At 64.5% G+C, this 57,671-nt stretch carries 37 protein-coding genes and 2 tRNA genes (1 of these 39 cut by a window edge); 22 read left to right on the top strand and 17 right to left on the bottom strand.

All coding sequences use genetic code 11. The features are described from left to right. The 3 genes from ACOZHM_RS15695 to ACOZHM_RS15685 all read left to right on the top strand — a co-directional run. Positions 1-642 carry the 3' portion of a tetratricopeptide repeat protein gene (locus ACOZHM_RS15695; RefSeq protein WP_421570275.1) on the top strand. The gene continues 345 nt to the left of window position 1, outside the view, so the window shows 642 of its 987 coding nt (coding positions 346-987); the start codon falls outside the window, past its left edge; the stop codon is at positions 640-642. Positions 643-865: 223 nt separating this feature from the next. Beyond that, positions 866-1,978 (top strand): homoserine O-acetyltransferase MetX, encoded by a 1,113-nt coding sequence (gene metX / locus ACOZHM_RS15690; RefSeq protein WP_421570245.1) that lies wholly within the window; start codon positions 866-868, stop codon positions 1,976-1,978. 3 nt (positions 1,979-1,981) lie between these two features. Next, a complete protein-coding gene (locus ACOZHM_RS15685) occupies positions 1,982-2,578 on the top strand; it encodes a DUF1294 domain-containing protein (protein WP_421570244.1) in 597 nt (198 codons plus the stop codon). Between the two features lie 179 nt (positions 2,579-2,757). Here ACOZHM_RS15685 and ACOZHM_RS15680 read toward each other — a convergent pair whose 3' ends face one another. The 5 genes from ACOZHM_RS15680 to ACOZHM_RS15660 form a co-directional block, all read right to left on the bottom strand. Then, on the bottom strand, positions 2,758-6,519 hold the full coding sequence (locus ACOZHM_RS15680; RefSeq protein ID WP_421570243.1) for a hypothetical protein: 3,762 nt from the start codon (positions 6,517-6,519) through the stop codon (positions 2,758-2,760). A 289-nt stretch (positions 6,520-6,808) separates the two neighbouring features. After that, the gene (locus ACOZHM_RS15675; RefSeq protein ID WP_421570242.1) at positions 6,809-7,237 is read right to left on the bottom strand and encodes a hypothetical protein; all 429 of its coding nucleotides are present in this window, start codon (positions 7,235-7,237) and stop codon (positions 6,809-6,811) included. Between the two features lie 780 nt (positions 7,238-8,017). Further along, positions 8,018-8,386, bottom strand: coding sequence for a hypothetical protein (locus tag ACOZHM_RS15670; RefSeq protein WP_421570241.1), 369 nt, complete (start codon positions 8,384-8,386; stop codon positions 8,018-8,020). 176 nt (positions 8,387-8,562) lie between these two features. Beyond that, complete coding sequence (locus tag ACOZHM_RS15665) at positions 8,563-11,343, bottom strand: XVIPCD domain-containing protein (protein WP_421570240.1); 2,781 nt, start codon at positions 11,341-11,343, stop codon at positions 8,563-8,565. Positions 11,344-11,385: 42 nt separating this feature from the next. Then, positions 11,386-12,036, bottom strand: coding sequence for an imm11 family protein (locus ACOZHM_RS15660; RefSeq protein WP_421570239.1), 651 nt, complete (start codon positions 12,034-12,036; stop codon positions 11,386-11,388). Positions 12,037-12,153: 117 nt separating this feature from the next. Between ACOZHM_RS15660 and ACOZHM_RS15655 the strand changes: the two genes are divergently transcribed. Next, positions 12,154-13,161, top strand: coding sequence for an alpha/beta hydrolase (locus tag ACOZHM_RS15655; RefSeq protein WP_421570238.1), 1,008 nt, complete (start codon positions 12,154-12,156; stop codon positions 13,159-13,161). A gap of 130 nt (positions 13,162-13,291) precedes the next feature. On the opposite strand, the gene ACOZHM_RS15650 is transcribed toward ACOZHM_RS15655, so the two are convergent. The 5 genes from ACOZHM_RS15650 to ACOZHM_RS15630 all read right to left on the bottom strand — a co-directional run bounded on the left by ACOZHM_RS15650 (position 13,292) and on the right by ACOZHM_RS15630 (position 17,301). After that, positions 13,292-13,738, bottom strand: coding sequence for a hypothetical protein (locus ACOZHM_RS15650; RefSeq protein ID WP_421570237.1), 447 nt, complete (start codon positions 13,736-13,738; stop codon positions 13,292-13,294). Positions 13,739-13,807: 69 nt separating this feature from the next. Continuing rightward, a complete protein-coding gene (locus tag ACOZHM_RS15645; RefSeq protein WP_421570236.1) occupies positions 13,808-14,104 on the bottom strand; it encodes a hypothetical protein in 297 nt (98 codons plus the stop codon). Positions 14,105-14,392: 288 nt separating this feature from the next. Beyond that, positions 14,393-15,718, bottom strand: a complete 1,326-nt coding sequence (locus ACOZHM_RS15640; RefSeq protein WP_421570235.1) for a chloride channel protein — start codon at positions 15,716-15,718, stop codon at positions 14,393-14,395. A gap of 157 nt (positions 15,719-15,875) precedes the next feature. Then, complete coding sequence (locus ACOZHM_RS15635; protein ID WP_421570234.1) at positions 15,876-16,787, bottom strand: CPBP family intramembrane glutamic endopeptidase; 912 nt, start codon at positions 16,785-16,787, stop codon at positions 15,876-15,878. 232 nt (positions 16,788-17,019) lie between these two features. Further along, on the bottom strand, positions 17,020-17,301 hold the full coding sequence (locus ACOZHM_RS15630; RefSeq protein ID WP_421570233.1) for a hypothetical protein: 282 nt from the start codon (positions 17,299-17,301) through the stop codon (positions 17,020-17,022). Positions 17,302-17,631: 330 nt separating this feature from the next. Between ACOZHM_RS15630 and ACOZHM_RS15625 the strand changes: the two genes are divergently transcribed. The 3 genes from ACOZHM_RS15625 to ACOZHM_RS15615 all read left to right on the top strand — a co-directional run bounded on the left by ACOZHM_RS15625 (position 17,632) and on the right by ACOZHM_RS15615 (position 21,877). After that, complete coding sequence (locus ACOZHM_RS15625) at positions 17,632-18,147, top strand: hypothetical protein (protein WP_421570232.1); 516 nt, start codon at positions 17,632-17,634, stop codon at positions 18,145-18,147. A gap of 94 nt (positions 18,148-18,241) precedes the next feature. After that, complete coding sequence (locus ACOZHM_RS15620) at positions 18,242-19,933, top strand: hypothetical protein (protein ID WP_421570231.1); 1,692 nt, start codon at positions 18,242-18,244, stop codon at positions 19,931-19,933. 21 nt (positions 19,934-19,954) lie between these two features. Beyond that, positions 19,955-21,877: a peptidase gene (locus ACOZHM_RS15615; protein WP_421570230.1), complete on the top strand. Its 1,923-nt coding sequence runs from the start codon at positions 19,955-19,957 to the stop codon at positions 21,875-21,877. A 1,119-nt stretch (positions 21,878-22,996) separates the two neighbouring features. On the opposite strand, the gene ACOZHM_RS15610 is transcribed toward ACOZHM_RS15615, so the two are convergent. The 3 genes from ACOZHM_RS15610 to ACOZHM_RS15600 form a co-directional block, all read right to left on the bottom strand. Beyond that, positions 22,997-23,584: a hypothetical protein gene (locus ACOZHM_RS15610; RefSeq protein ID WP_421570229.1), complete on the bottom strand. Its 588-nt coding sequence runs from the start codon at positions 23,582-23,584 to the stop codon at positions 22,997-22,999. Next, the gene (locus ACOZHM_RS15605) at positions 23,581-23,982 is read right to left on the bottom strand and encodes a hypothetical protein (protein ID WP_421570228.1); all 402 of its coding nucleotides are present in this window, start codon (positions 23,980-23,982) and stop codon (positions 23,581-23,583) included. Before ACOZHM_RS15605 ends, ACOZHM_RS15610 begins: the two co-directional genes overlap by 4 nt. 164 nt (positions 23,983-24,146) lie before the next feature. Next, positions 24,147-24,479, bottom strand: coding sequence for a SymE family type I addiction module toxin (locus ACOZHM_RS15600; RefSeq protein ID WP_421570227.1), 333 nt, complete (start codon positions 24,477-24,479; stop codon positions 24,147-24,149). 627 nt (positions 24,480-25,106) lie between these two features. On the opposite strand from ACOZHM_RS15600, the gene ACOZHM_RS15595 reads away from it, so the two are divergent. The 4 genes from ACOZHM_RS15595 (at position 25,107) to ACOZHM_RS15580 (ending at position 39,915) form a co-directional block, all read left to right on the top strand. Continuing rightward, entirely contained in the window at positions 25,107-33,818 is an 8,712-nt protein-coding gene (locus ACOZHM_RS15595; RefSeq protein WP_421570226.1) for a GH36-type glycosyl hydrolase domain-containing protein, read from the top strand. Further along, positions 33,815-34,075, top strand: a complete 261-nt coding sequence (locus ACOZHM_RS15590; RefSeq protein ID WP_421570225.1) for a hypothetical protein — start codon at positions 33,815-33,817, stop codon at positions 34,073-34,075. Before ACOZHM_RS15595 ends, ACOZHM_RS15590 begins: the two co-directional genes overlap by 4 nt. 223 nt (positions 34,076-34,298) lie before the next feature. Further along, on the top strand, positions 34,299-34,790 hold the full coding sequence (locus ACOZHM_RS15585) for a hypothetical protein (protein ID WP_421570224.1): 492 nt from the start codon (positions 34,299-34,301) through the stop codon (positions 34,788-34,790). A 1,297-nt stretch (positions 34,791-36,087) separates the two neighbouring features. Next, the gene (locus tag ACOZHM_RS15580; RefSeq protein ID WP_421570223.1) at positions 36,088-39,915 is read left to right on the top strand and encodes a hypothetical protein; all 3,828 of its coding nucleotides are present in this window, start codon (positions 36,088-36,090) and stop codon (positions 39,913-39,915) included. Between the two features lie 217 nt (positions 39,916-40,132). Here ACOZHM_RS15580 and ACOZHM_RS15575 read toward each other — a convergent pair whose 3' ends face one another. The 4 genes from ACOZHM_RS15575 to cydD all read right to left on the bottom strand — a co-directional run bounded on the left by ACOZHM_RS15575 (position 40,133) and on the right by cydD (position 44,789). Further along, positions 40,133-40,456 (bottom strand): hypothetical protein, encoded by a 324-nt coding sequence (locus tag ACOZHM_RS15575; RefSeq protein ID WP_421570222.1) that lies wholly within the window; start codon positions 40,454-40,456, stop codon positions 40,133-40,135. Positions 40,457-40,745: 289 nt separating this feature from the next. After that, on the bottom strand, positions 40,746-41,234 hold the full coding sequence (locus ACOZHM_RS15570; protein ID WP_421570221.1) for a GNAT family N-acetyltransferase: 489 nt from the start codon (positions 41,232-41,234) through the stop codon (positions 40,746-40,748). 139 nt (positions 41,235-41,373) lie between these two features. Then, on the bottom strand, positions 41,374-43,065 hold the full coding sequence (cydC, locus tag ACOZHM_RS15565) for a thiol reductant ABC exporter subunit CydC (RefSeq protein WP_421570220.1): 1,692 nt from the start codon (positions 43,063-43,065) through the stop codon (positions 41,374-41,376). Next, a complete protein-coding gene (cydD, locus tag ACOZHM_RS15560; protein WP_421570219.1) occupies positions 43,062-44,789 on the bottom strand; it encodes a thiol reductant ABC exporter subunit CydD in 1,728 nt (575 codons plus the stop codon). Before cydD ends, cydC begins: the two co-directional genes overlap by 4 nt. A 227-nt stretch (positions 44,790-45,016) precedes the next feature. On the opposite strand from cydD, the gene ACOZHM_RS15555 reads away from it, so the two are divergent. The 11 genes from ACOZHM_RS15555 to ACOZHM_RS15505 all read left to right on the top strand — a co-directional run bounded on the left by ACOZHM_RS15555 (position 45,017) and on the right by ACOZHM_RS15505 (position 57,579). After that, complete coding sequence (locus ACOZHM_RS15555) at positions 45,017-46,606, top strand: cytochrome ubiquinol oxidase subunit I (protein ID WP_421570218.1); 1,590 nt, start codon at positions 45,017-45,019, stop codon at positions 46,604-46,606. A gap of 15 nt (positions 46,607-46,621) precedes the next feature. Continuing rightward, on the top strand, positions 46,622-47,776 hold the full coding sequence (gene cydB / locus ACOZHM_RS15550) for a cytochrome d ubiquinol oxidase subunit II (RefSeq protein ID WP_421570217.1): 1,155 nt from the start codon (positions 46,622-46,624) through the stop codon (positions 47,774-47,776). A 102-nt stretch (positions 47,777-47,878) separates the two neighbouring features. Continuing rightward, a complete protein-coding gene (cydX, locus tag ACOZHM_RS15545) occupies positions 47,879-47,992 on the top strand; it encodes a cytochrome bd-I oxidase subunit CydX (protein ID WP_421570216.1) in 114 nt (37 codons plus the stop codon). A gap of 163 nt (positions 47,993-48,155) precedes the next feature. Continuing rightward, positions 48,156-48,232: transfer RNA gene (locus tag ACOZHM_RS15540), tRNA-Pro, on the top strand. A 138-nt stretch (positions 48,233-48,370) separates the two neighbouring features. Further along, a tRNA-Pro gene (locus ACOZHM_RS15535) sits at positions 48,371-48,447 on the top strand. Between the two features lie 214 nt (positions 48,448-48,661). Further along, complete coding sequence (locus ACOZHM_RS15530; protein WP_421570215.1) at positions 48,662-49,921, top strand: CynX/NimT family MFS transporter; 1,260 nt, start codon at positions 48,662-48,664, stop codon at positions 49,919-49,921. Positions 49,922-50,402: 481 nt separating this feature from the next. Next, positions 50,403-52,439 (top strand): poly-beta-1,6 N-acetyl-D-glucosamine export porin PgaA, encoded by a 2,037-nt coding sequence (gene pgaA / locus ACOZHM_RS15525; RefSeq protein ID WP_421570214.1) that lies wholly within the window; start codon positions 50,403-50,405, stop codon positions 52,437-52,439. Positions 52,440-52,449: 10 nt separating this feature from the next. Next, on the top strand, positions 52,450-54,348 hold the full coding sequence (pgaB, locus tag ACOZHM_RS15520) for a poly-beta-1,6-N-acetyl-D-glucosamine N-deacetylase PgaB (RefSeq protein WP_421570213.1): 1,899 nt from the start codon (positions 52,450-52,452) through the stop codon (positions 54,346-54,348). Between the two features lie 7 nt (positions 54,349-54,355). Then, the gene (gene pgaC, locus ACOZHM_RS15515) at positions 54,356-55,603 is read left to right on the top strand and encodes a poly-beta-1,6-N-acetyl-D-glucosamine synthase (RefSeq protein ID WP_421570212.1); all 1,248 of its coding nucleotides are present in this window, start codon (positions 54,356-54,358) and stop codon (positions 55,601-55,603) included. Continuing rightward, on the top strand, positions 55,600-56,076 hold the full coding sequence (pgaD, locus tag ACOZHM_RS15510; RefSeq protein ID WP_421570211.1) for a poly-beta-1,6-N-acetyl-D-glucosamine biosynthesis protein PgaD: 477 nt from the start codon (positions 55,600-55,602) through the stop codon (positions 56,074-56,076). Before pgaC ends, pgaD begins: the two co-directional genes overlap by 4 nt. A gap of 192 nt (positions 56,077-56,268) precedes the next feature. Continuing rightward, positions 56,269-57,579: an OmpA family protein gene (locus ACOZHM_RS15505; protein WP_421570210.1), complete on the top strand. Its 1,311-nt coding sequence runs from the start codon at positions 56,269-56,271 to the stop codon at positions 57,577-57,579. Positions 57,580-57,671 lie beyond the last annotated feature (92 nt).

The raw sequence follows: 57,671 nt of genomic DNA, 5'->3' as shown, positions 1-57,671 counted from the left end.
CTTGCCCCCGATGAAGTGCCGGTGCTGGTGGAAGCCGCGCAGGCGCGTGCGCAGGGCGACGCTGCAAAACAATTCGACGACACCGCACTGCAATGGCTGAAGCACGCGCAGCAGGTGGAGCCGAACAACGAGCGCGCGGGCTGGTTGATCGGCATCGCGCAGCGCCAGCGCGGGCAGGATGCCGAAGCCGCCGCCACCTGGGAGGCGTTGCTGCCACGCTTGGAACCGGCCGCCGCCAACGCGCTGCGCGAGCAGATTGCGATTGCACGGGAGAAGGCGGCGATGCCCGCCGCCACGGGTGAAGCCACCGCTCCGTCGATGGGCCTGGATATCGAAGTGACGCTGGCCGCTGGCAAGCAGCCGCCAGCCGGCACCCAGGTCTTCGTGATTGCAAGGATTCCCGGCGGCCCGCCGATGCCGGTGGCGGTGCAGAAGCACCCGGCGACGGACCTGCCGTTGAAGATCCGCCTGACCGACGCCGACAGCCCGATGCCGACGGCGAAGCTGTCGTCCCTGGAAGCGGTAGAAGTCTTCGCCAGGCTCTCGGCAAGCGGCCAGGCAAACCGCCAGCAAGGCGATATGGATTCGCCGGTGGTAACAGTCAAGTTGCCCCACAAAGGCAAGGTAGCCCTGACCCTGTAACGCCACGCCATACGTGCCTTGGGGTGACGGAACCCCCGTAGAGCCACCCCATGGGTGGCTGCGCGCGGTGCCTGGTAGATCCGCGCCCTGCGTGGATGGTCTTCGCTCGCCACCGCGAAGCCACGCATGGCGTGGCTCTACGCCCGTATCCAAACACCCCACCGCGACACACCATGCCGCCCATCACCACAGCACCGCCACCGCGCCCGTTTAGAATGCCCCCATGACCGAATTCATCCCCCCCGGCACCCGCTACCACGCCCTGCCCTCGCCCTTCGCGTTCAAACGCGGCGGCCAACTGCACGGCGCGCACGTGGCCTACGAAACCTGGGGCACCCTGAACGCCGACGCCAGCAACGCCATCCTCATCGTCACCGGCCTTTCGCCCGACGCACATGCCGCCGCCAACCCCGACAACCCAGCCGCCGGCTGGTGGGAAGCCATGCTCGGCCCGGGCAAGCCGATCGACACCACCCGCTGGTTCGTGGTCTGCGTCAACTCGCTGGGCAGCTGCAAAGGCTCCACCGGCCCGGCCACCATCGACCCGGCCACCGGTGAGCTGTACCGCCTGCGCTTCCCCGAACTGTCCATCGAAGACGGCGCCCGCGCCGCCGTGGACGTCGTGCACGCGCTCGGCATCCAGCAGCTGGCCTGCGTCATCGGCAACTCCATGGGCGGTATGACCGCACTGGCCGTGCTGCTGCTCCACCCGGGCATCGCGCGCAGCCACATCAACATCTCCGGCAGCGCGCAGGCGTTGCCGTTCTCCATCGCCATCCGCTCGCTGCAGCGCGAGGCGATCCGGCTCGATCCGCAGTGGAACGCCGGCAACTACGTCGACGACCAGTACCCCGAATCCGGCATGCGCATGGCGCGAAAGCTGGGCGTCATCACCTACCGCTCCGCACTGGAGTGGGACGGTCGCTTCGGCCGCGTGCGGCTGGATTCGGACCAGGCCGACGACGATCCGTTTGGTTTGGAATTCCAGGTGGAAAGTTACCTGGAAGGCCACGCACGCCGCTTCGTGCGCTTTTTCGACCCGAACTGCTACCTCTACCTGAGCCGTTCCATGGACTGGTTCGACCTGGCCGAATACGCCGACGGCGACGTGCTCGCGGGGCTGGCGAAGATCAAGGTCGCCAAGGCACTGGCCATCGGCGCCAACACCGACATCCTGTTCCCGGTGCAGCAACAGCAGCAGATCGCCGACGGCCTGCGTGCCGGTGGTGCCGACGCGCAGTTCATCGGCCTGGATTCCCCGCAGGGGCACGATGCCTTCCTGGTCGACTTCGACCGCTTCGGGCCGGCAGTGCGCGGGTTCCTGGACACGCTCTGACCCATGCGCCAACAGGGAAAGCTCAGCGAATGGGATGACGCTCGCGGCTTCGGCTTCGTGCAGCCCAATGACGGTGGCGAGCGCTGCTTCGTGCATATCCGCGCGTTCACCGCGCGCGACCGACGGCCGGCGCTGGGCGATGTGATCACCTACGAGGTGAAGCCCGATGCGCGGGGCCGGCTCAACGCCGTTGGCGTGCGCTTCGCACTGCAACGCAGTGGTGCGCACAGCACGGCCGGCAAGAGCACCGGCCACGGACCGGATCGACTGCCCCGCACGCTGATGGCGCTGGTGTTCCTCGCCGGCGTTGTCGCGGCGATGTTTGGTGGATTCCTGCCGCCGTGGGTGCCCGCGGTATACCTTGGTCTCAGCGGCGTGACCTTCCTTGCATACTGGCAAGACAAGGCGGCGGCTCGACGTGACGGGCAGCGCACACCGGAAAACATGCTGCAGATGCTGGCATTGCTCGGCGGTTGGCCGGGCGCGTTAATCGCGCAGCATAAGCTGCGGCACAAGAACCGCAAGGTCTCGTTCCAGGTCAAGTTCTGGGTGGTGGTGGCAGTTAATCTGATAGCGCTAGTTTGGTTAGCAAAAGGTTGACTGGCAGCTATATACCGGTCGCGATCTTGAGCGACAACTCCCCCTCGGACAATGGTTGACATCCCAATGCAACTCCCCTCGGGCTGACCGCAACCCATATCTTCCGCAATTGATGGTGGTGGCTCGCCGATCCGGGTCGTGCCCAGCCTCCGCTTTTCGCGCACATTGACCCTTGAGCTTCACTCAAAGCTCTCTTCCTGATCGTGATCCACGCCTCTGGCGTCCTCAATCCAACGGTCAAGCTCCGGCATGCCTTTTTTTACCCACTCGGCGACATCTCCAGTCATCTCCTTGGCCAAGCGCAAAAGCTCAAGACGCCGGTCTTCGAGAATTGCCTTCAACGAGCCGTTCCACCTGTTCAAGTGTACTTGGCGATAAAACGAACCAAGGAACTTGGCTCTGTCAGGCGCCAGAGCTAGAAGGCCTTCAAAGAGTGGGTCGATCTGCGCGCCTTCCTCAAAGTCACTCCGACCAAACAGCGACATCGCAGGCCCAAGGACGCCATACCTGGCATTCGGATCAACGGACGCCCACGCCTGGAGCTCAAGTGATCCAATGGACTTATATGGCAAGCCCTTTCGGCCGCCCATGTCCCATCGCCAAAAATCGTCGTCGTCCGATGAAGCTAGCAGGAACGTGTCCAGCACAACACGCGGCTGAACCTCGCAGAGTGCCTTGACCACATCTCGGATTTCATAGAAGTCAACCTCGCCACGAACCAGACTAGACCGAAGCGCACCGACGAACGAAACAGAGATAGTTGTGTCTTTACCCGAGCAGCAGATCTTTGCAACCTCCGCTATGCCGTGCGCGTGGCTATCAGAAATCTGCCGCGGGTCCAGTTTGAATAGGATCCTTCGGCCTGCATCAAGCAATTGCCAGGGCGCCGCATCAGCAGTAGAGCTGTTGGCTAAGAAATACATGTACAGGATTTCGAGCGCAACCACCTCCCCGCCGGGAAGGCTCGCCAACTCACTGAGCAGATGCGCCAATGGCTCGGGAGGCGAGTGCTCCACCACGCCGTTAGCAATCTGCCAAAATTCCTGTGCACCGATGGCGCTAACTGCGAGGGCTCGCCGCAGTCGTTCAATCCCACTCTCGTCCATGCCCACGCGCGCCTGCAAGTAAGGAAGCCACCGAGACACCGCACTGTTGTGCATAACCTCCTCCAAGGCGCGCTCTGTGAAACGAGCATCTCGTCCCCGAGCTCGCCCTAGGAAGCCTCCGATTACCGTCGGATTGCGCTTCGCAGCGTCAACCCGCTTCAAATCGGATAGCAGCTCTTTCCACATCGAATCCAGCTCGACTGCGCCATCGGCCAATCCCAACCCGCATTCAAACGCACGCTGATCATTTCCGGCAACCATCAGCTCGGCCATGAACGCACTGCGAGTAGTTGGGTCGAGTGCTAGCTCACGACCGACATCCTCGGCCATGCGCGAAGCTCTCTCCCAGGGACTTACTCCACCTTGGTCGTCTGCCTCCCCGTCGCTAATATCCCAGCCATCCGTGCCCCGACCGAGAGCAGCCGCGCGGGCGCGGTGTATCAATTCGACCGGCTTTAGACGGTCGATCAACTTTACGAGCCGATCACGCCATGCAGGTGGCATTCCCGCCCCATCAAAACGTAGAGTTGCTCGAAGCGCAAGCCACCCTTCAATCCAAGCACCCTTCTGCAGTAGAGCATCCACCGCACCCTCCAGCGCATCGTGGCAAAATTGATGGCGCCAAAGATCCCTCGCGCTGCCTGACAAGATGCGAGGCGCCTCTTCGAACTGATCGGCAGCCGTCACACATAGATTTATAGCCTCGACATACCAATCCCACACCTCTCGATTGACCGAAGGCCTCCACCCCCAAGTTCGCGATCTGGCCCCGAAGTCGAAGCTTGAGCTCGAAGAGAAATTTGACGTCTTCAGCATTCCTTTAAGAGCCAGTAGCCCACACGCCGCCATCGCAGGGTTGTTCGACTTGAGCAGTTCCTTTATCACTTCTCGCCGCGTGCTGGGCGGCGCCTCAGTTCCTGAAAGGTACAAGTGGAACAATTCAGCGAACGACTCGCGTCCTGAGTTGGTATTGTTTCCTTCTGGTTCTGCAGCCACAAAGCGCGCCAGCAGCATGGCTGCGGCGATGAAGCACTCCGGATCGTAAGCCAACGCCTTAATTAGCCGGATCCAGTCCCAGCGGTGACTCGCGCTCTTCGCGGTGACCTCCGAATGGGCGTCCACTTCTGAGCCGATTCGGTGGAGGACATGCTCCGGAGCGATTGGAGCAAGGTTAGTGACGATCCCCAGGCCATTACCACCCCCACTGAAAAGATCGCCCATCGCTCCGCCAGGGACCAGCCATCGCTTGACAGCATCCCTAGCTTCTGGGCTATCGTGAAGGTTGCCGAGTCTACGCGAGAGCGAGATGAGCAGACGTGACCCCGCCGATCTCACGAGATCGTCCAGCATTTCTGGATGAATACGAGCGAGCGCATTGGCCGCCAATCCGTTGGCTATAGCTTGCGGGAGAATTGCCCGCCAGCGGCCGCGTACCTGTGCCACGTCGCGGCGTCTCAGCTCAGCGAGCGCCTCAAAGAGTTCACGCGTCTCGACACCCCGGATCGAAGCCAGCTGCGCCAGTTCTCCATCAGGACCAATGTCATCACCGTTCACCGAATACGCGAGCGCCAAATCTTCTGCGCACATTAGCAGCGACTTGTCCTCGATGTTGCGTTGTCGAAAGATGCGTTCGAACAGATCCCGACTTCTAACTTGGCCCAAGGTTTCACCGCGCCTGAGCGTCTCAGCGAGTGCTCGGGCGACGCGGAAGTTTCCGTGACTGAACTCAGCGATAGTGCGCCGGTCTACTTGGGATATGTGGTCGAAGTTCTGCTCCAGCCATACCTCGATGAGCCCACTAGAAGCCGCCTGCAATCTGAAGACATCTGTGTGTTCGGGCTCATCTTCCCGAACGTCGTACTCGACCGTCAGCAGGCCGATAGGAGCCCCAGAATCAGCGCACAGCTTGGCGAGCTCGGAATGAGTTTCGGGATTGCAGTTATCCACGATCAGAATCACTGGCTGCCGCAGTCCAATCAGTTCTCGCGCCATGTCTCGTGCGCTTGGCCGGGTATCCGTTGCGTAGTCGGTATATATCGCCAGACCGGGATCGAGAGGCTCTCCGCCCACCCCCTTTTCGAACAGCGCTTGCACCAATCGCGTCTTGCCTAGGCCTGACAGGCCTATGAGCCGGACGCATCGGCCCGGGCAGCGCAGCTCCGTCCTCAACAGCTCGACGCCCTCCAGCATTGGGAGTGCCACGCCAGGCTTGCGCCTCTCATCCACTAAGCATGTCGTAGAATCAGTGAGGAACTGCCTCTCGGCCTGCGGACCACCCCACCTGTCGATCGAGCTCCAACCATCGAGTGGTCTGTCTGTGCTTGCGCGCACCCATGCTGCGATTCCGGGATGCTCGTTTACCCAGGCCGCCAAGCGATCGCGATCATAGAAGTCAGTATAAAGATCCTCCGGCGACGCCAGATCGATGAGCTGATCACGCATCGCCTGGCGGCGCTCGCGCAGCGGCCTGTCCGCAACCGAACCCTGAGCGCTGACGATCACATAGGCACCATGGTTCTTCGCAAGCTCAGCAATCGACGACCGCAACGTGCCCTTAGGGCGCATTTCCTCCTTGATCGCGCGTGCCGCCATGTCTGGCTTCTTGACTTGGAAACCAGTGTGTTGGCGCGGCACGAAGTCCGCTCGAGGCAACGCACTGAGACACTCTACGCGCACATCAAGACCACCATCCGCAGCATCCTGATGCCCGCCCGCCGTAACTGAAGCGAGCGGCAGTCCTTGTTTGCGAAGCTCGCTCGTGGCCAACCTAACGACCAGAGAGCGCAAGTCTGTGTCAGAAAGCCGCGCGATATCCGAGCCAATCACTTCAAACATGGGGTCCGCAAGCCTATGTATGCATCGACAGGTCAGAGCTTAGCTGGTCAGCGGACACCTATTCCACCTGACCGCAACCAACTCATTACCAGCACCAGAAACCAAGAGGTGTCGCGATATGCGCGGGAGGCGAAGCGAGAGCCGTGACTCCCACCAACCGTACGGTTTTGGCAAAATGAGGAGGTACTATAACGACTGAATTGGGCAAAGCCGTGAAGCCGCTACGGCCAGAGTAAGTAGCTAGCCTTGGCCGGCAATGCTGCCTGCGACTCCACCGAGACTGGAACGACTAGGCTCCGTAGAAGAAATCTCGGCGATCCCGAGACCAAGTCTCGATCGTCTGTTGTGAACGACCTTGGATGCAGTCCGAAATGTAATCTGCGGCATCATCGAGCTCCCTTTGCCGCAGGTACTCAATAGTCTGCGCCACACCAGCCCCCACCATGTTCTCGACGTCGAAGCCACAGCCAGTATCCATGTTCAGATTCTTGGCGATCCACATGAGCTCGACGTCGACCGGATCTCCGACATGGAACAGCAGATACGCGCACCAATAGACGTTCTCGAAGTAGTCGTGATCCTCGCCTCTCTCGCGGCAGTGGATTTCTTCACGAACGATACTTTGCAAGAGCAGCTGATGCTCTTTTGCCGTTCCCGGAGTGATGCTCCGAAGTATTTGCTCCCGCGTGGAAGGGGAGCTGATATCCAAGTTCGTCATGGTATCCAATCGAGGCGCGGACGGCTCAGGGAGAACCTGTCCACAAGGTGGGAGACAGCCAGCGCCCCTGCTTGAAGGTCGATCTTAAGGAGCGCCGATTCCGTGAGCAAGGGAACCGGCAGCCGATGTTCGCTTTCGCCCAGGAGTGGACGTTCGCAAGCTCAGAATCAGTCCGAGCCGCGAAGTAGTCACGGCGCACGTGGACGTAGATCGACTCGCTGCGAAAAATTACCATCTTCTACTTCACGCAGGAGTCAAACCGGCTCTCCCCAACTGCGCGACTACGCTAAGGAGCCGAGTCGCCTTGAGTGCAGTTTTCGGCTGCGAGGTACACCCCGAATGCCTCAAAGGGAAGCTCAATGGGTGAAAGGATGAATGAAGTGCCGTCTTCTTCCTGCTTTACGTGCCAGAGAACCACTCCCTCTGGAGCTACGCCCAACTGAGGCGGGAAGACGAATGGAGGAAGCCAAAGCAGCTGGACATCGCCATCGCCTTACCAACCAAACTCGAGGAAAGACTCCTTTGCCTGGGCGACATAGGGTGCATGATCGCCATCGATAAGCTCGGAAGGCTCTCTGAGGAAGTGAAGATTATCAATCCACTCCACTGCGTACACACTGAAGGACGCTAGAGCTTGCGAAGGGTACTAAATGATCGTGCTCTTAGGAATTGAGTAGCCCAATGCTGTCTCCTGGAGCTGTTTTAGACTTGCCGTCTTCGCACCGCGCCGCCAATTCGGACCATGCTCCGTTGTAGGTCCCATCGAAGCTATGCTTAGTGCTAGACGCGCTGAAGCACATGTTTTTTTTTCAGATTTCCATCAGATGAGATGCCTAGCGTGAGCGTGTCATCTTCCAAGACAAAGCTCACACCGAATGACATGTCCGAACCCTCGAATCCGAGCTCACTCTGAGCGCGAAGCTGGCCTATAAGGCGAACTACATTGGGCAGCCCGATCTGGGCAAATAGCTCAACTGAGTTGCCCGAGACGCCGACAACCCCGGCCAGTTGTACCTTGCCTCCCAGGCGCAGCTCAATGCTGTGCCCGTATCCGACCCGGATGACAGACAACGAAGCCATTCCATCGGCTGAGCCGTAAGTGCCCATCAGGTCCTGCAAGAATAGCAACGCCGGAATGTGAACGATCATTTCGAACTACTCAATCTGTCTGAATGCCATCAGGACGGGGTTGTGCGACTTGTAGCAGAACAACCGCGTGGCGTTCTTGCCCATCTCATCGGTGACGTAATTCCACAAGGGTATTGCGGTTCGGCGACGGCTTAGGGCACATCGCTTGTGCTGGATATCCGTGCACAGGGGCAGGCTCAAGCCATTCTCGGCCCCTGCCGCGTCTGCTCATCCCGCTGCTGCTGGTCCTGCGCCTGCACCTGCGCCAGGTCCTGCACACGATCCTGCTGCTGCGCCGCCCGGCTCTGGTTCGCGGCCGCATACTGCTGCTCGGGCGCAGCCGCCAATGCTTCCTGCGTTGGCATATGCAACCGGTTCGCCGCCGGGTCCGCCGCCGCACCTGGCCCGGAACGCACCACAAACAGCGTGCTGCCAGCGGCGCGGGTTTCGGTCGCTTCACTCAATGCCATGTCCACCTTGTCGCCGGGCTTGAACCCGGCTTCGGCCGCGATCCGGTACGCACTTGCCAGCAGGCGGTCACTGCTGCGGTCCCACGGCTTGTTGTGCTGCTCATCCAGCCGGGCCACGGACGAGCGCAACTGCTCCACCAGCTCGGCATCTTCCGGGCGTGGGGCCATGCTGTGCCGGCGATCAACCTCGGCTTTGTCGTGCGTGGGCGGCGCAGTGCCATGCGGCGCCGATGCGCCCGGCGCAGGCGCAGGCGTACTGGGTGCAGCCGGCGTCACGTTGGCCGGCGGCTGTGCCTCCTGGGCCGTCGCGCGGCGGGTGTGTGCCTGTGCAATCTCATCCGGCGTGGTGACGGATTTGATCTCCATCCGCTCGTCATCCTTGCCGGCCAGGGTGACCAGCGCACCATCCTTCCGCATCTGCAGGGAGAACGGCATGCGCTCGGTCATGTCGCGTGCATGGTCCTGCGTCACCGCGTCCACGGCGGCGTCGATCTGTTCGGGCGTGCGTGCAATGCCGGCGGCGCGATACGCCGAGCTCACCTGAGCACGCAGGCCCAACTCGGTGGGGGTGGGATTGTCGCGGGCAATCTGGGCCATGGTGGCGAGCTCCTCCACGCCCGCTTGCTGGCTCTGGCGTGTGCGGTTCAACTCTTCCTGCACGCTTGCTTCGGCGTCGTTGGAGCCGTAGAGCATCCCCGGCGTCGTCCACTTGCCATCGTCACCCCGCGTATAGGCGTGGCCATCCGAGGCCATCAACGGCTGCAGGTCGGTCTGCGCGTTGCGGATCACCTCGGGTACGGGCTCAATGCTGGCGAAGTCGGCCCAAGCGTACTGCTCATACGCCACCTGGTAGCGGGCCGCGAGCGCCTCGGGCGTGTTGGCCGCGTTCTGGGCCGTGATGCGCACCGATTCCGCTTCCAGCTGCACCGACTGTTCCGGGCTGACCGCCACGGCGCGGTCGATCGGAATGCGGCCATCAATCACTTCATGGATGGAAAGATTCCATTCGCCATTCTGCGGGTTGCGCACGTAGTGGCGGCTGGTTTCAAACGGCTCCGGCGGCGGGGTGCGTCCCCCGCTGGCGTCGATGCGGAACGGGTCCTTTGGCTCGGGCAGGTTGGCCATGCCCAGCGAATAGGCATCGTTGGCCGATTTGTAGTTCAGCTCGTCCACCAGCCGGCCGCCGGCAACCATCCGCATTTCACGGAAGCCACCTTCGGGCGTGGGTGCCGTCACCGTGCGGGTCCAGGCGCTGCCGGGCTTTTCCGGGTCGCGGCTCCATTCGTTGCCGCTGCGGTCCAGCTGGGTGTAGACGGTCTTCTTGTCTTCCTGCTGCGCCCAGTATTCCCCGGCAAACCCACCGACCACGCCGCCCACCAGGCCGGTCACCAAGGCACCGGGACCGGTTTCAGAGCCGGCAATCAGCCCGTACACGAAGCCAGCGCCAACGCCGCCGGCGATACCGCCGGTGGTGCGTCCCACGAAATGAGTGGTCGCCGATTCCGCGCCCACCTGATTGCCCTGCGTGCGCAACTCGGCCACGCGGTGGCCGGTGACCGCAAAGTCCACCGCCAACGCGGCGACACCGGCGGCGGTGAGCATGCCGGCTCCACTGATGCGGGTGCGCGCGGCCACGGCCACCGCCTCGCTGGCCGCGCCTTCGGTTACACCTGCCCTGCCCGCCGTGCCGGCCAGTTCCGCTGTGCTGGTGCCGGGCCTTGCCCCATGACCGGCCACTTCCGCAGGGCCGGCCCCAGCGCCGGGCGTGGGCGCAGGCCGCGTGATGGTTAGCGGCTTTTCAAAGGTGAAGGCGTTGCGGGCGCTCGCCGCAGTCTGTTCGGTAAGCGGCAGGCGGCCGGCATGGTTGGCCTCTTCGATCGCGCTGCCCAGCGAAGAATGACCACCCCAGCGCGGGCTGAGCGCGGACGCGTTGGGCTTGTTGATCGCTTCCAGCGCCAGGTTGACGTTGGCTTCGGACTGGGTGACCGCGCGCCAGCGCAGCTCGTCCGGCTTCATGGCCTTGAATTCGTTGATCTGCTGAGTGTGCGCGCGCTCGTACGCGTCCACATCACCGAAGAACCGGCGGACCTTGGCGTTGGCCACGTCCGTCGACATGCCCTCCGGCGCGTTGGTGACCAGGTCACCATTCACCAGACCGGCCCGCAGGGTGTGGTCGAGGTTCGCTACGCGCGCGCCCATGCGCTCGGCGGCCGCCGCCTGTTGCTGGGGGGTGCCCAGTTCGCCCAGCGTGGCTCTGCCGTCGGGGGTGCTCTCCAGGTCCTTGAGCAGGGTCGCCAGTTCGTCGGAGTAGCCGGCCAGCGGACCGCCCCCATGCGGCGAAATACCCATCTTTGCCGCCAACGCTTTGTCGACCGGCAAATTGAGGATATTGCCTTCACCGTGCAGGTCGAAAAGGCCGCGCTTGGCCAGTTCCTGAAGCAGCCGGCTCTCCTTGAACGCAGCCTGCTCGAAGATATGGTGACCACGGAAAACCGGTGTATCAGGCATCGGTCAACTCCCGCTCAGAAGTCCATTTCAGGGGTGGGTGGCTTACAGCGCTGAAGCGTCCCGCAGTCGTATGCCGTCCAGCGTGGCGTGGCTGAGGGCGTCGAACATCACCCGGTCACAGATGGGGTCGAACCCGCTGTTGGGCTGGCGGAAAATGTGTGCGCCGCCCACCACCGCTTTCTTGAACACCAGCGAAGCACCACCGGCAATGCTGTAGAACTGCACGTCCTGCTCGGTAATGAAGTCGTGCTCCACCTTCACCTTCACGCGGGAGGCCGGCGCGTCAAGCGCATCCAGCTCGCGAATCACACTGCACAGGTAGTACTGCGGTCCGGCGGTGCCGTCGGCCAACGTGAAGTCGCACGCAGCGAACGCGAAGCCCTGCGCGTCCACGGCATCGAAGACGTCCTTCAACGCCTGCGACACAATCCAGATGCTGGCGTAGACCTCGAAATCGCGCGGCAGTCCGCCTTCGGCCGGCACATGCACCAGGTGGGGGCGTTCGGGGTACTGGGCGGGGTCGCCGTTGGGCGGATCGACCGTGCGCATGCCCGGGCGGCAGAGCGCCGCTTCGTTGGCAAACTGCAGGCCGTGCCCGATGCCGTCATTCCAGCGGCTGGGTTCCAGAAAGTAGAACTCGCCCTGGTGGGAATCCGTATCAACCGAAACGGGAATGGCAGTCTGCTCGTTCATGGGCTTCCATCATGGATGCGGGGATAGAACAGTAAGCTGGGGCGGGCTGATCGTAGCCCGGGCGGGCATTGCGGACAAGGCAGTAAGATCAGCGCTCGCACTCACGGAACGCGCTGGATGAAATGGACCTCTGCCCTGGGCTTGCTCTTCGCGCTGCTCGCCTGCGCCCCTTGCCAGGCGGCACGCACCGGCGTGGCGCCGTTGATCGACCAGCAGGACCGCCCCTGGCATCCCGCCGCACCCGCCATCGAGCAATCCCTGTGGCCGGACGATCTGGCTATCGCCCCGCCCTCCACGACGGGCGCCGAACGCTTTGGCCTCGGCCGGGGAACCATCGCGGGCCAGCCGGTCACGATGGTCCAGCTCGTCTCCCGGCCCAGCATGACGATCTACAAACCGTCCGGGGCGAACACGGGCGCGGCGGTCGTGGTCTTCCCTGGAGGTGGCTTCCGCGTGCTGGCCATCGATCTGGAGGGTACGGAGATCTGCGACTGGCTCGTCGGCCAAGGCATCACCTGCGTGCTGCTTAAGTATCGCGTGCCCGGCTCCGGTCCGTATTGGGCTGAAGAATGTAATTGCCGGCGCATCCCCGAAGTGCCGATGGCATTGCAGGATGCGCAGCGGGCCATCGCCTTGTTGCGGGCACAGGCCCACGAGCTGGGCATAGATCCACATCGGGTGGGCGTAATAGGCTTCTCCGCCGGTGGCCGCATGGTGGCCGACGTCAGCAATGCTCCCACGCGGACTTACAACGCCGTTGATGCGGCCGACCAGCAGCCCACGCGGCCGGACTTCGCCTTGGCGCTGTATCCCGGCCATCTGTGGGACAAGGGCAAGCCGGGCTTGACGCTGGATGCGGGAGTGCAAGTCGCGAAGGATTGTCCGCCGACCTTCATCCTCCAGGCAGGCGATGACCCCACCGACGACGTTCGCCACTCCATGACGTACTACCTGGCGTTGCAGCAGGCCGGGATTCCCGCGGAGTTGCACCTCTATCCGCATGGCGGCCACGCCTTCGGCCTGCGTGTGTCGAACACCCCGCTGGCGAAATGGCCGTCGCTGGCGCTTACATGGCTGGACGCTATCGACGTACTGTCCAATAGCGGGACCGTGCCGGCAGGGTGAGAACTCAAAGGCTCCACACTTCTGGAAATGGGACCGAGGGCCCCTGCCCTGCCAAGTGTCCGCTTCCGGCCAGAACCGGACATACGATGCCACAGCTGCTTGGGCACGCGCTTTCGATTGGGGCGCGCGGTTAACGACTGCGAGAACCGCTTTGGCCAGCAGCCTGATGCCGCTTGATGGCCAATATCCAGCAAAGACCACCGCAGAGTGTGCCAGCCAGCACACCGGCCAAGGGGATCGTCCAGTTCCACTTGGGAGCGCCCGGGTTCATCAAAGCGATAACCACTACGGCCATCGCACTGGTGAGGAAGCCTGCGCCGGCGCACAGCAGAATGCTCTCCAAGAGATTCAGCGCACGCCGTGAGACTACGAAGGAGAACAGCAGGCCGGTGGCGGCTGCCGGGAGCGCCCCTACAACGTAGCCGCCAATGATGAAGAAAATGACCATCCAGATCATTCCGAAGCTGAAGAGCTCGGACAACGCCAGGGAATGATCCAGCAACACGAACTGCGTGAACATGGAGATGCCGCCGATCACCGGGCCCAACCCGATAAAGATGAGAGTGGTGCGCTTCATTGCCGCGGCTCGACTCATGGCCTGAGTACCTTGCTGTCCCCAGTGATGTTTGCACCCTTGAGTGAACTGTCAGTCGGCATCGTCGCTGGACTCCGTTGGCTCGCTCGTTGCTTTCCAGATGACCATTTTTACCAGCCATCCGAAGAGAACTCCCGCCAGTGCAATCGCACCAATGATGGGTGAGGCCATGAGTGCAATGCCGAAGATCCAGGGCCATGTATCCGATCCGGCAAGGCCGGTGATCGCCAGACCCGCAAACGCGCCTACGAAAAGAACGCCGGCAAGAATTGCGATGCCGCGCAACTTGAAAAACAGGGCCGCGATAAATCCGGATCCCGCGAAGTATGGCCAGAGGTCTGTAATCATCAGTCTTCCCACTCCTTGGTAGACGGGCCCCTGGGGGGGCAGTTGGCTGTACCTGCACCGAGCCCGGGCTGATGTCCGCTTTGGGCCGATAGCGAACGTTAGCACCGGGCCCGTGTCTTAAGTAGTCCTGATTTCCGCCTTCGGCCAAAAGCGGACACTGCCAGCCTCAGTTGGTGCTGGTGCCCCATACCAAGGGCCGGCTCATAGCCAACAGTGAATATTGACGCACGACGGTTAGGTACAACCTCCGGGCAATTCAATCGGGGAGATCGCGGCAGCGACAGAGGGTTACGATTCGTTGCTCAACTGTTGCGAGCGCGGCAACAGCAACTGTTCCGCCAGTCCCTTGTAGATCGGTGTCCGACACACCAGCCCGGACATCCCACGGGCGATCAGTACCGTTGCCAGGATAGGCAGCAGCAGATCGCCACTGTCGGTAAGTTCCAGCGAAATGACCGCCGAGGTCAAGGGCGCTTGAGTGACACCGGTGAGGTATGCGCACATGCCGAGCAGCACGAACGCACGCGGGTCCACGCCGGGCATCACCACGGCCAGGTTGTGGCCCAGGCCGGCGCCGACGGCCAGCGCCGGCGAAAACAGCCCGCCGGGAATGCCGGCCACATAAGAGGCCAGGTTGGCCAGCAGCTTCATCAGCCCAAACTCATGCCCAACCGTCGGTTGACCCTGCACCAGACTACGCGCTTGTTCGTAGCCAGTGCCAAAGGCACCATCGCCGCAAAACGCCGCCAGCCCAACCACCACCAGGCCGCAGCCGGCGGCCAGCAGCACCGGATGCCGCTGCCGAAGGATGCCCAGCCAGCGCGGGCGCCCTGCAGCGCTGGCCAGCACCATGCGGGCGAATACCCCACCCAGCAGACCAGCCACCACCCCGCATAGCAGGATGGCCAACCACCCCTGCCCCAGCGGCAGGCCTGCTGTCACATGACCAAAGTAGGTGTAGCTTCCCAGAAGGCCCAGCGACACCACACCGCCGACGATAACGGCCGTCAACAGCGTGCCCGAGAAGCGATGCTCGAAGCGCCCGCTGAGCTCTTCAATGGCGAACACGATCCCGGCCAGCGGCGTGTTGAAGGCCGCCGCGATACCGGCCGCACCGCCTGCCAACAGAAAGTGCGACAGCTCGCGTGGATCCTTGAAACCAAACCAGCGGCCAAACAGATACATCAGGCTGGCGCCTACGTGCACCGTTGGCCCCTCCCGACCCACCGATGCACCCCCCAGCAGCGACAGCGTGGTCAGGACCAGCTTGCCTGCCGACACCGCCGGTGAAAGGTTGGTTTTCCGGAATGCTTCATCGGGCTTGTCCAGCGCTGCGATCACCTGCGGAATGCCACTGCCCCTCGTGGGACGAAGCACCCCGCTGGTCAGCCACGCCAGCAGGGCGAAAATTCCCGGTGTGAGCAGCAGCGCCCACCAAGGCGAGTGCTCGATGGCGCGTCGAAACAGGGCAAATGCCGCGTCGCTGGCCTTGGCAAAGAGGATCGCGATGAGTGCCACCACCACCGCGCCCGTCCACAGGGCGGCACGGCGTCGCCACGCTTCGCTCCGCAACTGGCCGGCCAGCTGCGTCTGGATTCGGCGGATACAGGTCATGGCCTTAGTATGGCCAGCGCCGCCGGGGACGGAAAGCCGATTGCGTGGCGGGTCACCTTGCCTGATGAGGCCGTCCGACGGGCATCTGTCCTTCGCCCGATGAACATCGCTGATGCGGCAAGGGCCCGCACGGGGCGAGGCCGCCCGGGCAGTGGCGTTACCTGCTGGTCGGCGAGAAGTTCTGAGCTCCGCGCGTCTTTCGCCACTGGATCCACGCGATCGCGGCGACGAAGAAGACGCTGCACAGGTAACTGCCTTCCGGCCCTTCCGCGCCACCGGTCAGGGCGTCGAGGCCTTGCGGGCGCAGCGCCACCAGCAGCGCCGGCAAGTGCGCATCGATGCCGGTGACGGGCAGTTCGAAGCCGGTCGCGAGCAACCAGTTCCACCCCGCGTGCCAGCCCATCACGCCCCAGATATTGCCGGTCCGCAGCGCCCAGGCGCAGGCGAACAGCGAGAACAGGAACGTGCCGAGCATGACCAGGGGCGGCTGGTGCGGACTGAAATGCAGGAAGCAGAAAACGAGCGACACCAGCAGCACTGCCACCGCGACGTTGGTCTTGCGCGCCACCACCGACAGCATCCAGCCGCGGAAGATGACTTCCTCCACGCTCGCCTGGAACGTGAAACTCAATAGCAGCAGACCGATGTGCAGCAGACTGACGGGCGACCGCCAGGCCTGCCCAAAGCCCGCCGCCTGCATGCCGCCAGCCATCCAGATCGCGACTACGACCAGCGCGATCGTGCCGAATCCAACGGCCAGTCCGCGCAGGAAGGTTTTCAGCGGCGCCGGACCGGTCAGCCCGATACTCGCCAGCGAGCGCCCTTCGACGAAGCGTACCCAAACGAGCACGGCCGCCAGCGTCGGCGCGAAGCCGATCCACAGCAGCGCATGCAAGCCAGCGAGGCCGATCGGATCGCCGCGCGGCGTCGACCAATGCTGCGACTGCATCCACCCGTCCAGCGCGATCACCGGTGGCGCGTTGAACAGGATCATCAGGATCGGCGTCAGCCAGGCCCAGGGCAACCAGCCGCGGGCAGGATCGGGCGAATACAGGGCAACGGGGGTCATGCGGGCTCCAGGTCGACGTGATCGCCGCTGCAAGTTGCCATCCGGGCGGGGGCGTGGCAACCCGTTTGCGACCAAGCCACAGAAGCCGCCGATGAATCACCCGGATCGCCGACGAAATGGCGCTGAGCCGTCGCCCGTGGTGTCCGGACACTACCAGCGTTCGGCGCCTCCGTCCTCCCCGAACGTCCACTTTCGGCCAGAAGCGGACGCTCTGACTCGCCTGAAGAATTGGTCATTGCTTTCGCGCGAAATCGGCCAATTGGTAGAACGCAAGACCAGTGTAGCGGCGCCGAAACTGAAGAACTGTGACGTGCGAGAAGGCGGGGCGCGTCTCACGGGACCACAGATCAAGTTCCCGCGCCCCAAATTTGACCCAACATTTCACGTGCGTTCTGCTGGCATGCCGCCCAGTGGGCTTGTAGCAGCTGAGCACCACTGCGTCTATGTGTTCCGGGTCGCCTAGCGGCGTGTCGTACTCCAGAAACAGCATCAGCAGCGCGATGGCAACTGCCATTGCTACCGCCACGGTCCAGTGGAGCATAGTCCTTGCACGTTTGGCTCTGGCAAGCTTACTGAGCATCTATGCCTCGGGTGAACTCACGTCCCACTGAATCAATGGCGGACGTGGAACGGAAGCCTTCGCCTCCCCCGTTGCACGACTTGTTGGAATCTTAGCTGCTTTCAGTCGGCGGCCGACAGCCGGTGGCGCACGTTTACGAATACGGGCACGGCATATGTGCCCTCCCGGCCCACGCGAACGTATCGGGCGCCATATTGACCAGCGGCAGGGGCAGGCCGCACGCTAGACACCTCCGCCGGGGGGCGAGTACCAGGGGCAGTGGGCATGGAAGTGAAGCGCAGTTTTGAAGTGAAGCCACGATTGGAATGCCCTCATTGCAAGAAGCTCTTCCCCGGTAAATGGATATGGGAGCAGCAGTTCAATTGCGCCCACTGCCGCGCGCCGCTCAGGTTCTGCTGGCCGCTTCGCATTGCGGCTTACGTCACTACTGCTCTCGTTACCGTATCTCTGGTCCTTCTCTTACGTCCATTCTGGGTACCGTTTGTCGTTTTCTCTTCGCCTGGCCATGTCGACAGAGGGAGCCTGACCAATTTCGCAATCATCGTTCCGCAGATCCTCCCGGGATTTCTGCTCGGCAAGGCGATCCTCCATCGATATGGTTGGTTGACGCTTATCAACCCCAATTGGCCGCTGCGGCTCTCGGTCGCTGATCGCAAACTCATGCGCGAGCTCGACATATCTACCAATGGGGAGTACTTCACCTTTGATGACCTGGACTTCGACTCGCTCCGGCAAGCCGTTGACTATGCTCGAGCGAATGGACGTCACGTCCAGAGATGACCGTCGGCGTCCGGTCATGGTCAAGCGCTGCGTTGCCGGCAGAAACAGTTTGCTAGCATTGCCAGCCCCCCCTCCATGGAAGGGAGTCCCACGCATGCCTCCGCTCCTGGCGTTTCGCCGAGCCCTGGCGCTGGCGCTTGTAGCGCTGCCAGCCTGCCCGTTGTCGACGCTATCAGCGGCTGAGCCCGCGTCCCCTACCAGCGCCCTCGCCTACCCCATCAATAATGCCGAAGACGCCCCCTTGGCAAGCCTGGGCAGCGAGGGCTTCCTGCGCTATAGCCTGTATGCCGAACGCGGTGGCGACCAGGCACGCAACATCGTCCCGGACTTCTCCCGCGCCGGCTACCAGGGAGGCGGCGTTGGCCTGCCTGCCCGCGCCAGCATCCCGGTGCGTAAGACCCTTGAGCCAAACGCCGAGGGCGATGACTACCCGCGCATACAGGCAGCCATCGACGCCGTTGCCATGCTTCCCAAGGACAGCCGGGGTCTACGCGGCGCCGTGCTGCTACGGCGTGGTCAGTACAGGCTGAGCAGGACGCTGACGATGCAATCCAGCGGCGTGGTACTGCGAGGTGAAGGCCGAGGTGCCGACGGCACCGTGATCCGCTCCGAAGCCGATGGGAAGCAGGGCAAAATCATCGACGTGGGGAACAGCGAACCGGCAGCACCCCGCCTGGCCCCTAAGCCACAACAGACCGCGATCAACATGGACTACGTGCCCGTGGGAGCAACGCGGATCAGAGTGAAATCCTCAACCGGCTATCGCGTAGGCGACGCGGTGGCGATCGCCAGGGAACCCAATGCCCGTTGGCTCGGCACCGAGGGGATCGATACCGCCCGATACCGATGGAAGCCCAGCGATTACGCCGTGTACAGCGAACGGGTGGTGACCGCCGTAGACCACGACACCATCACCCTTGATGCCCCGATCATGGACGCCATCGATGCGCGCTTCGGCGGCGGTAGTATCTACCGCGCCGATCCCATCCGCATCTCCCAGGTCGGCATCGAAGACCTTCGCCTTGAGGGCAACCCTGAGACCGGCACGGCCAATGGCACCGCCGATACCGGCCCCTATACCGGGCTCCGCCTGGGTGGGGTCCGCGATTCATGGGTCCGCGATGTCACCGTGCGTTATGTGTCGCATGGATTTGTGACCCGCAACGGCGCGCACTTCAACACTCTGCAGGACATTGCCTATCTCGACCCGAGGTATGGCGAAACCCAGGGCGCCCGCCGCTATGTGTTCCTGTACGAAGGCAACTCCGCCTTCAACCTGATCCAGCGTTGCTACAACCAAGGCGGCAGGCATACCTTCGTCATTGGCGCCCGGGTACCCGGCCCCAACGTATTTCTTGACTGCCTGGCCACAGACGACAGCAATGACAGTGGCCCACATCACCGCTGGTCCACTGGCATTCTGTATGACAACACCAAGGGTTACATGTTGCGGGCCCAGAACCGCCGCTATAGCGGGACCGGGCACGGCTGGGCAGGCGCGCAGCAGATGTTCTGGAACACCGAGCACGATATCTACGTCGTCCAGGCGCCACCCTTCGCGATGAACTGGAGCGTGGGACAAGTCGGAACTGTCGCGCCGGGCAAGTTCCCGCCTGAAGAGCCGGCGGGGATCATGCAGTCGGTTGGCCAGGTAGTGGCGCCACGCAGCCTTTACCTGCAGCAGTTGCGTGATCGCCTGGGCGAACAGGCGGTGATCAATGTCACCACCGCAGAGCAGCGCGAGGGACGGATCTGGAACACCCTTTCAGCTCGCGCTGGGGAGTGAGGCTCGACCAAAGCGGGAACGGTGAAGATCGCCCGGGTATCCAACACCTTGCTGCGGGGCTACGATGGAACCATCGCTGAAGAGGTCGTCAGGATGACAATGCCCTACCAAGGGAATGCCCGCCTCTCGCGGAAGCCGCGCACCCGCCTGCTGCTGGCACTGGCCTGCCTGCTTGCGCCGTCCAGCCCCGCGCTGGCAATACCCGCCGCCTCACCCGGCGACTCGCAATCGGTAGACCCAGCGCGCTACTTCGCTACTCCAGCCACAGAGCTGGCCGCGCGCGCCGCAATTAAACTGCGCTTCGACGCGCTTGAAGCAAGCAGCCGCACGCCCGACATCGAATCCGCCTTCCACACTCTGGAATCACTGTTCGGTGAATGCCTGGACCACTATGCCTATCACGAACTGATTGCCGCCCAGAACGCCAGCGACCGTGTAGCCAGTGCCGCACGCGATGAAGTCGAAGATCTGTGCGGCGACATAGCCGGCACCGCCAAGGAGCACGTGCGCGCCGCACCCGCCGATGCGCGCTGGGCACAGCCGTACGCCTATCTGGCGGCACGCAGCGCGCGCGCCGAGGCACATGCGCTGCCTGCGGCCGCCAAGCCGATGGCGGCAGCCGCAGACACGGCGCTGGACCGCTTCGAGCATGCACACCGGCTGGCCACGCAGGGCACAGACTTTCCCACAATGAAAGTCGGCGACCGCGTTTTCAATGTCGCCGACGACTTCCACACTCTGATGGCCCTGCCGAACGAAGCCGTGCGGAAGCAGGCGTGGACACTGCACCACGATGCGATGCTGCAGCGGAAGCCCGCGCTGGCCGATGCATTGACCGGTATCGCCGTCCTGCGCGACGGACTGGCGGTGACGCGCGGCTATGCCAGTGCCCCGGAGCAGGCCTATGCCGGCATGGGCCTTGGCAGCAAGGAGGTGAGCACCGCCCTCTATGCCCTGCAGTCACACGCATCGTCGTTTGCCGCGTACCAAGCGCTATCGAAAACTCCCGGCAACAGCGCCCCGGCCCCGTGGAATGACGAAGCCCCACGCGGCAGCTTCAGCCCGCCGGCGATGTCTATGGAGCAGGTGCGGCAGATCGCGATGCGGGCCACCGCCCGCTTGGGGCCTGAGCATGTCGCGCAGATCGGCGCGGTGCTGGACCCGGCTGGCGGCCGCATGGATTTTGCCAGCCAGCTGGGCACCCGCAAGCGCGACGCGTTTTCCATCACCGCACCGCACTACACGTCCGTGCTTTACGTGGGCCACCGGCGCGGCGACACCGAAAGCGATGTCGAGGTCGTGCACGAAGGCGCGCATGCCGTGCATGGGCAGCTGATGAATGCCCATGGCACTTCGCCGCTGTTCCGCCATGGCACCGCATGGCTGGAGGAAACGTTCGCAATCCTGGACGAGTTTCTCTACCGCGACCAACTCGTAAGCGAAGCCACGACCAACGACGCCCGCGACTATTACCAGCGCGGGCTGCTACGCGACTTGGCCCTGCAGCTCTTCATCTCCGCCGAAGAGGCGCAGCTGGAAGCAGCGATCCACCAAGGCGTGCATGACGGCACCGTGCGGGGGCCGGATGACCTGGACGCCCTCGTGGTGAAGATGCGTACGCTGCACGAAGGCAGCTTCAGTGGGCACCCCGACCAGGACACCACCTGGGCGGGCAAGCGTCTCTTCTACCAGGACCCGCTCTACCTCACCAACTATCTGTTCGCCGGCCTGGTGGCGGTGAAGTTGTACGCGCTGAGCGCCGAAGACCCCGGCTTCACCGCTCGCTACGCTCGGGTGCAGGCACGCGGCTTCGACCGCGAGCCCGGTGAAGTGGTTGAAGAACTGATCGGCCGCCCCGTCGACTGGGCCCAACTCGCAGACGACGACGTCACCCTCTTCAACACACGCGTAGCCGAGCTGAACGACCGAGACCCTGACCAGTAGCGCCGAGCCATGCTCGGCGAGGTGAACTGAAACAACCTGGGCGCAATCGTTGGCCGGACGCTACTTGAGCATGCTCAGCAAGTCCTTGTCTTCATGATGCTCTTCCCACGTGGAAAGAAAACAGAAACTCGCGCCGCTGCGAAGAGCGGCCACCTGGAACTCAGCGAGCTCCTCCTTCGTGATCGGGTACTCGACAGGATCAAAGTGCAGAAGTACCCACGGCCTGAAGAATGAGAACCCGGACCTGAGTTCCGCAAAGACTCCTTTGAGCTGAAGCCGTATGGTGGAGAAGTCCCTGATCGGCCCCGCGTGGTTACCAAGGGCATGGCAGTCGCGACGAATGGCCCTCCCTCCGCCGACTGCGCGAGCAATGAGGTGGTGTTGGTGCACTTGCACGTAGATCAGCTGACGGCGAAACACTCTCATCTAACTGTCACCGCCTCAGGTCTACAGGAACAGAAGCCGTCCGGATCCTGGCCCGGTCGCAGGTATCCGGTGAGAAGCGAAACTGCAGTCCCCATGCCTGTATCGCTTTGTCCACGGGGCGGTTGCCCGTACTTGCGTACGGCGGGGTGCCCAATGGGAATCTCACGAAGGTCGGCGTGCCATCGCTGGCGATCTCGATCATCACGTTGGCGTAGGTTCGGTACCCGGAATCTGGCGTTCGGACGCCGGTGGCTTCGTGACCGTGGGGCTGGAACCTGCTTGCAACCTCCCATACGGAATCGAGAGGCGGGCGATAGATAACCTTCGGCTCGCCATCTGACTGGCAAACGGAGGCGCTCGCTGCCGAAGTGCAGGCAATCAGAATGAAAGCGCAGATGGATCCGGCGTTGAAGTACTTGGCCAACGAAGTCACGAAGCCCCCCCTTCCTGGTCTAAGGATTCTGCAAACCGGATGTTACAAACTGATCGGTTCCGGCCCAGACCGGACATTAGCGTCGTGCTCGGCCGTCCGGACGGTTTGATTCTGCTCATTGACGCGTACTGAGACGCGTTGCCCCAATTGGTACGCCTGCTGCGCTTCCACCTGACCCTCCCTGGTTGTCAGCTTCTGGCGGAAAGTGAACATTAGCAGCAACCAAGCCGCTTCACTGGCGCTTCGGCTTAGGGACCGCCCTACGAGCTTGGACCGGAATGCACGACAACACTGCGCACACGCAAGTCTGGGCGCGCCTCACAACCAGTGCGTTCGTCATGGAAGCATGATTGCGAGAGCGCATCGATGTCCATTTCGAAGACCACCCTGGAGCGGTTGACGAAGTTGGCATAGCGCCCCCCGTCACCTTCTCCTGTAACTAGACGACCGTCGGGGTAGGCAGCTCTCAGCGCAGCAAGCGTGGAGCCAACACCGAGTCCCCTCTCATCTTTCATGCCTTCCGCGGTAGTTCGCAGGCGCTCTATCCTGCCGTCGTCGAACCAACACTCGACAACCAAACCTTCGCGTAGCGAGACGTCAACAACCATGTATTGGTCTCCCTCCTGCATGACCGAGCGTTCAGTGATGGCGTGCCCAGTTGCTACAAGCTGGTCCTTGGTCATACCCGTGCGCAGGCCCGCAATGGAGCCATGACTGGCGTCGATGCCCGCCGCTGCCAAAGGGGCAGTGCCAGTGGGTGCTTGCTTGGGTCCGTCCAGTATGTCGGAGGGGGCAGGACTGCACGCCACCAGCATCAGTGCCAAAGCACTGCCTGAGATGATCTTCATTGACGTCCCTTCTGAGCCGTCACTCTGCATGCAGGCAAAGGAGATGGCGCCGGACTCACGAAAATGACGCTACCAGCGCATATCTGGTAGGCAAAGGAAACCGAGGCCAGGCCAGGATCAGAGACGTTTGCCGTGTGCACAACCTCACCGTTGGACGACACGAGTCTTATGGGGGCGCCATCTTTACTGGCCGGGTTTCCGGGCGTCGCCAGCTCCAGATTGAAGCCACTGGACAACTGAAGTGTTGCGGCGTCTTTGGACGGAAGCTGCAGATCGATTGCAACGGGCGCCAAAGCGTCCTGCTGCAGAATTCCCCTGAATTGAACCGTTTCGGGAGTCGCCGCAGATGCAGCAAAAGAAACGCAGCAAAGTGAGACGAAAGAAGCCAAGCCTTTCATTATTCACCTCCAGGTTGTGATGTCCCACATTCGAGCCTAGCGACCCCAAGGCTCATTCCGGTGCCCCGCTACATGATATAGCCACATCGGACCGCGAGTGGGGTGCATCCATTAACTACACCCGCTTAGGGCCGAAAGGCGACCTTGGCACTGCGCCCGCGAGGTTACGGCGCCCGCGCTGCTTCCTGCGCCTGCAACCGTGCCAACTGGAGGCGACCCATTTTTCTGACCTTGGGGGCGTCTGCTGCGGGTGACTCCTGCACCGTAAGCAGGATGCAGCCGCGCTTGATGTCCAGTTTCACGCGCGCGCCTATCTCGAAGCCTGCCGCCTGCATCCAGAGGCCGCGCAGCTTCAGGCAGGGAAGGCAGATGTCGTCGGGTTCGGCTGGGCAGCCGGGGTAGTACAGGGTATCGACGCGCAGGCTGTTGGGCGGATAGCGATGCAGGGTTTGTTTGCGGCGTTCCAATGACGGCGCTTCAGGATGGTTGCTGTGCATGGTTGACCTCCGATGGAAGTCTCCCTCGCCGGATGGAGAGGGAGTCGGGAGGTTGAGAGCCGTACGGTGGATTTGGCGCGACGTATTTCCACAAGGGTGTTGTATTTCGCCACCCTCCCGACGCAGGACATGCTACTTGCTACTTTCCATCGTGGAACTCTCACGCTCCGGGGCCAACAATGCGGAAGTCGTGCAGACAAGGGAAATCGCTTGTTTCTGTTGGTCGTGGCGGATTGGTTGATGGGGCCTACAGTGGTGTCGTAATGCGCCTCGGTGCCAGCAGAGCAGCGGACTAACAGTCCGCTCTACCCCGTCGGTTCCGGTCGTACCCCGTCGTGTCGTGCCCCGTCGGTTCCGGTCGTACCCCGTCGTGTCATGCCCCGTCGGTTCCCGTCGTATCCCGTCGTGTCGTGCCCCACCGCGCACCGTCGTGCCGCGTTGTGCCCCGTCGTCGCCCGCCGACCCATCCGGCCGAGAGCGCAGACGAGTGCGCAACGCTGCCCTGTCGGCGTCGCTGAATTCATCAGAATCAGGCGGATCGCTTGGGGCTGAACCGGCCTTCACAGCTTCCCCGGTACCCCAAATGCAAGGATGAGGACGCGACTTGCCCCCTCCCCCCGGTACCCTATGCCCCACCTTCGTCGTCTTTTTGGTCGTTGGCTTCGCCTGCGTCGGCTCGTACGTTTGCGCTGGCGCGAGCGCCAGGCCTCTGCACCCGCCATCGAGGCCACCGAGGGCCCGCTGCGCGCCGCACTGTACAGCGATGAACAGATGGAGGTGTACGGCCGCGCCCTTGCGCGGCAGCACCGCGTGCGCATGCGGCCCAGCCCGGAGCGGCTGCTCGAACGCCTGCAGGCCAACCAGCGTGTGCTGGAAGACGCAAACACCCTGCTCAGCAGCGTGGTGCGCGAACAGCGCCCGGTCACGCCGGCCGGGGAATGGCTGCTCGACAACTATTACCTGATCGAAGAACAGATCCAGACCGCGCGGCGCCACCTGCCGCGTGGCTACAGCCGGCAGTTGCCTTCGCTTGCGGCCGGCCCCTCGGCTGGGTTGCCCCGCGTGTATGAACTGTCGATGCAGGCCATCGCGCACGGCGACGGCCGCATTGACGGCGACACGCTGGGCCGCTTCATCGCCTCGTACCAGTCGCTCGCCCCGCTGAGCCTGGGCGAGCTGTGGGCAGTGCCCATCATGCTGCGCCTGGCACTGCTGGAGAATCTGCGGCGGATGGCGGCGCGGGTGATGCGCGATGGGGAAGACCGGCGCCTGGCGTCGCAATGGGCCGACGACCTCAACCGCGCGGCGTCCGACACCCCCACCGATGTGGTGCTGGTGGTGGCCGACATGGCGCGTTCCGCGCCGCCATTGACCGGCGCGTTCATCGCCGAGCTCACCCGCTCGCTGCAGGGGCGCGGCGGCGCATGGGCCATGCCCGTTGCCTGGCTGGAACAGTGGGCGGCTGCGGCTGGGCAGCGCATCGACGAACTGGTGGCCGCCGAAGGGCAGCAGCAGGCGGCCGACCAGGTCTCCATCGGCAACAGCATCGGCAGCCTGCGCTTTCTCTCCACCATGGATTGGCGCACGTTTGTTGAAGATATGAGTGTGGTGGAGCAGCGGCTGCGGGAAGACCCGATGGCCGTGTACGCGCAGATGGATTTCGGCACCCGCGACGCCTATCGCCACGTGGTGGAGAAGATCGCCCGCGGCAGCCGCGTGGCGGAAGAGCGCGTGGCGAACATCGCGCTGGATCTGGCACGGGCAGCCGCGCCGCCGGACGGGCCACGCACACACGTGGGCTATTGGCTTGTTGGCGAAGGCATGAGCGCCACCGTAGACGCGGTGGCCGACGCAGCACCGCGCCACCGCAAGGCGCGGGGGCTGGCGCACCGCCTGCCGCTTGCGCTGTACCTGCTGCCGATCACCCTGCTGGCGGCACTGGCCACCTTTGGCTTGCTGGCCACCGGCCATGGCGAAGTTCCGCTCTGGCTGGGCGCGCTGCTTGGGCTGCTGGTGTTCAGTGAGCTGGGCATCGTGCTGGTGAACTGGACCGCGACAGTACTGGTCGCCCCCCGGCCGCTGCCCAAGCTCGATTTCAGCGAAGGCATTCCGGCCGCCTGCGCCACGGTGGTGGCGGTGCCGTCGATGCTCTCCAGCACCGATGGCATCGACGTGCTGGTGGAAGCCCTGGAAGTCCGCTTCCTGGCCAACCGCGATCCCCAGCTGCGCTTCGTGCTGCTGACCGACTTTCTCGATGCTGCGGAAGTCACGTTGCCGACGGACGCCACGCTGCTTGCGCACGCCGTTGCGCAGATCGAGGAACTGAACCACCGCTACGCGCCCGAGCGCGGCGACCGCTTCTACCTGCTGCACCGCCCCCGGCAATGGAACCCGGGCGAAGGGGTGTGGATGGGCCATGAGCGCAAGCGCGGCAAGCTGGCCGCACTCAATGCCCTGCTCCGCCACGGCGATGCGGCTGCGTTCATGCGCGTTGTTGGCGATGCGGCGGCGCTGATCGGCGCCCGCTACGTCATCACCCTGGATTCGGACACGCAGCTGCCGCGCGATGCGGCCCGTGCGTTCGTCGCCACCCTTGCCCACCCGCTCAACCGCCCGCGCTTCGATCCGGCGCTGCAACGCGTGGTGGAGGGCTACGGCATCCTGCAGCCCAGCGTGGGCACCAGCCTGGGCCGGCGCCGCACCTCGCGCTTCGCCCGCATGTTCGGTAGCGAGCCCGGCATCGACCCGTACACGCGCATGGTCTCGGACGTGTACCAGGACCTGTTCGACGAAGGCTCGTTCGTGGGCAAGGGCATCTATGACGTGGAAGCCTTCGAGCACGCGCTCGAGGGCCGCCTGCCCGAGAACCGCATCCTCAGCCACGACCTGCTGGAAGGCTGCTATGCACGCGCCGGCCTGGTCAGCGATGTGCGCCTGTACGAGGACTACCCCGAGCGCTACGCCGCCGATGCCAAGCGCCGTGCGCGCTGGATCCGGGGCGACTGGCAGCTTCTGCCGTGGTTGATGCCATGGACGCCGCGCCCGGGCTCAGGCTGGGAACGCAACCGGCTCAGCCTGCTGTCGCGCGGCAAGTTGCTGGACAACCTGCGCCGCAGCCTGGTGCCCATTGCAGCCTTGGTCCTGGTGGTAGCGGGTTGGCTATATGCCGAAAACCCGGTGGCATGGACCGCTTGGGTGCTGGCGCTGTGGTTCGCGCCACCGCTGATCGGCATGCTGCGCGACGCGCTGAGCGTGCCGGACGACACGCCACTGGAAGCGCATTACATCAAGGTTGGGCGCGGCACGCTGCAGTCGTTGCTGCGCGCAGCCACCCAGATTGCCTGCCTGCCCTACGAAGCGTTGCTGGCCGGCGGCGCGGTGCTGCGCACGCTCTGGCGCATGACCATCACGCGCCGCCACCTGCTGCAATGGAACCCCTCCAGCGAAGTGGAGCGCCGCCTTGGCGGCGACCGCGGTGCGGAATGGCGGGTGATGGCGCCCGGTTCGCTGCTGGCGCTTGCGCTGGTGGCGGTGGTGGCCGCGCTGCGCCCGCAGGCGCTGCCGATTGCCCTGCCCCTGCTGTTGGCGTGGACCTTCGCGCCCGCGTTGATGGCGTGGCTGGGCCGGCCGCCGGCTGCCATCGTGGCCGAACTCTCCGATACCCAGCGCGCGTTCCTCGGCCGGCTGGCGCGGCGCACCTGGTCGTTCTTCCAGGCGTGGGTGCGCGAGCAGGATCATTGGCTGCCGCCGGACAATATCCAGGAGCATCCGGCGCTGGTGGTCGCGCGGCGCACCTCGCCCACCAACATCGGCCTCTCGCTGCTGGCCAATCTGTCTGCGTGGGATTTCGGCTATCTCCAGCAACGCGCGGTCGCGCAGCGCACCGCGCTCACGTTCGACACGCTGGACCAGCTGCCGCGCCATCGCGGCCACTTCCTGAACTGGTACGACACCGAAACGCTGGCGCCGCTGCCGCCGCGCTACGTCTCCACCGTGGACAGCGGCAACCTTGCCGGCCACCTGCTTACGCTGCGCCAGGGCCTGCTCGCGCTGGTGGACGCACCGGTGCTGGCACCGCACACGTTCGACGGCCTGGCCGATACGTTCGGCGTGCTGGACGAGGAACGGCAGCGTCATCGCTATAGCGACGCGCCACTGGGCGAGGCGCTCAATCAGCTTCGCCAGCGCCTTTCGTCGACGCGCGCCGAGCTCCCCTCTGGGACGGCGCAGACGCTCGCCCGCTTGCAGGAGTTGGCCGGCCTGGCCGACGTCGTGCTGGCGCAGTGGCCCGCACCGGAAGCACCCGAGGAAGGTGACCTGCACTGGCCGGCCCTGTTCGCGGCCGAATGCCATGCCGCCGTCGCGGTGCTCGCCGAACTTCCTGCCGATGCCAGCGCGGACGCCGATGCCCCGGTGCCCAGCCTGCGCCAGCTGGCCGCCCTGCCCGGTACGGCCGGTGCTGACGCACGCGAGCGCATCGAGGAACTGCAGGCGCTGGCGCACCGCGCCGGGCAGTTCTCGCTGATGGAATACGGGTTCCTGTTCTACCCTGCCCGCAAGCTGCTCTCCATCGGCTACAACGTCGACGACCACCGCCTGGACAACAGTTTCTACGACCTGCTGGCCTCCGAAGCGCGGCTGTGCTCGTTCGTGGCCATCGCCCAGGGCCAGTTGACGCAGGAGAGCTGGTTCGCGCTCGGCCGGCTGCTCACCGAGGTCAACGGCACGCCCACGCTGTTGTCATGGAGTGGCTCGATGTTCGAGTACCTCATGCCGCAGCTGGTGATGCCCAGCTATCCGGACACGCTGCTGGACCAGACCGCGCGGCACGCGGTGGAGGCGCAGATCGTCTACGGTCGTACGCTGAACCTGCCGTGGGGCGTGTCCGAGTCCGGCTACAACGCCGTGGATGCGCGCCTGAACTACCAGTACCGTGCGTTCGGCGTGCCGGGCTTGGGGCTCAAGCGCGGCCTGGGTCAGGACCGGGTCATCGCACCCTATGCCAGCATGATGGCGCTGATGGTGGCGCCGGAGGCGGCGTGCCAGAACCTGCAGGCGATCGAAGGATTGGGTTTTGTCGGGCGTTTCGGCATGTACGAGGCGATCGACTTCACACCCGCCCGGTTGCCGCCGGGGCAGGATCACGTGCTGCTGCGTTCGTTCATGGCCCACCACCAGGGCATGGGCCTGCTGTCGTTGGATTACCTGCTGCGGGACCAGCCGATGCAGCGCCGCTTCGTGGCCGATGTGGAGTTCCAGGCCACCCTGCTGTTGCTGCAGGAGCGCATCCCGCGCATCGGCGTGTTCCACCCGCATGAAGTCGAGGCGCTGGGCGAGCACTCGGCCACGGCCCAGGACGAGACCGCGCTGCGCGTGCTGCGCAACCCGGGTGGCCCGCGCCCGGAAGTGCAGCTGCTCTCCAACGGCCGCTACCACGGCATGCTCACCCATGCCGGCGGTGGCTACAGCCGCCACGGCGACCTGTCGCTTACCCGTTGGCGCGAAGACGGCACCACCGATGCGTGGGGCTCGTTCTGCTACCTGCGCGATGTGGAGAGCGGCGAGTTCTGGTCGGCCGCATACCAGCCCACCTGCGTGCCGGTGGACAACTACGAGGCGATCTTCTCCGACGCCAAGGCCGAATTCCGTGGTGCGCGGCGGGGCTGCGAAAGCCACCTGCAGGTCGCCATCTCCGCCGAGGACGACATCGAGCTGCGGCGCCTGCGCCTGACCAACCGCAGCCGTCGCGCGCGCACGGTGGAAATCACCACCTATGCTGAAGTGGTGCTGGCACCTGCTGCCGCCGACGATGCGCACCCGGCCTTCAGCAACCTGTTCGTGCAGAGCGAGATCCTGGCGGCCAAGCAGGCCGTGCTGTGCACGCGCCGACCGCGCTCGCACGACGAGGTACCACCGTGGATGTTCCATCTGGTGGCGGTGCATGACGCACAGGTGGATGCCATCTCCTACGAAACCGACCGGGCGCGCTTCCTGGGCCGTGGCAACACGCCGCGCACGCCGCGGGCACTGACCACCGATGTTGAGCTTTCCGGGTCGGAAGGCTCGGTGCTCGACCCCATCGTGGCCATCCGCGTGCGCGTGGTGCTGGAGCCCGAGCAGACGGTGCAGCTGGACATGGTGTTTGGCATCGGCACCGACCGCGCCGGTTGCGAGTCGCTGGTGGACAAGTACCGTGACCGCCGCCTGGCCGACCGCGTGTTCGACCTGGCGTGGACGCACAGCCAGGTGGTGCGCCGGCAGATCAACGCCACGCAGGCCGAGGCGTCACTCTACGAGCGCTTGGCCAGTCATGTGCTGTATGCCAATCCCCTGCTGCGCGCCGGCACCGCCGTGCTGCAGCAGAACCAGAAGGGACAGTCCGGGCTGTGGGGCCATGCCATTTCGGGCGACCTGCCCATCGTGCTGCTCAAGGTCACCGACGCGGAGAACGTGGAACTGGTCAGGCAGCTGGTGCAGGCGCATGCCTACTGGCGCCAGAAGGGACTCCACACCGACCTGGTGGTGTGGAACGACAGCAAGGCCGGCTACCGGCAGGAACTTCAGGACCAGATCCTGGGCATGGTGGCCGCCAGTTCGGAAACGGGCCTGCTCGACCGCCCGGGCGGCATCTTCGTGCGGCCAGTGCAGAACATGACCCACGAAGACCGCATTCTGTTGCAGGCGGTGGCGCGGGTGGTGATCAGCGACGAAGACGGCACGCTGGCCGCGCAGGTGGGGCGCCAGCTCCCGCCCGCGCGACGGATTCCTGCCCTGGTACCGCTGGAGGTGCAGGAGGAACTCGCCCTGTCGATGGAGCAGACTGCAGGGCTTCCCGCTGTCGCCGAGCTTGGGCCCGAGCCCGGCCTGCCCCCGGGCCCGGAGCACGACGAAGAGCTGGACGACCCGTGGCCGTTCCTTCCGTATCGTGGCGCCGGCCAGTTCAACAACGGTACCGGCAGCTTCAGCGAGGACGGCCGCGAATACGTGGTGGTGCTGCGCGAGGATGCCCCGACGCCGGCGCCGTGGGCCAACGTGATCGCCAATGCCCGCATGGGTACGGTGGTCAGCGAGAGTGCGCCGGGCTACACGTGGTTCGAGAACGCGCACGAATTCCGCCTGACGCCGTGGCTCAATGATCCGGTGTCCGACACCGGCGGCGAGGCCTTCTACATTCGCGACGAGGAAACCGGCCGTGTCTGGTCGCCGATGCCGCTGCCGCGCCGTGGCACCGGGGCGTACCGTACGCGCCATGGCTTCGGCTACACGGTCTACGAACATATCGAAGACGGCATCGTCAGCGAGTTGTGGGTGTTCGTCGACGTTGACGCGCCGCTGAAGTTCTCGGTCCTGCGCCTGCACAACCTGTCGGGCCGGCCACGGCGGCTGTCGGCCATCGGCTATGTTGAATGGGTGATGGGCGACCTGCGCCCGAAGTCGCGCATGCATGTGGTCACCGAACGCGACCCACAGAGCGGCGCGCTGCTGGCGCGCAACAGCTACAACACCGAGTTCGGCGGCCGCATGGCCTTCTTCGACACCGATGCCGAAGGCTGCGGCTGGACCTGCGACCGCGTGGAATTCATCGGCCGCAACGGTGGCCTGCACGCCCCGGCGGGCTTGCGCCGCGAACGTCTGGATGCACGCGCCGGTGCGGGCCTGGACCCCTGCGCAGCGATCCAGGTGCCGTTGGAGCTGGCGCCGGGCGAACACAGCGAAACCACGTTCCGCCTTGGCGCGGGGCGCGACCGCGAGGAAACGCTCGCGTTGGCGCGCGGCCGCCAAGGCGCGCAGGCGTCCTATGATGCGCTGGACGCCGTGCGCATCCACTGGCGCCATGTGCTGGCCAGCGTGCAGGTACGCACGCCGGACCCGGCGCTGGACGCACTGGCCAATGGCTGGCTGGTCTACCAGACGCTGGGCAGCCGCTACCTGGCGCGCAGCGGCTACTACCAGTCCGGCGGTGCGTTCGGCTTCCGCGACCAGCTGCAGGACGTGCTCGCCCTCGTACACGCGCGCCCGGACCTGGCCCGTGAACACCTGCTGCTATGCGCGGCACACCAGTTCGCCGAAGGCGATGTGATGCACTGGTGGCACCCGCCGCAGGGTCGCGGCGTGCGCACCCGCTGCTCGGACGACTATCTCTGGTTGCCGCAGGGCGCCTGCCGCTACCTGGAGGTCACCGGCGACGCCACTGTGCTGGACGAACTGGTCGGCTTCATCGAGGGGCGCGCGGTGACACCCGAAGAGGAAGGGTATTACGACATGCCCACCCCTTCAGCACTGCGCGGCACGCTGTATGCGCACTGCGTGCTCGCGCTGGAACGCGGTTGCCGGCTGCTCGGCGAGCGCGGCCTGCCGTTGATGGGCAGTGGCGACTGGAACGACGGCATGAACCGCGTCGGCGACCAGCAGCGTGGCGAAAGCGTGTGGCTCGGCTTCTTCCTGCATGACACGCTGCGCCGCTTCACCGCGGTGGCCAACGCCCGAGGCGATGAACACCGCGCGCACTGGTGCCAGGAGCAGGCCGACAGCCTGCGCCAGAACCTGGAGCAACATGCGTGGGACGGTGCGTGGTATCGCCGCGCCTGGTTCGACAACGGCACCCCGTTGGGCTCGACCCAGAGCGAGGAATGCCGCATCGATTCAATTTCCCAGAGCTGGTCGGTGCTCTCAGGCGTTGCCACGCCGGAGCGTGCCGGGCAGGCACTGGATTCGCTGTACACGCATCTGGTGCGCAAGGACGCCAAACTGATCCAGCTGCTCGACCCGCCCTTCGACAAGACCACGGAGGACCCCGGTTACATTCGCGGCTACGTGCCGGGCGTGCGCGAGAACGGCGGCCAATACACCCACGCGGCGGTGTGGGCGGCAATGGCCTTTGCGCAACAGGGCGATGCGCCGCGTGCCTGGGAGCTGGCCGGCATGATCAACCCGCTCAACCACGCGCTGGACGCGGAGGCGGTGCAGACCTACCGCGTTGAACCCTATGTGCTGGCGGCCGATGTTTACGCCGTGTCGCCGCACGTGGGGCGTGGCGGCTGGACCTGGTACACCGGCTCGGCCGGTTGGATGTATCGCCTGCTGGTCGAATCCCTGCTCGGCATACGCCGCGAAGGCGAGCGTCTGTCGCTGGCCCCCTGCCTGCCCGATGACTGGCCGTCATTCGAACTGAGCTACCGCTTCGGCCGCAGCCGCTATGAGTTCGAAGTCACCCGCACGGCGCAGGGGCAGCCTACCCTGCATGTGGATGACGTCCTGCAGCCGGGGCTGACGGTTCAGCTGCACGACGACGGCCACCACTACCGTGTTGCGCTCAACCTGGTGGCGCCCGTGTCATGAGCGTGCACCCCGACATACAGGCCCGGCTGGATGCGCTGGACGAGATGCTGGCGCACTGGTTGGCGCACACGCGCCATCCGGCGCAGTTCTGGCCGCAGTTTGAACAGCTGGCGGCCGAGATTGTGGACCAGTGCGCGCACACGGAGCGGGAGCACGCGCGTGCGCACATCACGGACATGCTCAAACGTCACGCGCTGGAGCTGCCGCTCTGGCATGAGCGTGACGGCAGCCTGCCGCCGAGGAAGCCAGAAGCGTGATGCACACGCACATTGGCATTGCGCCTGCCAATTTGCTGCGCTCGCGAGGTCTGCTTTTCCCGCTACCGTGCGAGCTGTAGGCGCCCCGACTTCTTGGCTTTGGGAGCGCCTACTCCTGGCAGTTCCACCGCCAGGACTGCGGAGGCCTAGCCCCTAGCGTGCCCACGACCGGTGATAGGATGCCGACGGCCTCGGATAGGCCGGGGCAGCGCAGGAGATGGTGATGAGCTTTCCGCTTGAGGCTTTCAAGTACGTGTGTATCACCCGTGCCGAGCCCGGCACAATTGCAGCGGACGATAAAGGGAACTGGTTCTTGATAGCGCGAACGAGCGGTGCCGCCAATAACCAAGCCGTCCGATTGAGCCGCAGCCCTAACGGCAATGCGCCTGGAGACCTAGTGTCACCGAGCGAAGACGATCGTGTTTTCATCGTTGCAGCGCCATACAGTTGCTCAATTCGCGTAGACGACATCTTCGACCTGCGTCGACGCGAAGATGGCCCTCTGCTGGGCGCGATCCTGCTCGCAGAACCTCCGGCCATCTTCACCGTGGACTCCGAACGCAGACTGATCGGATTGGATGGGCATGAGATCGACGCAGCGACCGTCCATCGCCAGCGCGCCCGCTATATGAAGTGGTCCGTATGGCTGGTGGATCCCCATGGACGCCAAGTCGGCGATAAGCCTCTCGTCGAGATCGACGCGACCGCTCAGTGACTTGCCGCTGATGCAATACTGGGCCTGTCCCATGCCTTGCCCCGATGAGGACGGACCACCTCACCAGCTTGACGACGCAGGCTCTGAGGGCCTTCGATGCGCTGTAGCTATCCGCTCGCGCTTCTCGGGACTGGAGTTGATGATGTTCTCTCGCCATGGAGAGTTGGCCAGGGGGGAGCGGTTCCGACAGAGTTCCAGCGAGAATCGGGCAGAACTATGAGAGCAGTCATACGGGACCTGCTCCAACGTCCCGCAACGAGGAAACCATCTAGCAAGCTCCCGCTCGTTTCCCCGCACGATTACCGCGGATCCGGGACGCGGCTACGCAGATGCTTTCGTCGGACCCTGGAAATGAAGTCCATCACTACGAGCGCCTTCGCCCAAGGTCGACCCGACACGCACCACAGCCCACCAAGACCCTGCTGAATATCCCATTCTTGGCCTTCGAGCGTGCAATCTCTATCCGGCTCAACATGCCCAGCGCGATGAATGGCGTCTGCCATTGCCTCGACTGGGGTATCGAACCATCTATACCCCAGTGCGCAAATCGCCACCGGTTGGTCTCCAATGCCCGGATATGCAGGCACGAGCCTCGTCTGCCATCGAATGGCATCTTTTAAGGCCTGCCTACGAAATCCGGGATCTTGCTGCCACCGCTGAAGAACTTCTTTATCTAAGCACTGCATGCGTCCATCCCAACAATAAAAGTGGTGGATGGATGTCTCCCCCGAGACTTAGAAAAACTTTGCTCCCACAAGCATTAAGGTGGCGCGAAGAAAACAACGAACGATGACAACTACCCGGATAGGATGCTGGTCGAGGCCTCATTGCAGAACAGACGGAGGCCTAGCAGACACGACTAATGGAGTGGTGGTCAGCAAAACTTACTTCGGGAGTACGCTTTCGGCCAAAAGCGGACGTAGAGCGCGCCCCTATTTCCAAGCTGCGTAGGAAGAGCTCCGCCTACATCGGGCACGGCTCGGGCTCTCCTATCCAACGAAACCCTGCCCGCCTTAAGAGCCGGCATGCGCGACAAGCTTTGGGGTTGGGGCGCTTGCTGATTGCGGTTCGAGCTTCTTACGGTCGCAATAGTTGCGATAGAAAAACGGTAGGCTATCTGAAAGACAGCTGCACTACCCGGACTAGGCCCCGGCTTGGCCAGAAGGTCCGGGACATGGAGTTGTTCAACCTGGCAATCTACTCGAAGCCCAGAGGCTTCGTCAGTCGAGCCCCTACAACCCTGGTCGCACCCTCGGCATATGGGCGAGAGGGCCCGCACCGTAAATTCGAGAGATTGATGGACTTCTTGGAACTAGCTGCTGCCGATATCACCGCCCTGGACGACGGCCAGCTGCGAGAGCTGGTCGCTCGACTAGCGGAAGCCGAGCTTCGCGAGCAGGGGCTTCCCCGGTCGAGCGTGCAAGCCGGCGGGGCGCAGGAAGCAGCTGACGGCGGACTGGACGTTAGCGTGGCGACCGCACGTCCTCTCGTGCGGCCGGCCTTCGTCCCACGTGCGAACACCGGGTTCCAAGTGAAGAAGCACAGCATGAGCCGCAGGAGCTGCGAACTGGAGATGCTCGAGGCGGGTGGGCTTAAGGACTCAATCAAGGCACTCGCAGATGAGAAGGGGGCCTACATCATCGTCAGCGGCAAGGACAGCTGCTCGGCGACCATGTACAAGGGGCGCCTCGCCGGCATGGAGGAGGCGCTGAAAGCGTATGGTGCGGGCGCGGATCTTTACTTGGACTTCTATGGCTCCGACCGGCTGGCGTTGTGGCTGAAGAGCCATCCCGGTGTTGCGCTCTGGGCGCGGGAAAAGCTTGGCAAGCCGCTGGCGGGGTGGCGACCCTATGGTCGCTGGGCCTCGACACCGAAGGCCGATAAGGACGAGTTTTTGGCCGACGCTCACCCCTGCGTGATCGATGGCAGCTCAAGCGAAAAGAACTTGATGACGGTCATGGAGGGGATCGAACTGGCGCGGGCGCGCCTGCGGTCAGGCTCTCGCGCCGTGCGCATTACAGGACTGTCAGGCGTTGGCAAGACACGCTTTGCACAGGCCCTGTTCGAGGAGAATGTTGGGGATGACACACTGCCTGCAACCGACGTCCTTTACGCCGATCTAGGCGAGGACCTGACACCTTCGGCATCAGCCGTGGTCACCTACCTGATCGCTAACCAGCTGGCGAGCTACGTCGTCCTCGACAACTGCCCACCACAGACGCACCGATCTCTGCAGAGACAGCTCAGTGCCAGCTCCTCCCCATTGCGTCTGCTTACCATCGAGTACGACATCTCTGACGACCGACCGGAGGAGACCGATGTCATCCATATCGAGCCGAGTAGCGAGGAGACAGTCACCAAACTTCTTCTTCGGCGATACCCCAAGCTCCATCAGTTCAATGCAGCGCGTATTGCCGAGTTCGCCGGCGGCAACGCCCGACTGGCGCTGGCGCTCGCTGACCGGGTGGAGGCAGACGAATCGCTTACAAGCTTTAATGACGAGCAGCTCTTCCTGCGGCTGTTCCAGCAGCGCAAGGGCGAGTCAGCGGACCTGCTCCGGGCAGCAACGGTTCTATCGCTCGTTTACTCGTTCAATGTCTCCCGCGAAGAGTATGGGGATGAACTCGGGGTCCTGTCGTCGATATCCGAGGTATCGCGCGCCGACCTGCAGCATGCCCAAGCTGAGCTGGTGCGTAGGCAGCTCGCCCAGAAGCGAGGCAGCTGGCGCGCCGTGTTGCCGCATGCCCTCGCAAACCGGCTCGCGCGCCGTGCATTGGACGACTACGAACCTAAGGACATCAACCGCGAGCTCCTGAGGCCAGAGAACATCCGACTGCTCCAGTCCTGTGCCCACCGCCTCGGATATTTCCACGACAACGAACGCGCCCGCGAGTTGGCCCTCACGTGGGTCGAGTCGGGTGCACCATTGGCCAACCTAGCGACACTCGGCGACGACTACCTCGTGGTTCTCAACTATGTGGCTCCGATTTTCCCGGACGTCCTTCTTGGCGCGATCGAGCAATCGGCCCGCATTCCGGGGTTCGCCGACCGCGCCAATCCTAACGTTCAGCGTTTTGTCCGGCTCCTCTTCGATCTGGCTTATGACGACGAGGCCTTCGACCGCTCGGCGAGTATCTTGCTCAGTATTGCTCGGACTGAGCGTCGTGGAGAAAACAACAACAGCGTCGTGGGTCGGTTGTGCCAACTTCATCAGCTGCATCTATCCGGAACCATGGCTGGCCCAGCCCGACGTCAGGCGCTTGTTGGGAGGCTGCTTGCCACCGGTGAGCCCCGTGACCGCGAGATCGCTGGCGAGCTGCTGCGCGCAGCCTTCGAGGCGCGGTCGTGGACGTCCTTCGGAGGATTTCAGTTCGGCGCGCGCAAGCGCGGACCGGGTTGGAGGCCCAAATCCGCGCAGGAGCGACGCGACTGGTATGACGGATTCCTTTCGCTGCTCGATCCGATACTCGAGTCAGACGATGACCCGCGCGAGTGGGCGAAGTCACTGATCGCAGCGAACTTTCGACAGCTCTGGACCTCTGCTGGCTGTTTCGATTCTCTGGAAGTCCTAGTATCAGCATATGCCACAGGCGGGTGTTGGCCTGCAATTTGGTTGGCTATCGGCCAGACCCTCGAGTACGACAGCTCGAGTCTTGATACGGCTGTGTTGCGGCGCCTGGAGGGGTTGCAGTCTATTGCGGCGCCCTCCGACCTCGAGTCTGAGATCGTCGCCTACGCTTTTGTCCATGAATGGTTGCATCCCCACCGTATGGGCGCCGACCACGGGGCAGAGCTGGAGACACTGCGGGACCGCGTCCTCGCGCTGGGACGTTCGCTCGTCTCCAACCCGGGCCTGTTCGAGCGTTTGGCGCCGCAGATCTGGGAGTCTCGCGTAAGACCGGTCGCTTGGCTGGGTTGCGGCTACGCCGAAGCCTTCGGAGATCTGGAAGAGCTGATCGAGATGTTGATTCCGTCGTTCAAGGCACGTGTCCCCGGCCACGCCAGCGTCGCGTTCATCGAGGGATGTTTGTCTGCGATCGCGGAGCGCGACTCGGCCCTGCTGCCCCGAGTTCAGGAGAAGTTGCTGGCGGAAGCTGAGCTCAAGCCGTACAGCGTCTGGCTACTTCTGGCCACTCGGATCACGCCTTGGGGGAGTGCGCGGTTGCTCGACGTCGCCCGACAAGGCAGCGTGCCCGCAAATCATTTTGAGGCGGTCGGCCATGGCAGACGTCACGAGTTGATGTCGGACGTCGAGTTTTCAGCGCTTACGAATGCGGTCTGCCAACTTCCAGAGGGATATCACTCGTCCTTCGAGATGCTAATCATGCGGCTTTACGCGAGGGGTGACTGGAACTACATCCCGGGGCCGCAGATCTTCTCGGCCATTCGATTCGCATTGGGTTACCTGTTGCGTGATCAGGCCACCGATGCGAACCGGCCTGCACATCACGGCATAGGCAAGCTGATCGTAGAAGCGCTCGGTCTTGGCGCGCCCGACGACGAGGTAGCCGGGCTCGTCGGCGAGCTCTGTGACGGTGTCAAGGAATATCGGCTCTCCCGGGAGAATTACTCCGAGGTACTGTCCTCATTCATCGAGGCACGTCCCGAGATGCTGCTGAATGCATTGCTCGAGATCGAACGGAGTGATCCCGAGTCCGACGCCGTGGACTGGTTGTTCCGGCAGCGATCCGGTGAGTCATCGCCGTCGCTGAATCTTGCATCCATCGATCAGCTCCTGACGTGGTGCGGAGAGGACGCTCGACGTCATGAGTTCGTTGCGCGCAACATCCGCGTCTACGAGGCAAAGGACGGGTCGGAGGAGATCGACGATTCGACATCCTCGGTTCGACTAAGCAAACACTTCAAGAAGCTCCTGGACGTTGTGTCTGACAAATCCAGCCTGATTGAGTTCGCTTTTGACCAAGCCGAGCCGAACAGTTGGACGAACTCACGCGTTCCGATCATCGAAGCCCGACAGCAGGCGCTTCGCGAGCTGATTACGCATGAATTGCCTGAGGTCCGGGCGTTGGTAGCGAATAAGGTCGCGGACCTCGACCTACTAATCGAGCGTGAGCGCAGGAGAGAGGAGTCGGAGCATCACGCGATGGAGCAGCGGTTCGAATAGTAGTCAGCGACTTGCGTGCATAGATGGGAATGCAAACGCACGGTGTCGGGCCCGCTCGAGCGAAGTGCTCAATGTTCCGGTAATTGGATGGAAGCGCCGCTGGCCTGCCCGTTGGGCCAATGTCCGCTTTCGGCCAGAAGCGGACATCGATGGTCGCGCCATAGTCAGTTCGTGCAGGTGATCATGACGATACGCCGGCTACGAGAAAAGCCCGATGCTATGGGGTCTGCGCCTGTTGTAGGCGCGCCAACTGCAGACGACCCATCTTCCTGATCGTCGGCATCGCCGATGCGGGCGGTGCATCTACGGTAAGCAGAATGGCGCCGGGTTTGACGTCGAGCTTGATGCGCGCGCCGATCTCGAACCCTGCGACCTGCATCCAGATGCCGCGCAGCTTCAGGCACGGAACGGAGATGTCGCCAGGTTCGGCTGGGTGGCCGGGGAAATACAGGGTATCGACGCGCAAGCTGCTGGGCGGGTAACGATGCAGCGCTTGTTTGCGGCGTTCAGATGATGGCGCTTCAGGCTGATTGCTGTGCATGGTGGACCTCCGATGGAAATCTCCCTCGCCGGATAGAGAGGGAGTCGGGAGGCTGAGAACCGAACAGAGATCCGGGCGCGGCGTATTTCCACAAGGGTGTTGTATTTCACCACCCTCCCGACGCAGGACTTGCAATGCAGTGTATCTCTGTCGGAATTCTCAGGCTCCGATGGATACCTTGCGAGATACCAGCGAGCGATGGAAATCGTTTGTCTCAGTTGATTGCGGCGGATTGGTTGGCTCTGCCTAAGATGGTGTCGTAACCGGTACGTTCGCCCTACCCCGCGCGTCAGCCAAGGTCCCTCAACCGCTTGCACATGAACACACGTTCGTGGCCCACCGGGTAGTCCGCCAAGCGGCCAAAGCAGGTATAACCGTGCCTGAGGTAGAAGGCTTCAGCCTGCCAATCGAACGTGTCGAGGCGCGCCGAGTGCGCGTTCAGCGCCAGTGCCTGGCGTTCGCAGGTTTGCAGTAGTGATGTACCGAGTCCCGTGCAACGAAGCGCCGGGGCTACCCAAAGGACATGGATTTCCAGCCAGCCCAAGGCGACGTCGGCCAGGATGCCGCCTGCCACGGCACCGTCTGAGGTGCGTGCAATGAGGTGGATGGGGGGAGCTTCGGCGTTGCCGATGTAGGGGTGATTGAAGGCCTGCAGCGCTTGGCATAGGACGTCTATTTCTTCAGCGTTGGCGGGTGCGATCTGCAACATTCTTGGCGCTTCCATTCCGTTTTCTTTCTCCGCAACATACGCCGTCCACATTGGCGTCGTAAACGCCATGCGGCTTCGTTTATGGTCCATGCCTCAATGAGTTGATCACCGCCCCGGCAGTCGATTGGGATGCGACCCTACCGGTTTCGCACATCGCACATCGCATACCGCACATCGCGCACCTCGCATCGCGGCCATGGCGCGCCGCTTACGCCTGCCGCAGGCTGCCGTCATGCAGCCTGTAACTGCGATGCACGATGCCTTCAGGCAATGCGTCGTGCGTGATCATTATCAGGCTGCGGCCACCCAGCGCGGCGACCAGGTCGTGCAGCAAGGCATGCGCGGTGTCCACATCCAACCCTTCGGTCGGTTCGTCCAGCAGCAGAATCGGCGAGCCACGCAGCAGCGCGCGGGCGAGCGCCAGACGACGCGCCTGCCCGGCCGACATGGTGGCGCCGTTCTCGCCTACCCATGCGTTCAATCCACCGATGCGTTCGGCCCACTCGCGCAGGCGCACGTCGGCCAGCACCTGCCACAGCGTCTCGTCACTGGCCTGCGGGTCACCCAGCCGCAGGTTGTCCGCGACGCTGCCGGCGAATACCGGCGCATGCTGCGGCAGCCATGCGATCTGCCGGTGCCAATCGGCCTGCGCCAGGCTGCGGATGTCCTGGTCGCCATACAGCACGCGGCCGCTGTCGGGGTCCCACAGGCGCAACAGCAGTGACGACAAGGTGGTCTTGCCACTGCCACTGTCACCGCGAATGGCAATGCGTTCGCCCGGTTCCAGTGTGAGCTGCACGCCGTCCAGCAGCGCACGCGCCTGCCCCGGCCAGCGGAAGCCCACCTGTTCCAGCTGCAGCGTCGCCGGCTGGTGCGGCAGCGCCACCGGCGCATCGGTGTCGGCCACACCCGGTGGCTGTTCAACGATGCTCTCCAGTCGCGCCGCCGCGACCCGCCCGGACAACCACGACTGCCAGGCCAGCCCGATGCCGGCCCACAGCTCAATCAAGGCCACGGTGAGGAACACCAGTGCGGCCGCCAACGCAGCATCAATCGCACCGCTCTCGAACCCGTGCAGCGCCACCCAAAGCATTCCCACCAGCGCCACCGCCGCGCACAACCCGTGCAGCGCATTGCCAGCCACCAAACGCCAGCGGCGGCGACGATCACGCGAGCGCAGCTGCTTGGCCGCCACCAGCACGCGCTGGTTCCAGTGTTCGCGCGCCTGCAAGGCGGTGAGATCGGCCGCGCCTTCCAACCCTTCAAACGCCTGCGTGCGCAGCTGGGAACGGTGCAGCGCGCGATCCTGCTCCTGCCCACTGGCACCGCGCACAGTAAGCCACGGCACACCCACGCCGATGAGCAGCGCCAGCACCGCCAGCAGCAGCGCAGCAGGCGGATAGATGATCGCCGCCGAACCCACCGCCACCAGCGAGATGCCGGCCAATGCCAGTAGCGGGCCGATGGCACGCACCAGCAGGCCGTCCACTTCGCCGATGTCGGACATCAACCGCGCCAGCAGTTCGCCGGTGCGGATGCCGGCCAGGCGCGCCGGGGCCAACGGCAGCGCGCGGCGGAAGAACCACACGCGCAGGTCGCGCGCGATGCGCAGGGTGACGTCGTGGCCCACCAGCTTTTCAAAGTAGCGCGAGACGATGCGCGCCATGGTCAGGCCACGGATGCCCGCCGAGGGCGAGAAGAAATTGAAGCCGCTGCCCAGCCCGGCTGCACCGGCCAGCGCGGCGGCGGTGAGGAAGCCACCGGACAGGCCGAGCAGCGCGGTGCCGGCCAGCATGGTGGTCCACAGCAGCACCACGGTGAGCAGCAGGCGGCCGCGGTGGCGGGTGAAGACCTGCCGCAGTGAATCTGCGCGGGGCACGCTTTCACGGGGCATGCTCATGCCGGTTCCTCCGTGAGCTGCGCACGGCCCTGCGCCGTCAACACCAGGCGCGTGTCGGCCCAGCGCATCGCCGCATCGCTATGGGTGGCAATGACCACGACGCGGTCGCGGGCGAACGCGGCCAGGGTCTGCAGCAACGCCGCTTCGGTGTCCGGGTCCAGGAAGGCGGTCGGCTCATCCAGCAGCAGTATCTGCGGGTCGCGCAGCAGCAGCCGTGCCAGCCCGATGCGGCGCGCCTCCCCACCGGACAGGCCGAAGCCGCGCTCGCCGATCACGGTGTCCAGTCCCTGTGGCAGGTGCGCGGCGAAGCGCATCACCTGCGCGGCCTCGGCCACCGCATGCAGCCGGGCATCGCTGGCACCGGGATCGGCCAGGCGCAGGTTGTCGGCGATGCTGCCATGGAACAGATAAGGACGCTGCCCGGCATAACCGACCTCCAGCCCGGGTCGCAGCACGATGCTGCCCGCGCGCGGCGGCAACCAGCCCGCCAGCGCCTCCAGCAGGGTGCTCTTGCCGCTGCCACTGGGACCGACCAACGCCAGCCGCTGGCCGGCCTCGATCTGGAAAGAAAGCTGCTGCACCACATCGTGCTGCGCGCCTACCGGGCGCAGCACCAGATCGCGCACCACCAACGGCGGCGCATGCGCCTCCAGCGGTTCCGGCGCTCGCAGCGGTGGCGCTGCCGCATCATCAACCGGCGCAGCCGGCAGTTCACCCAGCAACCGCTCCACCTCGGCCGCCGCACCCAGAGCATTGGCGCGGTCGTGGTAGTGCGCGGCCAGCCGCCGCAGCGGCGCATAGAATTCCGGCGCCAGCAGCAGGCAGAACATGCCTGTGCCCAGCGTGGGCACCGCCGCATGCAGGGACATCAGGCCCAAATAGCTCAGGCCCAGGTACAGCGCAACCATGGCCACGCTGACCGAGGCGAAGAATTCCAGCACGGCGGAGGACAGAAACGCGATGCGCAGCACCTTCATGGTGCGCTCGCGCACACCCTCTGCTGCAATGGCCACGCCCTCCAGCTCGGCCTCGCCCCGGCCGTACAGGCGCAGCAGGCCAAGCCCCTTGATGCGGTCGGCGAAATGGCCGCTCATGCGCGCCAGCTCGCCCAGCTGGGCGCGGCCGGCGGCTTCGGCGCCCCAGCCCACCAGCATCATGAAGAACGGCACCAGCGGCGCGGTGAACAACAGAATGAGTGCCACCACCCAGTCCACCCAGGCCACCGCCAGCAGGATCAGCAGCGGCACCACCACCACTTCCACCCGCACCGGCTGGTAGCCGGCGTAATAACTCTCCACCGCATCGCTGTGGGCCAGCATCAGTTCGCCCAGCTCACCGCTGCGCTGCTGGCGCAGCCACAGCGGCCCCAGCCCCAACAGGCGCCGGTAGACGCGTTCACGCAGGGTCAGCCGCGCGGCATCGGCCACATCGCCGGCGGCGGCCTGGGTGGCGCTGCCCAGCAGGGCCCGCACTGCCAGGATGGCCAGCAGACCCAGCAGCACCGGGGTGGCGGCGGCCAGCGGGCGGCGTTCGACCAGTACCGCCTGGATCAGCCAGGCGATGGCCGCGGCCTGTCCGATCAGCAGCGCTCCAGACGTGCAGATACACAACGCGGCCAGGCGCTGGCGGCTGCGGGCGCTGGCCGCAAGGCCATTCAGCCAGGCCAGGCGCCGGCGGCGAAGGGCGGAGGTCTCGATGGTGGACGCGTCGGGGGGTATGCTCAAAGCAGTTCACTGGCGGCCACAGGGAGGTGCCGACCATTGTAATGGGCGCCGGCCACCCTTCCGGTGCGGCGCGCGGTCGCAGGACAGGACGCCTACGATCACCCCGGGACTCCGTTAAGACATTGATCTCAATCAAGGCTGTTTGAAGTTGCTGGTCACAGAATTCACCCCGTAGACCCCCTTCCCGCCACCTGAAACGGCAAAACCCCCAACGAGGTAGCCAGGCCATGATCGATTCGACAGTCGTAGAACTGTCGCGGCTGCAATTCGCTTTGACCGCGATGTACCACTTCCTTTTCGTCCCTCTCACGCTTGGCCTGTCCTTCCTGGTGGCCATCATGGAAAGCGTGTACGTCATGACCCGCAAGCCGGTCTGGCGGCAGATGACCCTGTTCTGGGGCACGCTGTTTGGCATCAACTTCGCCATCGGCGTGGCTACCGGCCTGGTGATGGAGTTCCAGTTCGGCATGAACTGGTCGTATTACAGCCACTACGTGGGCGACATCTTCGGGGCGCCGCTGGCGATCGAAGGGCTGATGGCGTTCTTCCTGGAAGCCACGCTGATCGGCCTGTTCTTCTTCGGCTGGAAGCGGCTGAGCCCGGTCAAGCACCTGGCGGTGACCTGGTTCATGGCGCTGGGTACCAACCTGTCCGCGGTGTGGATCCTGATCGCCAACGGCTGGATGCAGAACCCGACCGGTGCGGTGTTCAACCCGGACACGATGCGCATGGAAGTGGTGGATTTCGCCGCGGTGCTGTTCAACCCGGTGGCGCAGGCCAAGTTCGTGCATACGGTCAGCGCGGGCTACGTGACCGGCGCGATCTTCGTGATGGGCATCAGCGCGTTCTACCTGCTGCGCAACAAGCACCAGGACATGGCGCGCCGTTCGTTCGCGGTAGCCGCCGCGTTCGGCCTGCTGTCGTCGCTGTCGGTGGTGGTGCTGGGTGACGAGAGCGGTTATGCCGCCAGCGAACACCAGAAGATGAAGCTGGCCGCGATCGAGGCGATGTGGGAAACCGAGCGTGCCCCGGCCGATTTCACCGCCTTCGGCATTCCGAACCAGCAGACCCAGACCAACGACTTCGCCATCAAGATTCCGTACCTGATGGGCCTGATCGCCACGCGTTCGCTGGACCAGCCGATTCCCGGCATTCTGGAATTGGTGGACCGCGCCGAGCACCGCATCAAGGGCGGCCAGCTGGCCTACGGTGCGCTGGAACGCGTGCGCAAGGACAAGAACGATGTCGAGGCGCGCGAGATGTTCGACCGCCATTGGCAGGATCTGGGCCATGGGCTGCTGCTGAAGCGCTACCGCGACGACATCCTCAACGCCACGCCGGAGGAAATCTCCAAGGCGGCGATGGATACCGTGCCGCGCGTTGCGCCGCTGTTCTGGACCTTCCGCATCATGGCGGGCCTGGGCTTCTACCTGATCGCCTTCTTCGCGCTGGCCTTCTACTTCTCCTGCCGCAACAACTTCCAGGACAAGCGCTGGTTCCTGCGGCTGGCGGTGTGGTCGATACCGGCGCCGTGGATCGCGATCGAATGCGGCTGGTTCGTGGCCGAGTATGGTCGCCAGCCGTGGGCGGTGGATGGCGTGCTGCCCACCTTCTATGCGGCGTCGGGCCTGGCCCTGCATGAGATCCTGACCACGCTGGCGGTGTTCACGGCCACCTACACGGTGCTGCTGGTGATCGAGGTGAAGCTGATGCTCAAGGCGATCCGTACCGGCCCTGCAGACATTCTTCCTTCGCTGCAGCTCACGCAACCGCCGCGCCCCCACATTGCCGCCGCACCGGCTCCCGGTCAGGCATAAGGCAGGAGAAACCCGATGGAAATCTTTGGACTCGATTACACCACCCTACGCGTGATCTGGTGGCTGCTGCTGGGCATCCTGCTGGTGGGCTGGGCGGTGATGGACGGCTTCGACCTGGGCGTGGGCACCCTGCTCCCGTTCGTGGCCAAGACCGATGAAGAGCGCCGGCTTGTGATCAACACGGTGGGCCCGGTGTGGGAAGGCAACCAGGTATGGCTGGTGCTGGGCGGCGGTGCGATTTTCGCCGCCTGGCCGCCACTGTATGCGGTGAGCTTCTCGGGCTTTTATCTGGCGATCTTCGCCATGCTGTTCGGCTTGATCCTGCGCCCGGTGGGCTTCAAGTACCGCAGCAAGATGCCGAGCCAGCGCTGGCGCACCACGTGGGACTGGGTGCTGTTCGTGGGTGGGCTGCTGCCGGCGCTGATTGCCAGTGTGGCGGTGGGCAACGTGCTGCTGGGCGTGCCGTACCACTTCGATGACAGCATGCGCATCTTCTACACCGGTTCGTTCTTCGGCCTGCTCACCCCGTTCGCGCTGCTGGCCGGCCTGGTGGGCGTGACGATGATGGTGTCGCACGGTGCGGCCATGCTGGTGCTGAAGACCGACGGCCCGGTGGCCGAGCGCGCGTCGCGTTATGGCAGCATCGCCGCACTGCTCAGCTTCGTGCTGTTCGCTGCGGGTGGTGCGTGGGTGGCCTTCGGCCTGCCGGGTTATGAGATCACCTCGCAGGTGGTGACCGACGGCCCGACCAACCCGCTGTTGAAGACGGCGGCGGTGGGCACGGCGGCCGGCGGCTGGATGCGCAACTACAGCAGCATGCCGCTGACACTGGTATTCCCGCTGCTGGGTCTGGCCGGTGCGCTGGCCAGTGCGGCGCTGCTGCGGGCCCGCCGTGGCATGGCCGCGTTCCTGGCTTCGGGCGCCTCGATTGCCGGCATCATCCTGACCGTGGGCTTTGCGATCTTCCCGTTCCTGCTGCCCTCGTCCAGCCAGCCGGGCTCCAGCCTGACCGTGTGGGATGCCTCGTCGAGCCATCTGACGCTGTTCATCATGCTGGTGGCGACGGTGATCTTCCTGCCGATCGTGTTGGCTTACACCAGCTGGGTCTACCGCGTGATGAAGGGCAAGACCACGGCCGAAGACATGGCCGACAACCCGAACGCATATTAATGACGACGTGCCGCCCCCAGGGCGGCACCCACCGCGTAGCGCCGGGCTCTGCCCGGCAGTAGGTACCGACTGTTAGTCGGTACACATATAAGGAGAAGCCTCATGTGGTATTTCGCCTGGATCCTCGGCACCGGCCTGGCTTCGGCCGCCGCCATCCTCAACGGCATGTGGTTCGAAGCACGCGAGGCCGGGGTCGTGGAGCAAGAGAAGCGGTAACCCCGAGGGGCATTGCCGACGGGCCTTGCCGACTGGGCATTGCCGACTGGGTATCGCCGACTGCGTACGCCGACTGGGTAGAGCTGACTGTTAGTCAGCTGCTACCAGCCAGTAAAAAAAGGTTGCCGATACGACCTTCACACCGTATCCTTGTCGGCTCCTTCGGGGTGTAGCTCAGTCTGGTAGAGCGCTACGTTCGGGACGTAGAGGTCGCAGGTTCGAATCCTGTCTCCCCGACCACTTCGGTGGTCGCATTGAAGCCTGGAAACGCGATTTCCAGGCTTTTTTGTCAAGGTCGTGGCAACACGGCATCCGAAGGTGAAACAACGGTCCCCCTTGCCGCCGAAGGGAGGGATCGATACAATAGGCGGCTCCTTACGGGGTGTAGCTCAGTCTGGTAGAGCGCTACGTTCGGGACGTAGAGGTCGCAGGTTCGAATCCTGTCTCCCCGACCATACAAGTGGTCACATTGAAGCCTGGAAGACGAATGTCCTCCGGGCTTTTTTGTATTTGTCGTTCGCTTACCGAAAAGCCACGCAGGGCGTGGCTCTACCTGGTTCCGAAAGGCTGCAACAGCCGGCGGGTACAATGCCGCAGCGTTTGGCCACCGGCCCGCGCTGCGCGCCCGCACATCCGCTGCACCCCCACGTGCCGCGCCACCTGCAAGAGATGCCTCCCATGACCCCTGCCGATCCCCATTCCACGTCCCTGCTTCGCGGACGTGTGCTCGCCTTTTCCGCCATCCTGCTGGCCGCGCTGAACCTGCGCACGGCGGTGACCTCGGTCACGCCGCTGCTGGACCAACTGGGCCAGACCTTCGGCTTCGGCACCACCATGACCGGCGTCTTCGGCATGCTGCCGACCGCCTCGTTCGCGCTGTTCGGCGTGACCACGCCGATGGTCGCCCGCCGCATCGGACTGAAACGCACCGCGCTGCTGGCGATGGCGCTGGCGGCGGTGGGCCTGCTGCTGCGCTCGATGGCCGGCGGCGTGGGCAGCCTGCTGTTCGGTTCGGTGGTGGCGCTGGCCGGCATGGGCATCGGCAATGTGGTGGTGCCGCCGCTGGTGAAGCGCTACTTCGCCAACCGCGTGGGCACGGTGAGCACGCTTTATATAACGGTGCTGCAGTTGGGCACGATGGTGCCGGCGCTGCTGGCCGTGCCGTTGGCCGAACAGGCCGGCTGGCGGGTGTCGCTGGGCATCTGGGCGATCTTCGCCGTGGCCGCCGCCCTGCCCTGGATCGCCCTGGCGCGCCGCCGCCCGCATCCGGACCCGCTGGACACCGCTGCCGACCCGGCCGCCCAGCCGCACGGCAAGGTCTGGCGCACCCCGCTTGCCTGGGGCATGGCGCTGATGTTCGGCATGACCTCGCTGATGACCTATTCGATGTTCACCTGGCTGCCGCGAATCGTGGTGGAAGCCGGCGCCACGCCGCGTTTCGGCGGGATCATGGTGGCGATCTTCGCGGCGCTGGGCCTGCTGCCCTCGCTGACCATGCCCGCCCTGGCGGTACGCCTGCGCAACCCCTTCCCGCTGGTGGTGATTGGTTTCAGCGCGTTTTTGATTGCGTTTGCCGGCCTGCTGTTTGCCCCGATGAAGGCGCCGTGGCTGTGGGCGGTGCTGCTGGGTATTGGCCCCTCCACCTTCCCGCTGGCGCTGACCCTGATCAACCTGCGTACGCGCACCCCGGCCGGTTCGGCGGCCTTGTCTGGTTTCATGCAGGGCGTGGGCTATGCGTTCAGCTGCCTGGGCCCGTTCCTGTTCGGGTGGCTGCATGCGATCAGCGGTGGCTGGCATCTGCCGTTCGGGTTCCTGCTGGTGTGTGCGCTGGTGTTGTTGTGTGCGTCGTGGGTGGCGTGCAAGCCGCAGAAGCTGGAAGACGTTTGGTTATGTGAAAGGCGCGCCTCCGTGTTGCCGGAGGGCCGGTAGAGCCACCCCATGGGTGGCTGAGAGGTACCCGGCGAAGAGCAGCCACGCATGGCGTGGCTCTACCCATCGTTTCGCGCCGCGATGCCGCGACCGGCCGTGGCGGCGAATGGGTTCGGCGTCACATATCGCGCTATTGCGCTGCCCGCATCACGCATCGTGCGCATCTTGTGACGTAGCGTGTCTGTAACTGACCGGTCTTGCGTCACGGTCAGCCAGGTCGGTTCTGCCGCGCAACCGGCGGCAACGGCCGATGAACGGTTTCAGGGTGTGCAGACCCCCGGAACAACGCCGTGGCGGCGGCCGGATGGTCTTTTAAATCAATAAGTTGAAGTATTGATCGCGTCTGTTTCCACAGCTGCGGAGGCCATTGTGCGTCTTAACAATTTGTCAACAAACGCCAAGTCAGGCACGATTGGCATGTGATGTGCGTCACGTTTTACGCACAAACAGATTCTTTTGAAGGGATGCTCCCGGGGGTTCCATGTACATCCATCGGCCGCTGGCGCTCTGCGTCGGCCTGGCATGCGCCACACTCTGCTTGACGGTTCCGGCCTCTTTTGCGGCCACCTCGCGGGCGGACCACCTGGCAGAGATCAGCACCTACCGCGACCAGGCCCGCTGGCTGGACGCCCTTGCCGCGATCGAGCGCGCCCGGGTGGATGCGCCCAATGACGACCTGCTGTACCGCCTGCAGGTGCTCACCCTGTCCGACATCGGCAATGCGCACCGCGCGTGGCAGCTGTACCAGGCCCGCCCCGAGCTGTTCGACGACGCGCAGAAGCAGCGCTTTGAAGCCAACTACCTGGCCAAGCGGGTTGGCTGGAGCCTGGCCTATGGGGCCAGCGAAGACACCCGCCTGGACGAAGCCGAAGACGCGCTGGCGCAGATGGAGCGCTACCTGCAGCGCGATGGCCTGACCGCGCAGACCGCGCCGCTGCGGATCCGCTACGACCGGCTGATCCTGCTCAACCGCCTGGGCCGCCACGAACAGCTGCGCGCCGAATACCACGCCCTGCTCGCCGAAGGCCACGAAGTGCCGAATTACCTGCTGGCCGCCGTGGGCGATTCGCTGATGGCCAGCCAACACCCAGAAGAAGCCATTCCGGTGCTGGAAGCGGCCCTCAAGGCCGACCCCGGCCGCAGCGAAGTGCATTCCGAACTGGCCTACGCGCACCTGGAAAGCGAGCGCGCCGACACCGCCATTGCGGTGCTCTCGAAGTGGCAGGCGGACGAGCCGGCGTGGCGCTGGGCCAAGGGCGCGCGCGCGCCGTATGCGAACTGGCCGCGCTACGAAGCCGACCTCAACCTCTCCATGATCCGCGCCTACAGCGGCGACCTGCCCACCGCGCAGCGCGACCTGGAGAAGATGGTGGAGCTGGCGCCGGCCAACGGCGGCACGCAGTCCTCGCTGGGCAATGTGTACATGATGCGCGGCTGGCCGCGCCGGGCGCTGGAACGCTACAGCATGGCCAACACGCTGGACCCGCGCGACGTCTCGGCGCGGCTGGGCCAGTACGACGCCTATGTGGAACTGCAGCGCGACGACCTCGCCCGCCCCATCCACGATTCGCTGCTGGAGCGCTACCCCAACCAGCCCTCGGTGCAGCGCATGGACCGCAGCTGGAAGGCCCACCGCGGCTGGCAGCTGCATGCCTATGCCGAAGGCGGCCGCAGCTCCGGCGGCGGCGGCGCTTCGCCGCTGGGCAATGACGACGCCCGCTATGGCGTGGAAATGCAGTCGCCGGTGATCGACGACCGCTGGCGCGTGGTCAGCTTCGCCGACCGCCGCAGCGTGACCTACCAGGAACAGACCATCCGCCCGCTGCGGATCGGCCTGGGCACACGCTACCGCTACGGCCAGGCCGATGCCGAGCTGTTCGTCAACCGGGCCAACGACCATATCGGCGACACCGGCCTGAGCGGTGGCTTCGGCTGGCAGTTCAACGACCACTGGCATGCCGGCGTGACCGCCGCACGCAACGATGCCGACGCCTCGCTGCAGGCGCGCGTGTCCGGCATCACCGCCGACAGCGTGGCGCTGGCGGTGGACTACCGCCGCAATGAACTGACCCACTGGAGCGCAGGCGCCAGCCAGTTCCGCTACGACGATGGCAACCGCCGCGACACGCTGAGCACCAGCATCGAACAGCGTCTGCTCACCCGCCCCACCCTGCTGCTGGACGGCCTGGGCAGCATCTATGCCAGCCGCGGCAGCATGGATGACGTGCCCTACTTCAACCCGTCCGAAGACCGTTCGGTGGAGATCGGCCTGCGCGTGGACCAGCAGCTGTGGCGCCACTACGAGCGGCACTTCCGCCACCGCCTCACGGTGTCGCTGGGCAACTACTGGCAGCAGGGCTTCGGCAGCGCGCTGGTGCCTTCGGCCGAGTACCGCCACGAGTGGCAGCTGGCCGATGGCCGCATCTTCGAATATGGCGTGAGCTGGTCGCGGCCGGTCTACGACGGACAACGTGAACGACACATCGGCCTCGACGCCGGTCTGCGCTGGGGACAATGAGATGCGACACATGGACTTGAAGCGCTTCACCTCCTGGCTGCTGCTGGCCCTGCTGGCGATCTGCGGCGGCGTGCAGGCACAGAACGCCGCGCCGCCGGTGCTGGATTCGGCCGACAACGGCCTGCTGGTGCTCAGCTACCACGACATCCGCGACGACGTGGCCGTCAAGGGCGACCCGGACGCGTATTCGGTGAGCACCCAGAACTTCGCCGCGCACCTGGACTGGCTGTCGGCGCATGGCTACCACCCGGTGTCGCTGTCGCAGCTGATCACCGCCTCGCAGGGCGGCGCACCGCTGCCGACCAAGCCGGTGCTGCTGACCTTCGATGACGGCCTGCGCAGTGTGTACACCAAGGTGTTCCCGCTGCTGCGCGCCTACAACTACCCTGCCCTGGTGGCGGTGATCACCGATTATGTGGACATGCCGGCCGATCGCAAGATCGATTACGGCTACCGCCCGTTCACCCGCGACGACTTCCTCACCTGGGAACAGCTGCGCGAAATGCAGCGCAGTGGCCTGGTCGAACTGGCCAGCCACACCGACAACCAGCACCACGGCGTGCAGTCCAACCCGCAGGGCAATTCGACCCCGGCGGTGATCACCCGCACCTACGACCCGGTAACGAAGCAGTACGAAACCGCCGCGCAGTACGAGGCCCGGCTCCGCGCCGACCTGGCGCTGAGCGTGAAGCGTCTGCAGGACAATGTGGGCGTGAGCCCGAAGGCCATCGTGTGGCCGTATGCGGCCTACAACTCGCTGAGCAACCGCATTGCCGAAGAGCTGGGCATGCCGGTCTCGTTCGACCTGGAAGGCCGCAGCACGCCGGTGACGCGCGACCTGCACGGGCTGGCGCGCCTGCTGGTGACCGGCAACCCGCCGGTGACCCAGCTGGCCTACGAGCTGCGCCGCGACGTGGAGCGCGACGGCATGCGGGCCCTGCAGATCGACCTGGACGCGGTGTACGACGCCAACCCGGCGCAGCAGGCCAAGAACCTGGACGCGCTGATCGACCGGGTCAAGAAGATCGGCCCCACCCACGTGTTCCTGCAGGCCTTCGCCGACCCGGACGGCAATGGCTCGGCCGATGCGCTGTACTTCCCCAACCGCCACCTGCCGATGCGCGCGGACCTGTTCAACCGCGTGGCGTGGCAGCTCAAGACCCGCGCCGGGGTGAAGGTGTACGCATGGCTGCCGGTGCTGGGCTATGAGCTGAAGGACCCGGCCATCCGCAAGGCGCTGGCCATCGAGAGCCCGGAGAAGGACGGCATCTTCCGCCTCGATTTCACCAACCCCAAGGTGCGTCACATCATCGACGACATCTACGAAGACCTGGCGATCAACTCGTACTTCGAGGGGCTGCTGTTCCATGACGATGCGTACCTGCGCGACACCGAACTGGCCAACCTGCCGCAGGAAGGCGACGACGGCGCGCGCACCCAGGCGCTGATCGACTTCACGCTGGAACTGCGCAATGCCGCGCAGCGCTGGCGCCCGAAGCTGGCCACGGTGCGCAATCTTTACGCGCAGCCGGTGCTGCAGCCGCAGAGCGCCAGCTGGTTCGCCCAGCGCCTGGACCTGTTCAACAAGGCCTACGACCACACCGCGCTGATGGCGATGCCGTGGATGGAAGGCAGCCGCAACCCGGAGAAGTGGCTCGACCGGCTGGTGGTGGCGGTGCGCGCGCACGACCCGGAGCTGTCGCAGACGATGTTCGAGCTGCAGACGGTGGACTGGCGCACGCAGACCCCGATTTCCGGGCAACGCCTGCGCGCGCAGATCCGCCGCCTGCAGGCGCAGGGCGTGCGCCATTTCGCCTGGTACCCCGACGACTTCATCGCCGGCAAGCCCTCCACCTACGATGCGCGCGCAGCGATGTCGGCACGCACCTTCCCTTACGAGGAAAAGTGAGGCCGCCATGCATCCGTTCCTCTACCTGCTGTTCCAGTTCGCCTTCTTCTACCCGATGGTGATGGCGTTCTTCTGGATGTCCGGCGGGCTGTATTACTTCTTCCGCCGCGAGCGCAAGGCGCGCCTGCGCGACGACCCGCCGCCGATGACGCACTACCCGTTCGCCTCGATCCTGATTCCCTGCCACAACGAGGCGGACAACCTGGACGACACGCTGGGCGCGGCACTGGCGCAGAAGTACCCGGACTTCGAGGTGATCGCCATCAACGATGGCAGCCGCGACGACACCGGCGCGCGCCTGGATGCGCTGGCGGCGCTGCACCCGCGGCTGCGCGTGGTGCACCTGGACCGCAACCTGGGCAAGGCCAATGCGCTGCGCATGGGCGCGTTGGCGGCGCGTTCGGAATACCTGGTCTGTATCGACGGCGACGCGATGCTGGAAGAGCACGCCACCCACTGGATGGTGTGGCACCTCACCTCCGGCCCGCGCGTGGGCGCGGTGACCGGCAACCCGCGCATCCGCAACCGCTCCACGCTGCTGGGCCGGCTGCAGGTGGCCGAGTTCTCTTCGATCATCGGCATGATCAAGCGCGCGCAGCGCGTGTACGGACGCATCTTCACCATTTCCGGGGTGATTGCCGGCTTCCGTCGCACGGCGCTGCACCGCATCGGCTATTGGGCCGATGACATGATCACCGAAGACATCGACATCAGCTGGCGCCTGCAGCTGGACCATTGGGACATCCGCTACGAGCCCAATGCGCTGTGCTTCATCCTGATGCCCGAAACCCTGCGTGGCCTGTGGAAGCAGCGCCTGCGCTGGGCCCAGGGCGGCGTGGAGGTGCTGCTGCGGCATGGCCGTTCGCTGTTCGACTGGCGCAAGCGGCGCATGTGGGGCGTGCTGCTGGAATACATCCTGAGTGTGTTCTGGGCGTACACGATGCTGACCATCATCGTGCTGTGGGCACTGGGCAAGTTCATCCCGCTGCCGTCGGAGCTGTATATCGCCACGCTGCTGCCGCAGTGGCATGGCGTGATTCTGGCGCTGGTGTGCCTGCTGCAGTTCGCCAGCAGCCTGATCATCGACCGCCGTTACGAAACGCATATTGGACGTAATTACTTCTGGGTGATCTGGTACCCGATGGCGTACTGGCTCATCAGTCTGTTCACGACCCTGGTGGCCCTGCCCAAGACGCTGCTCAAGCGCCGGGGCAAGCGGGCGATCTGGGTCAGTCCTGACCGGGGTATACGATGAACGCCAACAAGCCGACCCGCCGTTACGACTCACGCCTGATCCGCAAATCGCGCCAGCAGCCACGGCTGCAGCGGACTGCGTGGGGGTTTGTGACCATTGCCTTCTGGGGCTTCTACTTCTACCTGTGGGCGCCGCTGGTGACCGCGCTGTCGTGGTTCTTCGGCGGCAAGCTGGCGTTCCTGCAGCTGTACGAGTACAAGCAGTCGGTTGATCCGTTCATTGTCATTGCGCTGCCGGTGATGCTGGTCTGCTGTTCGGTGCTGCTGATCGCGTGGGCCGAATACAACCGGCTGCGGTTTGCCGGCAAGGAACGCCGCAACCCGCGCGAGGATGTGTCGCTCGACGAGATCGCGCGCAACCTGGGCGCCAGCCCGGCGCTGGCCGCGCAGCTGGCGCAGGGCAAGTCGGTGACGCTGCATATGGACGACCAGGCCCGGCCGGTTGGGTTGACGGAGCAGGTTCTCACGGGTTGATCGGTTGACCCGCGCGTAGAGCCACCCCATGGGTGGCTGGGCTTCGGCGGGCAACGCGCAGCCACCCATGGGGTGGCTCTACCGGGGGATTGGCACCGCTCCCCATGTGTAGACATCTTCACATCCCTGACCCCGCCAAGGCGTAGATTCCGCCTCGGAGACATCCCGCACTTAACTGTGAGGGGATTCATCATGTTGTCTATCAAGACGCTGGTCGACGAAGTCGCCCGGGCAACCGGCCTTGGGAAAAACGCACAGGCCTTTCTGGGCGTAGTGGCCGATTACATCTTCAAACAACCCGGCGGCATCGCCGGCTTCCGCGACAAGTTCAAGAACGCCGGCCTCGGCGATATCTTCGATTCCTGGCTGTCAGGCCAGCCCAACATGCGCACCATCGATGCGGGCCAGATGCGCAGCGCGCTCGGTAATCAGGCCGTCCAGGAAATCGCGGACAAGTCCGGCTCATCCAGTGCCATGGTGCCCACCCTGCTGGCCACCGCGGTGCCCATCCTGATGCGCGCCATCACTGCCGGCGGGGTCATGCCCACAGCGCTGCCGGCCAGCCTCGCCGGCCTGATGGGGGGCGGCAAGACCGGCGCAAAGCGGCCATTCCGGCTCTGGCGCTGGCTGTTGCCCATCCTCGCGCTGCTGGCATTGGCCTACTGCGGCTGGACCATGCGCAACAAGACCACCCTTCCGCCGCGCACTACCGAAAGCACCACCACGCCGGCCACGCCAACCGCCGGCACGGCGAAGGCCAGTGCCGAGCCGCGCTTCTCGTTCAAGAATGACGGCGGCAAGATCGCCGTGGCCGGCACACTGGCAACGGCGGCGGAGAAGTTCTCGTTGCTGGAGGGATTGGGCGCGACCTTCGGCAGCAACAATGTATCGGGGCAGATCAACGTGGATGCCAACGTGCGGCCAGCCGGCTGGCTGGACAAGCTCAAGGGCATGCTGCCGAATCTGAAGGCGAACGGATTGAAGTTCGCGTTCACCGGCGACAAGGTGGACCTGGACAGCTCCGCCCTGCCCGATGCCGAACGCGCCTCGATCAGCGGTCTGTTCCAGCAACAGCTGGCCAATGTCGACGTGCAGGGCGGGTTTGATCGCGGCGTGGAAGCCATCAACAAGCTCAAGGGCGGCTACACGGCGAGCGATCTGACCGCGGCGTTGAACCTCACCACGGTGAACTTCGAGACCGGCTCGGCCCGGTTGACCCGCAGCAGCCAGGCCGTCATCGGCAAGGCGGCCGAGGCGATCGAAGGCGCACCGGCCGGCACCAAGGTCGAGGTGGGCGGGCATACCGACAGCCAAGGCAACGCGGCAGGCAACCAGGCGTTGAGCGAACAGCGTGCGCAGGCCGTGGTGGCCGCGTTGGTGGCCGCAGGCGTGCCGGCCGACCGGTTGGTGGCGCGTGGGTTCGGGTCGAACCAGTCATTGGCCGACAACGGTACCGAAGCAGGGCGAGCGAAGAACCGGCGGATCGAGTACACGGTGCGGTAGTTATCTGCCTTGCCGTAGAGCCACCCCATGGGTGGCTGTTCTCCGGCGGCACCGCGCAGCCACCCATGGGGTGGCTCTACGGATCAGGCACC

It is taken from the genome of Stenotrophomonas sp. PD6 (assembly GCF_049199305.1).
Taxonomy (GTDB): Bacteria; Pseudomonadota; Gammaproteobacteria; order Xanthomonadales; family Xanthomonadaceae; genus Stenotrophomonas.
The sequence above is the reverse complement of the archived record's forward strand: the minus strand, read 5'-3'. Positions and strand labels throughout refer to the sequence as shown.

Coding starts and splice junctions, on each gene's coding strand:
- pgaD (WP_421570211.1), top strand. CDS start 55,600: ATGAACGCCAACAAGCCGACCCGCCGTTACGACTCACGCCTGATCCGC.
- ACOZHM_RS15655 (WP_421570238.1), top strand. CDS start 12,154: ATGAAATGGACCTCTGCCCTGGGCTTGCTCTTCGCGCTGCTCGCCTGC.
- ACOZHM_RS15610 (WP_421570229.1), bottom strand. CDS start 23,584: ATGAAGATCATCTCAGGCAGTGCTTTGGCACTGATGCTGGTGGCGTGC.
- ACOZHM_RS15660 (WP_421570239.1), bottom strand. CDS start 12,036: ATGAACGAGCAGACTGCCATTCCCGTTTCGGTTGATACGGATTCCCAC.
- ACOZHM_RS15530 (WP_421570215.1), top strand. CDS start 48,662: ATGCCTCCCATGACCCCTGCCGATCCCCATTCCACGTCCCTGCTTCGC.
- pgaC (WP_421570212.1), top strand. CDS start 54,356: ATGCATCCGTTCCTCTACCTGCTGTTCCAGTTCGCCTTCTTCTACCCG.
- pgaA (WP_421570214.1), top strand. CDS start 50,403: ATGTACATCCATCGGCCGCTGGCGCTCTGCGTCGGCCTGGCATGCGCC.
- ACOZHM_RS15675 (WP_421570242.1), bottom strand. CDS start 7,237: ATGACGAACTTGGATATCAGCTCCCCTTCCACGCGGGAGCAAATACTT.
- ACOZHM_RS15685 (WP_421570244.1), top strand. CDS start 1,982: ATGCGCCAACAGGGAAAGCTCAGCGAATGGGATGACGCTCGCGGCTTC.
- cydC (WP_421570220.1), bottom strand. CDS start 43,065: ATGAGCATGCCCCGTGAAAGCGTGCCCCGCGCAGATTCACTGCGGCAG.
- ACOZHM_RS15600 (WP_421570227.1), bottom strand. CDS start 24,479: ATGCACAGCAACCATCCTGAAGCGCCGTCATTGGAACGCCGCAAACAA.
- ACOZHM_RS15580 (WP_421570223.1), top strand. CDS start 36,088: ATGGACTTCTTGGAACTAGCTGCTGCCGATATCACCGCCCTGGACGAC.
- ACOZHM_RS15620 (WP_421570231.1), top strand. CDS start 18,242: ATGCCTCCGCTCCTGGCGTTTCGCCGAGCCCTGGCGCTGGCGCTTGTA.
- metX (WP_421570245.1), top strand. CDS start 866: ATGACCGAATTCATCCCCCCCGGCACCCGCTACCACGCCCTGCCCTCG.
- ACOZHM_RS15680 (WP_421570243.1), bottom strand. CDS start 6,519: ATGTTTGAAGTGATTGGCTCGGATATCGCGCGGCTTTCTGACACAGAC.
- ACOZHM_RS15625 (WP_421570232.1), top strand. CDS start 17,632: ATGGAAGTGAAGCGCAGTTTTGAAGTGAAGCCACGATTGGAATGCCCT.
- ACOZHM_RS15640 (WP_421570235.1), bottom strand. CDS start 15,718: ATGACCTGTATCCGCCGAATCCAGACGCAGCTGGCCGGCCAGTTGCGG.
- cydB (WP_421570217.1), top strand. CDS start 46,622: ATGGAAATCTTTGGACTCGATTACACCACCCTACGCGTGATCTGGTGG.
- ACOZHM_RS15635 (WP_421570234.1), bottom strand. CDS start 16,787: ATGACCCCCGTTGCCCTGTATTCGCCCGATCCTGCCCGCGGCTGGTTG.
- ACOZHM_RS15505 (WP_421570210.1), top strand. CDS start 56,269: ATGTTGTCTATCAAGACGCTGGTCGACGAAGTCGCCCGGGCAACCGGC.
- ACOZHM_RS15555 (WP_421570218.1), top strand. CDS start 45,017: ATGATCGATTCGACAGTCGTAGAACTGTCGCGGCTGCAATTCGCTTTG.
- ACOZHM_RS15650 (WP_421570237.1), bottom strand. CDS start 13,738: ATGAAGCGCACCACTCTCATCTTTATCGGGTTGGGCCCGGTGATCGGC.
- ACOZHM_RS15630 (WP_421570233.1), bottom strand. CDS start 17,301: ATGGCAGTTGCCATCGCGCTGCTGATGCTGTTTCTGGAGTACGACACG.
- ACOZHM_RS15605 (WP_421570228.1), bottom strand. CDS start 23,982: ATGAAAGGCTTGGCTTCTTTCGTCTCACTTTGCTGCGTTTCTTTTGCT.
- ACOZHM_RS15575 (WP_421570222.1), bottom strand. CDS start 40,456: ATGCACAGCAATCAGCCTGAAGCGCCATCATCTGAACGCCGCAAACAA.
- ACOZHM_RS15570 (WP_421570221.1), bottom strand. CDS start 41,234: ATGGCGTTTACGACGCCAATGTGGACGGCGTATGTTGCGGAGAAAGAA.
- ACOZHM_RS15590 (WP_421570225.1), top strand. CDS start 33,815: ATGAGCGTGCACCCCGACATACAGGCCCGGCTGGATGCGCTGGACGAG.
- ACOZHM_RS15585 (WP_421570224.1), top strand. CDS start 34,299: ATGAGCTTTCCGCTTGAGGCTTTCAAGTACGTGTGTATCACCCGTGCC.
- ACOZHM_RS15665 (WP_421570240.1), bottom strand. CDS start 11,343: ATGCCTGATACACCGGTTTTCCGTGGTCACCATATCTTCGAGCAGGCT.
- pgaB (WP_421570213.1), top strand. CDS start 52,450: ATGGACTTGAAGCGCTTCACCTCCTGGCTGCTGCTGGCCCTGCTGGCG.
- ACOZHM_RS15595 (WP_421570226.1), top strand. CDS start 25,107: ATGCCCCACCTTCGTCGTCTTTTTGGTCGTTGGCTTCGCCTGCGTCGG.
- cydX (WP_421570216.1), top strand. CDS start 47,879: ATGTGGTATTTCGCCTGGATCCTCGGCACCGGCCTGGCTTCGGCCGCC.
- ACOZHM_RS15670 (WP_421570241.1), bottom strand. CDS start 8,386: ATGATCGTTCACATTCCGGCGTTGCTATTCTTGCAGGACCTGATGGGC.
- ACOZHM_RS15645 (WP_421570236.1), bottom strand. CDS start 14,104: ATGATTACAGACCTCTGGCCATACTTCGCGGGATCCGGATTTATCGCG.